Source organism: Sphingopyxis sp. KK2 (genome assembly GCF_001990265.1).
In the GTDB taxonomy this organism is placed as follows: domain Bacteria; phylum Pseudomonadota; class Alphaproteobacteria; order Sphingomonadales; family Sphingomonadaceae; genus Sphingopyxis.
On sequence record NZ_LYVN01000007.1, the window covers coordinates 1 to 57,154 of the forward strand.

Genomic DNA, 57,154 nt, shown 5'->3' on the forward strand with positions numbered 1-57,154 from the left:
CAATGTCTATTTCGGCCTCCACGAATTCGCCGACATGGGTTTTGTCCTGCACATGCTGCGTCCCGCCGACCTGTTCGTCGATATCGGCGCCAATATCGGCAGCTTCACCATTCTAGCGGCGAAGGTGTCGGGCGCCGACGTCATCGCCTTCGAACCCGACAGCAACACGGTCGCGACGCTCGAACGCAATATCGCCGCCAATGAGGTCGGAGGCCGGGTCGAGGTGCATACAAGCGCGCTCGGCGACCGCGAGCAGGAGCTGTGGTTCACGAGCGGCATGGACACCATCAACCATGTCGCCGACGACGATACGCCGGGTGCGGTTCGCGTCCATGGCACGACGCTCGACACCGTGCTCGCCGGGCGCGCGCCGCTGCTGATCAAGATCGACGTCGAGGGCCATGAGCCTGCGGTCATCGCGGGAGCACAAAAGACCCTGGCCTCGCCCGACCTCAAGGCGGTCGAGGTCGAGACGGTGACGCAGGACATCGCCGACATGCTGACCGCGCATGGCTTTGCGCAGCGCCATTATGATCCGTTCACGCGGCGATTGTCGCAGGCGCCCGTGCATGCCGCGAACAACAGCCTCTATGTCCGCGACGAAGCCTTTGTCGCGGACCGGATCGAGAAGGCGGCGCCGGTCGACGTCTATGGGATCGCCGTCTAGGCACCCCGCGCCCGACCATGAAAATCCTCTATATCCAATATGCCAATCCGGGAGCCTTTCCCGCCGCGATGCGCGCCGGGCGCTTGTGGCGTGCCGAAGGGCATGCGGTACGCTACCTGGGGGTGGGGTTCGGCGATGTCGATCCGCTGGCGGTCGCGAGCGATCTTGCGGGCAGCTGCGACTGGGTCTCGTTCGGCAGGCTGACGCCGGTGCGCTTCGCGGCGCGCGCGGCTTCGCTTGTTGCCGACTGGAAACCCGACTGGCTCTATATCGCTGACGCAACCGCCGCGCTGCTCTGCGCGCCGCTACGCCTGCTCCATCGTGGCGGCATTGTCTATCATGAGCATGACTCGCCGATCGACGGCGCCTCGGCCCGGCTGCGTGCCGAGTGGAAGGGGCGCAATGCGATGGCGCGGCGCGCCGACGCTGTCGTCCTGCCCAATGCCGATCGCGCGGCGCTGCTCGCGGCCGATGCGCGCCTGCCGTCGGGCGAGCTGCCGATCATCGCCTGGAACACGCCCTGCCGCGAAGAGGTCGGGCCGCCGCGCGCCGCCGCCGCGGCCGCCGCCGGAGGAGCGGTGCGCATCGTTTATGCCGGGTCGATCAACGTCCAGCGCGTCCCGCTGGCGCTGATCGATGCGCTGGCGGCGGTGCCGGGCATCGAATTGACCGTGATCGGTTACGAGACTGTCTCGTCGCGCGGCCATTGCGACCGACTGCGCGCGCATGCCGCGAGCCTCGGCTGTGCCGACCGGCTGCTGTTCCGCGGGGCCATGCCGTATCACGACCTGCTGACCGCGCTGCAGGATTACGACGTGACCTTCGCCGCATTGCCCGTGGATGGGCGTGACCTGAACCTGCGCCATATGGCGGGCGCATCGAACAAGACGTTTGACGCCATCGGTCAGGGACTGGCACTCATCGTCGGTCCGGGCCGCGACTGGCGCGACATGTTCGTCGAGCCCGGTTTCGCGGTTGCCTGCGACCCCGATGACGCCGTCTCGATAGCCGAGGCCTTTCGCCGCCTCGGTGCCGACCGCGACGCGGTGCGCGCGATGGGCGAGCGCGCGCGCCAGCGGATGATCGCCGACTGGGCCTATGACGAGCAATTCCGCCCCGTGATGCAGCGCATGGGCGCCGGGGGTGCGTCGTGAGGATATTGACCCCGGTCAGCGGCAACCCCTGGGCGGTGCCCGATTGCTATTACCAGGGCCTCGTGCGTGCGGGCGCCGATGTCAGGGCCTATGACATCGGCGAGGCGCCGGTTTCGCTGTTCGGGCGCCTCATGCGGCGCGTGCGGCGGTTCGCGGGGTCCGAGGCGGCACAGAAGCTGGAAGCGGCGGTCGCGGCGGCGAGGCCCGACGTGCTGATCGTCTTCAAGGGCGTCGATTATCCCCCTTCCCTGCTGCGCAAGATCGCGGCGCAGGGAATCAAGATGGTCAATTACAGCCCCGACCATCCCTTCCGCTTCTTTCTCGCCGGCGCGGGCAACGCGAATGTGCGCGACAGCATTTCGGTCTATGACCTCTACCTGACCTTTAGCGGCCCGATCGCGCAGGAGATGGCCGAGGCCTATCCGGACACAAAGGTCGGCGTGATCGCCTTCGGCCACGCGGTCGACGACGCCCTGTACGAAGAAATCGCCACCGAACCCGAAGTGCTGCGCGGCTGTTTCAACGCCAATCCCGACGAGGATCGCGCGGCGGCGGTGCGCCTGCTGACCGAAAATGGCGTCGCCATGGATTTGTTCGGCTGGGGTTGGGAGAAATTCGTGTCGCCGGGGCCGATGCTGGGCATCTATCCGGTCGAGCAGGGCGTCGACATGCTGCGCATCCTGCGGCGCTACCGTTTCCAGCTCAACATGTTCCGTCCGCACAATGAAGGGTCGCATAATTTGCGCAGTTTTGAAGTGCCCGCCGTGGGCGGTATCCTGCTCGCGCCCGACAGCCCCGAACATCGCAGCTTCTTCGCCGCCGACCGCGACGCCCTTTATTTCTCCAGCCCCGCCGAAATGCTGGCGCAGGCACAGAAACTGCTCGCGATGCCGGCAGTCGAGGCGGGGGTTGTGCGGAGCGCGGCACGGCGGCGGGTGGTAGAAATCGGGTCGCATTTCGACGATCGCGCGCGCGCGATGCTGGCGGCGATCGAGGATCGGGTGACGGTATGAACATCGCTTTCCTGACCCCCGGCGCCTTCGGGCTCAAGAACGGCAATGGCGGCATCGGCCTGTATAACCGCGACATCGTCGATGCGATCGTCGAGGCCTTTCCCGGCGCCGAGGTCACCCTGCTCCAGCGGTTGCTCGACCCGCCGCCGCATCACCTCCCGCCACGGACGCGGGTGGTCGAAAGCGCGGCGGGCGGCAAGCCGCGCTTTGCGCTCGCGATCCTGCGCGAGATGCTGGTGTCACGCTATGACATCGTCATCTGCGCCCATATCAATTTCCTCGGCTTCGCGCGCCTGCTCGCGCGCCGGAACAACTGTCCGCTGGTGCTGATCGTGTACGGGATCGACGTGTGGGACCCGCTGCCCAAGCATATCCCCGATCTAAAGACGTGCGATGCGATCTGGTCCATCAGCCAGATCACCACCGACCGGATGAACGCCTGGGCCGCGCTGCCCGCGAGCGACTATGTCCAGCTGCCGAACGCGATCCGGCTCGAACGCTATGCGATGGGGCCGAAGCCTGCCGACCTCGTCGAGAAATGGGGCCTGGCCGGCAAGCGCATCGTCATGACGCTCGCGCGGCTCCCCGGGCGCGACCGGCACAAGGGCGTCGACGAGATGCTCGAGATTCTGCCCGGCCTGCTCGAGAAGCACCCCGACATTCACTATGTCGTCGCGGGCGACGGCCCCGACCGCGCGCGGCTCGAAGCCAAGGCACGCGACTTGGGCGTCGACGAGGATAGCACCTTCATGGGCTTCGTCCCTGAGGACCGGAAGGCCGACATCTTCCGTCTCGGCGACGTCTTTGCCCTGCCCGGTCGCGGCGAAGGCTTTGGCTTCGTGTTCCTCGAGGCGGCCGCCTGTGGCGTCCCCTGCGTCGGCAGCAAGGTCGACGGCAGCCGCGAGGCATTGCGCGACGGGATGCTCGGCGCGCTGATCGATCCTGACGATCTGGGCGAGATCGCCGACGCCGTCTCGCACGCGCTTGCAAAGCCCAAGGAAATACCGGAAGGACTGGATTACTTCAGCTGGCCGCATTTCGTCGCGCGCCTGAAAACCGCGGTCGAGGCCGCGATGGCGGGGCCAAGGTAGAGACGTGAGCAAATCTGCCCTCATCTGCGGAATCAGCGGCCAGGACGGCAGCCTGCTGGCGCGGCACCTGCTGTCGCTCGGCTATCGCGTCGCGGGCACGTCTCGCGACGGCGACATGATGCGCGCGACCAATCTCGATCTGCTCGGCATCCGAGACCGAGTGAGCATCTATTCGATGGCGACCGCCGATTTCCGCTCTATCATCCAGACGATCGACCGGCTCGACATCGACGAAATCTATAATCTGTCGGGGCAGAGTTCGGTCGGCCTGTCGTTCGACCAGCCCGTCGAGACGATGGACAGCATCGCGGGCGCGACGCTGACCCTGCTCGAGGCGATCCGCTTCCTCGGGCGCCCGCTGCGGTTCTACAACGCCGGGTCGAGCGAATGTTTCGGCGATATCGGCGACGCGCCGGCGGACGAAAATACCCCGTTCAAGCCGCGCAGCCCCTATGCGGTGGCAAAGGCGACCGCGCACTGGACCGTCGCCAATTACCGCGAAGCCTATGGCCTGTTCGCCTGCACCGGGATCCTGTTCAACCATGAATCGCCGCTGCGCCCGGCGCGCTTCGTGACGCAGAAGATCGCCCGCGCCGCTCACGCTATCGCGCAGGGCGACCAGCGGCGGCTGTCGCTCGGCAATCTCGACATCTGGCGCGACTGGGGCTGGGCGAGCGAATATGTCGAGGCGATGCACCTGATGATGCAGCAGGACGAGCCCGACGATTATATCGTGTCGACGGGCCAGTCGGTATCGCTGCGCGATTTCGTCGCTGCGGCCTTCGCCGCGGTGGATCTAGACTGGCAGGACCATGTCGACATCGACGAGAGCCTGTTCCGTCCGACCGACCTGCGCTTCAGCGGCGCGGTTGCTGCCAAGGCGCGCGAGCGACTCGGCTGGCAGGCGCGGGTGCGCGGCACCGAGGTCGCAGGGCGGCTTGTCGCGGCCTGCGGCGACAATATAGCCGCCACGCTCGACGCGGCGCGCGCCGACGGGCAATAGGGTCGACGATGCTGTTCGAATCCCCCGAAACGACGATTCTCTTCTGGCTCGTGGTCGCGGCCGCGACGATGTTCGTCGTGCTGTCCCACACGATCCGCTCGCCGAAGGGTACGCTAGGCTTTCCGATGGCGATGATGTTCGCGCTGGCGATCGTGCACATCGCGGCGTTCGTGCACCTGATTCCCGGCTATTTCCATCAATATGACCCCTATCTCAATATGATCGGCTATACGCGCGTGTCGGTCGCCAAGGGGTTGCAGGTGTCGACGATCGGCTTCGTCATGATGGCGCTCGGAATCTGGCTGATGTCCTATCTGGGCGATAGCTATCGGATCGATTTCGACCGCAAGCGGATTCCCGCGCTCTTCCTGCGTCTGGCACAACGGTTGATGCTGCTCGTCGGGCTGGTCTTCTTTTTCGGCATCACCTTCGTCCCCGCGATCGCCGAAATCCCGACGATCGGCGCCGTTATCGTCAGCGGCAAGAACCTGCTCGTCGTCGCGCTCTGTCTCGCGGTGCTGCGACGCTCCTGGCTCAACGAAGGGCTGCAATATTGGCAGATCGGCGCGATCACGGTGATGATCCCGATCGCCAACCTGCTCGGCAACGCCATCCTTGCCGATGCGGTCGCGGCGGTGATCATCATCGCCTGTTTCTGGCTTGCGATTGCGGGCCGCCGCCTCGGCATCGGGCGCGTCCTCGTCACGATCATCCTGTCAGGCTATATCTTCCTTTACCTGTCGACCAATTATCTGCTCGTGCGCGGTCAGTTCCGCGAGGTGGTGTGGGAGCCGACATCGACGCTGTCCGAACGCGTTGATGGGCTGGTCGATGCAATCAGCCAGTTCGGCCCACTGTCGAGCGACGATGCAAAGCAGCTCTATGTGCTCGATTCGCGTCTCGATCAGAGTATCTACACGGGCATGGCGGTCGAGAAATTCGAGGCGCAGCCCGACACGTTCGAGAATGGGTCGACTCTGCTCGCCGGCCTCTTCGCCTTCGTCCCGCGCGCGATCTGGACCAACAAGCCGGTGCGCGGCGGATCGCAGTTCGTGAGCGAGCATACGGGCTATAATGCAAGCGCCGAAACGACCTTCGGCATCGGGCCATTTTTCGAGTTCTACGCCAATTTCGCGATGTTCGGGGTCGTCGTCTTCTCGCTTTTGATGGGCATGTTCGTCCGCTATCTCGACATGCGCGCCTTTCGCGCGCTCGCCGAGGGACGCATGGCCGAGGCGGTTCCGCTGATGTCGGGCCTCGTCGCGTTCATCCAGCCGCTTGCCAACGCGAGCAGCCTCTTTTCGACCTTCTATGCGTCGCTGATCATCGGCTTCATCATCGTCAAGGTCATGGAGCGCTACCTCGACGTCCGGCTGTTCGCCGAGGAACAGGCGCGAACGAAGAGGGTATGACGCGGCTCCTGCTGACCAATCCCAGTTTCCGGCTCGAACATGGCGGTCCGGCCTATTCGGTCGGGCGCCTCGCCGGGGCGCTTGCGGCGCTGGGGCACGATGTCACCGTATGGGCCGCCGACGGCAGCGCCGACCGCGTCGCAGCGATGGATCCGAGTGGAAGCGTCAAGATCGCCGCCGGTACGCTCGGCGAGGTGCTGGCATTACAGCGCTGGGACATCGTCCACGATAACGGGCTGTGGCTGCCCTATGGGGCGCAGATCGCGCGTCATTGCCACGCGCATGCGATCCCCCGCCTGCTGAGCGTCAGGGGGATGATGCAGCCCTGGGCCTGGCAGCATCGCCGCTGGAAGAAGCGCCTTGCCTGGGCGCTCTACCAGAAGCGCGGGGTCGAAAGCGCGGCGCGGCTGCACGCCACCGCCGACGACGAGGTTGCGCGGATCCGTGAGCGCTATCCCGACCGGCACCCGCTGCTGATCGCCAACGGCATCGATATCCCCGACCAGCCTGCACGCACGGCCAAGGCGGAGGGTGAAGTCCGGACCGCATTGTTCCTCGGCCGCATCCACCCCGTCAAAGGGTTGGCGATGCTCGTCGATGCCTGGGCGCAGGTGCGGCCCGTGGGATGGCGGCTGCAACTCGTGGGTCCCGACGAGGAAGGGTTTCGCGCGCAGCTCGAGGCGCAGATCGCCGGGCATGGGCTAACCGACGAAGTCGCGATTGCAGGCCCGGCGAGCGGTGCCGCCAAAAGCGCATTCTACGACGCCGCGTCGCTGTTCCTGCTGCCCAGCTATACCGAGAATTTCGGCATTTCGGCGGCCGAGGCGCTCGCGCACGCGATCCCGGTAATCACGACGACCGGAACGCCCTGGCAGGTCCTCGAAACCGAAAGCTGCGGCTGGTGGGTCGCGCCCGAGACCGCTGCGATCGCGGGTGCGCTGTCCGATGCGACCGCGCGTGCCGACGCCGAACTGGTCACAATGGGTGCGACGGGCCGTTCATGGGTTGCCGACAACCTGCACTGGCCCGCCATTGCCAAGCAGTTTGCCGATGCCTATGCCGACGCCATAGCCAGCCCCGCGCCGGCTTGATCAGGGGATATTCGTTGGCTGTTCCGGGCGTGCGTTTTTCGATCGTCACCGTCTGCTATAATCCCGGCGAGACGATCCTGGCATGCCTGCGCTCGGTCGCCGAGCAGGGTTATCCGCATATCGAACATATCGTCATCGACGGCGCCTCGCCTGACGGCACCGCCGACCGCATCGCCGCGCTCGACTGGTTCAAGGGCAAGCTGGTGTCGGAACCCGACAAGGGCATCTATGACGCGATGAACAAGGGCGTCGCGCTCGCGACCGGCGAGTATGTCGGTTTCCTCAATGCCGACGACTGGCTCGGCGATCCCGACGCCATCGCCCGGCTCGCCGAGGCTGCGACGGCGCATCCCGGGGCCGATGCGGTGCAGGGCGATGTCGTGATCGTCGATCCCGACAAGCCCGGACGCCAGCGCTATTATTCGGGCGCGGGCAACTGGAGCCGCCGCCTGCGCTGGGGCCAGATGCCCCCGCACCCCGGTTTCTACATGCGTACCGACCTGTTCCGCGAGATGGGCGGTTTTGCGACCGACTACCGGATCGCGGCCGATTACGACCTGATGCTGCGCTTCTTCTGCACCGCCGGGCGCGAGGCGGTGCATGTTGCCGCCCCGATCGTCACCATGGCGACGGGCGGTATATCGAACCAGGGGTTGCAGAGCCGCAAGATCATCAATCGCGAGATCGGCGTCGCGTGCAAGCGCAACGGGGTGAAGACCAATTCGCTGATGATCTGGTCGAAATATCTCACCAAGATCTTCCAATATTGGCCGCGCCGGACCGCGTGATGAGCGGCGGAGCGACCCTTGTGACCGGCGCCAACGGCTTCGTCGGGGCCGAGGTGGTGCGCCAGCTGCGCGCGGAGGGTGTGCCGGTACGCCTTGCGGTGCGCAACGCGACGGGCGCTGCCGATGAAGTTGCGGTGGGCGACATCGGCGCCGACACCGACTGGGGCGCGGCGCTCGCGGGTGTCGACCGCGTGATCCACTGCGCGGCACGCGTCCACCAGATGGACGACCGCGTCGCCGACCCGCTCGCCGCCTTTCGCAGCGTCAATCGCGACGGCAGCGCGGCGCTGGCGCGGCAGGCCGCAGCCGCCGGCGTGACGCGGCTCGTCTTCCTGAGTTCGATCAAGGTCAATGGCGAGACCACGAGCGGCCGTCCGCCCTTCTCGGCCGACGACTCGCCCGCGCCGCAGGACCCCTATGGCCAGTCGAAGTGGGAGGCCGAACAGGTGCTCCATGCCATCGCTGGCGAAACCGCGCTCGAGGTCGCGATTATCCGTCCGCCGCTCGTCTATGGCCCGGGCGTGCGCGCCAATTTCGCGCGCATGGTTTCGTGGGTCGCGCGCGGGCGCCCCCTGCCCTTCGGCCTTTGTGCCAACCAGCGCAGCCTCGTCGCGGTGACCAATCTTGCGTCGCTGGCGATCGCGGCGAGCCGCCATCCGGCGGCCGCAGGCGCAACGCTGATGGCGAGCGATGGCGAAAGCGTCAGCGTTCGCGACCTGCTCGCTCGGATCGGCACCGCCTATGGCCGTCCGGCGCGGCTGCTCCCGGTGCCCGTGGCGCTGCTGCGGCTGCTGGGCAGCCTGACCGGCCAGCGCGCGGCGATCGACCGGCTGTGCGACCCGCTGCTCGTCGAAGGCGGACCGACGCGGCAATTGCTCGGCTGGCATGCGCCGGTGACGATGGCCGACGAGCTGGCGAATATGGCGGCGGCGGAGCGGCGCGCATGATCGACACCGGCCTTGCGCTGACCGCGATCTGCCTGATCGCGACGCTGATGCTGCTCAGCCTCTATGTCGACTGGGCGAAGGGGCGGATGGTCGATACCCCCAACGAACGCAGCGCGCATGTCGTCGCGACCCCGACCGGCGGCGGGATCGTGTTCCTGTCGGTGTGGATCGCGATGCTCGCCGCCGGGGCGCTGCTCGTCCCGTACCAGTTGGTGCCGGCGCTTGCGCTCGGGCCCGCCGTGTTGGGGCTGATGTGGCTCGGCTGGATCGACGATCGCACGCCATTGCCGACGACGCTGCGCTTTGCGGTGCAATTCGGCTCGGCGGGGTTGTTCCTGCTGCTCTGGCCCTGGCCGCCGCTGCCCGAGCCACTGTCCGAGGCCTGGTTCTGGCCGCTCGCGGTCGTCGCGCTGCTCTATCTTGTCTATTCGGCGAATATCACCAATTTCATGGACGGCATCGACGGGATCGTCGCGCTCCAGATTCTGGCCTTTGTCGCGGGGAGCGTGCTGATCCTGCCCCCCACCGTGCTGACCCTGCCGCTGTTGCTGCTCGGGGCGGCGGTGCTGGGTTTTTTCCTGTTCAACCGCCCGCCGGCGAAGCTGTTCATGGGCGACAGCGGCAGCGCGCCGCTCGGGCTCATCGTCGCGGCGGTCACGCTCGCGGTCGCGGCGTCGAACTGGCGCTTCGGGCTCGCGCTGCTGGTGCTGCAGGGCGTCTTCCTGTGCGACAGCGCGGTGACGCTGCTGCGCCGTTTCCTGCGCCGCCAGAATGTCACGCAGGCGCACAGCGAGCATGCCTATCAGCACGCCAAGCGCCGCTGGGGACACGCGAAGGTCAGTTACGCGCTGTTTGCGTTGACGATGCTCGTCCAATTGCCCGTCGCCTATGCCGTCGCCTGGCACCTGCTGCCCTTCTGGGTCGCGGCGATCGACCTTGTCCTCGTCGCGCTGCTCGCCGCCTTCTTCCGCGCCGGCACCGCGCGCACCGATTGATCTTTGGGCCCAGCTTGTCCATAGACGCCGGGAACCGGCCCGCGCCGCGACGGGGGAATGCAACAGGATGACCAAGACCCTATGACTGTTGCAAACCTGCCGATTACCGGCCGCCGCCAGCGTTTCGCGCTGGTCGGATGCGGGCGCATTTCCGGCCATCATTTCGCAGCGATCAAGGCGCATGCCGATCGCGCCGAAATCGTCGATGTCTGCGACGTCGATCCCGCTGCGCTTGCCAAGGCCGTTGAATGCACTGGCGCACGCGGTCACGCCTCGCTCACCGAGATGCTCGCCGCGACCGATGCCGATGCGGTGATCGTCACCACCCCCAGCGGGCTGCACCCGGCGCAGGTGATCGAGATCGCCGAATCCGGGCGCCACATCGTCTCCGAAAAGCCGATGGCGACGCGCTGGCAGGACGGGCTGCGCATGGTCGAGGCCTGCGAAAAGGCCGGGGTCCAGCTGTTCATCGTCAAGCAGAACCGCCGCAATGCGACGCTGCAACTGCTCAAGAGAGCGGTCGAAGGAGGGCGCTTCGGTCGCGTATACATGATCGCGGTGAACGTCTTCTGGACACGGCCGCAGGACTATTACGACAGCGCGGCGTGGCGCGGGACCTGGGAATATGACGGCGGCGCGCTGATGAACCAGGCGAGCCATTATGTCGACCTGCTCGACTGGCTCGGCGGCCCGATCGAGAGCCTGCACGCCTATACCGCGACGCTCGCGCGCAATATCGAGGTCGAGGATACGGCGGTGATGAATATCCGCTGGCGCTCGGGCGCGCTCGGGTCGATGAATGTCACGATGCTGACCTATCCCAAGAATCTCGAAGGCTCGATCACCATCCTCGGCGAAAAGGGCAGCGTGAAGGTCGGCGGGACCGCGCTCAACCGCATCGACGACTGGCAGTTCGACACACCGCACCCCGACGATGCCGAGGTCTCGGGCGCCTCCTATGACACGCCGTCGGTCTATGGCTTCGGGCACCAGCTTTATTACGACAATGTGCTCGACACGCTCGCCGGCACCGCCGTCGCTGCGACCGACGGGCGCGAGGGGCTGCGCAGCCTCGAGGTGCTGGTCGCCGCCTATCTCTCGGCACGCGATGGCAAGCGCGTTTCGCTGCCTCTGGATTACTGATGGCTGTCAAGATTCACGAAACCGCGATCGTCGATGCGGGGGCCGAGATCGGCGACGGGACCGCGATCTGGCACTGGGTCCATGTGTGCGGCACCGCGCGCATCGGCGCGGGCAGCTCGCTGGGACAGAATGTCTATGTCGGCAACCATGTGTCGATCGGCAACAATGTCCGCATCCAGAACGGCGTGTCGGTCTATGACGCCGTGACGTTGGAGGACGACGTCTTCTGCGGCCCCGCGATGGTCTTTACCAACGTCTACAACCCGCGCGCCGCAGTGCCACGCAAGGACGAATATCGCGAGACGCTCGTGCGCAGGGGCGCGACGCTCGGCGCGAACTGCACGATCGTGTGCGGCGTGACGATCGGCGAACATGGTTTTGTCGGCGCGGGCAGCGTCATCACGCGCGACGTGAAGCCCTATGCGCTGATGGTCGGGGTGCCGGCGCGGCAAATCGGCTGGATGTGCGAATGCGGCGTCCGGATCGAGGGTGACGGCGAGATAGCCTGCACGGCGTGCGACCGCGAATATCAGGTGAGCGACGAGGCATGCGCGCCGCGATGAGCGAGACGATCGAATTCAACGACCTCAAGGCGCAATATCGCAGCGTCAAGGCGTCGGTCGATGCGCGGATACAGGCGGTGCTCGACCATGGCCAATATATCATGGGGCCCGAGGTCGCCGAGCTCGAGGGCAAGCTCGCGGCCTATACCGGGGCGAAACATTGCATCGGCGTCGCGTCGGGAACCGAAGCGCTGCTGATCGCGCTGATGGCGCTGGGCATCGGGCGCGGCGACGAGGTCATCACGACCTCGGCGACCTTTGTCGCGACGGTCGAGGTCATCGCGCGGGTCGGCGGGACCCCGGTGTTCGTCGATATCGATCCCGCGACCTCGACGATCGACCCGTTGGCGGTGAAGGCGGCCATTAGCGACAAGACACGCGCGATTATCCCCGTCTCGCTCTATGGCCAATGCGCCGACATGGACGCGCTGAACGCCATCGCCGCGCCGCACGGCATCGCGGTGATCGAGGATGGCGCGCAGAGCTTCGGGTCGACGTACAAGGGACGGCGCAGCGGCAGCACGTCGGCCATCGGTTGCACCAGCTTTTTCCCCGCCAAGCCGCTCGGCTGTTACGGCGACGGCGGCGCGATCTTCTGCGACGACGACGCGCTCGCGCAGGCGTGCCGCGAGATCCGCGTCCATGGCCAGTCGCGCCGCTTCCATCACGATCGGATCGGGGTCGGCGGACGGCTCGACACGATCCAGGCGGCGGTGCTGCTCGCCAAGCTCGAAATCTTCGACGAGGAAGTCGCGCGCCGCCATGTGCTCGGCGCGCGCTATCTCGCTGCTTTTGCCGGCCACAATGCGCTCGAACTGCCGATGATCGCCGCCGACCGGACGAGCGTCTGGGGCTATTTTGCGCTCAAATCGCCGAACCGCGCTGCGATCCTCGCGGCGCTGACGGCGGCGGGCGTGCCGAGCGGAGTGCATTATCCCGAGCCGATGCATGTCCAGCCCGCCTTTGCCGGCGCATGCCGTATCGCGGGTGCGATGACCGAAACCGATCGCTGGGCGGCGCAGGTCTTCAGCCTGCCTATGCACGCCTATCTGACCGACGACGTGCAGGACCGCGTGATCGCCGCGGTGCTGGCGGGGGCCGGTTCGGCTTAGGGTCCGGGATGGGCCGCCTCCTCAACATGCAGCTGAGCTGGCCGGCGACGATCCTCGATCGGCTACGCCGGCTGTTCGAGGCGCATTGGCACCGGGTCGGCGGCGGGCGTTATTTCGTCGACACCGCGGGAACGCAGGTCGAGGTGCATTTCCGGATGTGGTTCGCGCAGAAAATCTTACGCCGCAACGCCGACGCCTATTGGCCGGTGCATCCGGCGACGCGGGTCCGCGGGGCACGCTTTACCGTGATCGGTGTCGAGACCTCGCCAGGGTGGAGCACCGGGTGCGAGATCGACGGGCGCGGCGGACTCTATATCGGCGATTACACACAGATCGCCCCCAACGTCCGGCTGCTGTCGCTGCCCGACGGCGCGGAGGCGCCGGCAGCGCCGATCGACTTTGCGACGAAGATCGGCCGTCACTGCCTGATCGCGATGAATGCGACGGTGGGCGCCGGGGTGCGCCTTGGCGATTTCACCATCGTCGGCGCCGGTGCGGTGGTCGCCGACAGTTTTCCCGAGGGCTATTGTGTTGTCGCCGGCAACCCCGCACGCATCGTCAAGCGGCTCGATCCCGCCGCGTGCGAGCACTGGCAGCGACCGAACGCCTATGTCGGCTACACGCCGCTTGCCCGGATTGGTGTCTTGCGCGACCGCAAGATCGATCCGGCGCTGTTCGACCGCATCTGGGGCGCCGCATGACCCGCACCGTCCCATGGAAGGCCCGCTTCGCGCAGCATGGGCTGGGGATCAACGGCGGCGCCTATTGGCCGATGCACCCCGCGAGCCAGCTCGACTATCCGAACCGCGTCCTGCTCGGGCGCGGCAGCTGGCCGGGGATAGAACCCTTTTGTTACGTCAGCGCCAATATGGGGATCGTGATCGGCGACGGCGTGTCGGTCGGACGCAGCGTCGGCCTGATCAGCGGCAATCACGACCCGGTACGGCTCACCGACTATCTCGAAGGGCCGCCGCTAGTGATCGGCGATCATTGCGTCATTGAGGAGGGCTGCACGATCCTGCCCGGCGTCGAGCTTGCCGATTTCTGCATCGTGACGCGCGGCAGCGTGGTCACCCGCTCGTGCTTCGAACCGCGATCGATCCTGTCGGGCAATCCGGCGAAAATCGTCGGCACCCACGATCGCCCCGTCCCGGTTATCGCGGCGGATGCCCGGCACGGCTATGTCGCCGCGCGCGATTTCGCCGATTTCGCGCGCCGCAATCTGCGCCATCAGTTTCTCGGCCGCTTCGCCGCCGCCTTTACCTCGCCGCGCGCGGAAGGTAGCTGAACCGCATGTGCGGCTGGGGTCTATTGGCAAATCGCGACGGGCGGCCCGTCGAGCGCGCGCCGTTGCAGGCGATGGCCGATGCGGTCGCGCATCGCGGCCCCGATTCCGAAGGCATCGTCCCGCTCGGTCCGGTCGGCCTCGCGCACCGCCGGCTCGCGGTGATCGACGTCGCCGACCGCTCGAACCAGCCGATGCGCGACGGCGACAACTGGCTGCTGTTCAACGGCGCCATCTATAATTTCCCCGAATTGCGCGGCGAGCTCGAGGCGCTGGGGCATGTCTTTCACACACGCTCGGACACCGAGGTGCTGCTCCACGCGCTCGACCAATGGTGGATCGACGCGTTGCCGCGGCTACGCGGCATGTTCTCCTTTGCCTATCATGATGCGCGGCGGCAGAAGATGCTGCTCGGGCGCGATCGCTTCGGGATCAAGCCGCTCTGCTACCATCTCTCAGACCGCGTCTTGCTCGCCGGGTCGGAGGCGAAGCAGCTGCTCGCGACGGGCCTCGTCGACAGCGCCCCCGACCATGACATGCTGCGCCGCTTCCTCGAATATGGGCAGCTCAACACCGGCGAACGCAGTTTCTTCGCGGGCATCAAGGCCCTGCCGCCCGGCTATTTCGCGACCTACGACCTCGCCAGCCGCGAATTTGCGACGGCGCGCTGGTACGATCTCGCGGCGCATATCGAGCCGCTCGATATGCGCTATGCCGACGCGCGCGACCAGCTCCGCGCGCTGTTCGCAGAGGCGGTGCGCTCGCATCATGTCGCCAATGTCCCGCTCGGCGCCAGCCTGTCGGGCGGGGTCGACAGTTCCTCGATCGCCGCAGCGAGCGCCGGGGTTGTCGGCGATCCCGCGCAATTTCCCGTCTTCACCGTCTTTCACGCCGATCGCCATCACGACGAGCGCGGCTTCGCGGCTCAGGTCGCCCGGCGCTTCGGCTATCGGCAGGTCGAGGTGCCGGTGTCGCTGCCCGACTATTACACCCCCGAATGGCTCGAAGTCTTTGCCTGGGCGCAGGACCAGCCGCTGCCCAGCGGCAGCCATTTCAACGAGCATGCGCTGTTCCGCGCCGCGCATGCCGAGGGGGTGACGGTGATGCTCGACGGTCAGGGCGCCGACGAATATTTCGGCGGCTATGGCGAATTCTGGCTCGCAGCGCAGCGCGAGGCGATCGGCGCGGGCCGCCTCGGCGAGGCCTGGCGGAATTTTCGCGGCCGCGGCCTGTCGACCGGCGACGGCCTGCCCCTCGTCCTGCGCAAATATCTCGCCGCAGGGCGGGCATCCGACCGGCTGATTTCGCCGCTGATGGCGGGGATGTGGCGCGGGGCCGGCGCCGAGACTTATACGCCCGTCGCGCCGCCGACGCGCTACAAGCCGCTGGCGCTCGACGAACTCACGCGCACCAGCATCCCGTACCAGCTCCATTCGCAGGACCGCAACGCGATGCAGTTCGGCATCGAGTCGCGCGTGCCTTTCCTCGACCATCGACTGGTCGAATTCGTAATGCGGCTGCCGACGCGCTTCCTCGTCGGAAGGGGCTGGCAGAAGCTGATCCTGCGCGACGCGATGGACGAACTGCCCGATGCGGTGCGCTGGCGCCGCGACAAGATCGGCTTTTCCTCGCCCGACGCGAGCTTTGGCCGCGACTATCCCGAGCGCATGGCGGCGATGACCGACGATGCATTGGCCGTCCTGCGCCCGCTGCTCGACGTTTCCACGCTCGGGGACCGCATCGCCGCTTCGACGCGTTACGATCCGGCGCATTTCCGGCTGATCAGCCTCGCCGCCTGGGTGCGGCGTTTTGCGGTGTCCTTATGATCACGATCGTCGACTATGACGCGGGCAACCCGCGATCGATCATCAACATGCTGCAATATCTTGGCCATCGCGCCGAGTTGACGGGCGATCCCGACCGGGTCGCGCGCGCCGAGCGGCTGATCCTGCCCGGCGTCGGGAAGTTCGACTGGGGCATGCAGAGGCTTCACGACAAGGGGCTGTCAAAGCCGCTCCGTGAGGCGGTCGAGCGCCGCAGGGTGCCGATGCTCGGCATCTGCCTCGGCGCGCAATTGCTGACGCGTGGCAGCGCGGAGGGCGAACTCCCCGGCTTTGGTTGGGTCGCCGCAGAGACCGTCGCCTTCGACCGCGTGCGTCTCGACGCGCGGCTTAAGGTCCCGCATATCGGATGGGCCGACACGACATGGAACGCCGGGCACCGGATGGCGCTCGATACCCCTGATGCGCGCTATTATTATGTCCATAGTTTCCACATCGCCTGCGACGATCCGGCGACCGAACTGTGCAGCGCGGTCCACGGCTATCGCTTCGCCGCCGGGGTCGAAAAGGACAATGTCTTCGGTGTCCAGTTCCATCCCGAAAAGAGCCTGTCGTTCGGCATGGCGGTGCTCGATCGCTTCGCGGGACTCTGACACCATGGAATTCGATTGGCGGGGTCGGGGCTTTTCTGTAACCGGCGGGATCGGTCCCGTGTCGGCGAAGGAATCTCGCCAAACCCTTCAACGCGCTGCGGAGATGAATTGGTGAAGACCGTCGCCGACAAAATGGTGAAGATCTCGCGCCTGAACTTCGTGCGGAATTTCGCGACGCTGTCCAGCGGACAGGCGATCGCGACGCTGATCCCGATCCTGACCGCGCCGATCCTCGGGCGGCTTTATCTGCCCGCCGACTATGGCGTGCTCGGCACCTATATGGCGTTCGGCGCGGTACTCGCGACGATCGGCAACCTGCAATATTTCAAGGGCGTGATCGTCGACAAGCAGGAGCAGGAGGCGATCGCGACGCTGGCATTGGCGATGCGCATCCCGCTCGTCATATCGGCGTTCGCGCTTGGCATCGTCGCGCTGATCCCCTGGATCGGGCCGGCGAGCTGGTCGAGCGGGGCGCTGTGGCCGTGGTTCTGGTTCTTGCCGCTGACCATATTGATGTCGAGCCAGACCGCGGCGCTGCAGGCCTTTGCCAACCGCCAGAACCGCTACAGCTTCATGAGCCGGCTGCAGATCGTCAGCGTCGTCGTGACGACCGGACTGTCGATCGGGCTGGGCCTGCTCAAATGGGGTGCAGGCGGACTGATGGCCGCCTATTTCGCGGGCCAGTTCGTCGCCTTCGCCTATGTCGTCGCAGGGAACCGCGAGGCGTTCCGACTGGCGCGGCGGGTTCCTGTCGCCGACATGCGCGCGGCGGCGGTGCGACACCGCGATTTCGCGCGCTGGACGACCCCGACCGCGATCATCGAACAGGTGGCGATGGCGTTCCCCATCTATGTGCTCGGCCTGAAGGGTGGGATGCTCGACGTCGTCGGCCATTTCAACCGCGCGCGCAGCCTGCTCGCGCTGCCCGTCCAGATGTTCGCGACCGCGATCGGCCAGGTGTTTTTTCGGCGCGGTGCCGAGGAAATCGCGCGGCTGGATAGCGCGACGCATCTTTTCTACCGGCTCGCGATCGGCCTCACGGCGATTGCAATACCGATGTTCGGACTGCTGTACCTTATCGCGCCGGCGCTGTTCGTATTCGTGCTCGGTCCCAACTGGCACGAGACCGGCGAAGTCGCGCGCATCCTCGCGCCCGTCATCGGCCTGCAGTTCGTCGCTCAGCCGCTGACCAAGATATTGTGGTTGCACGGCTATCAGCGGCTCGATTTCCTGATGTCGACGGGCTTCGCGGGTTTCACCATCGGCGCGGTGCTGCTGGCGACACAGTTTATCGCCGAGCCGCTGAACGTCATCATCGCTTATGCGCTGGCGCAGGGCGCGATGTATGTCGCCTTTCTCGCCACCGCTTTCTGGATTGCCTATCGCCATCGCCATCTTCGCGGCGAACCGGCGGTGCCGTGATAGACAATGCGGCAAGGCTGGCATATGCCCTCGGGGGAGGCTTCCTGACTTTCTCCCGGCAGAGGCACGCGATACCGTTGATATGACCGAATTTTCTGCCAATCCCGCTGCTTGTCTGACAGACAAGGTGGCAACCAGCGCAGCTTTGCGCCCGTCGCGGTTCCTGCCACGCTATGTTGCGCGCCAGTATATGGGCAGGCAGCATATCGTGCGCCGCGCCCACCACGACATCCGCGATCACCGCTATCATGTAGCGGAGTTTGCCGCTTTTGCGCCGCAGGCACCCCACCCTGCGTTGCAGGGAGGCTGAGGCGTGGAGGGCTATTTCTCGCAGCCGCGAACGATCTTGATCATCTCGCCGCAGGCGTGGAACGCGCCCAATGTGTCGAAGCATCATTATGCACGGCTGCTCGGCGAGATGGGGCACCGCGTCTATTTCGTCGAACCGCCCGACCACAGCCGGCGCGACCGCAGCGTCACGATCCTGCCGAGCGATGCCAAGGGGGTTTCGCTCGTCCGCTACCGCCTGCCCTTCCCGTACCGGATCAAGTTCCACGCGCGCGCGCTTTTCATCTGGCTGATGAAAGGCGTCGCACGGCGCGTGTCCAGGGCGGTTGCTGAACCGATCGACCTGGTCTGGGATTTCGACAATGAATATATGTTCCATGATCTCGGCGATTTCTCGCCGGATTTCACCATATTCCACCCCGTAGATGACATCGCGCCGCAATTTTCATCGACCAAGCATGCGCAGATCATCCTCGCCAACAACGGCTTCTACATCTCGTCGCTGCCAGCAAGCGGCGCGCGCACCGCGCTGATCCCGCACGGTACGCAGGCCAGCTTTCTGGAGCTGGCGCGTACGCGGCTCGACGGCCGTGCTCCGGCTTTTCGCGAAACGCCGCAGGTCGTCGGCTATGTCGGCAACCTCGACCGAAAGGATATCGACTGGGACGCGCTTTATGCGGTGATCGGGGCGCATCCCGAGCTCGAGTTCCAGATCATCGGACCCTATCGCGTCGCGACGCCGCCCGATCCACGGATCGAGCGGCTGTCGTCCTTCACCAACGTCACCCTGCTCGGCCGGCTCGAATCGCAGGAAGTGATCGCGCGCTCGGCGGACGTCGATATCTGGTTGGTCGCCTATCGCTATGAAAAGGCGAAGGGATTGATCTATCCGCACAAGATCAACGAATTCCTCGCGACCGGTAAACCGGTGCTCGCGAGCCCGCTGTCCTTCACCTTCCCCGCTGGCGCGGTGACCTGCTCGGCCTATGAGGACAACCGAGACATGCCTGAGTTGCTGAGCGCGATCGTCGCCGATTATGCGGCGGTCGGCGCCCCGCTTGCGGCCACGCGTGCGCAATTTGCAGCCGAGAACAGCTACGCCGGCCATATCGCCACCATCTCGCGTCTGATCGCCGACGTGAAAGCAGGATAGTCGGATGTATCTTCCCAACCTTTTGGACATCGGCGCGATGAAATGCGGGACCAGCAGCCTGCCCAACGATCTGGCGCGCCACGCCGACATCTTCATGGCGGAGGAAATGGATGTGACCCGTCTTCGCGCAACGACCGGCATGAATTTTGCCGGCTGGCAGGTCTGACCGACGCGCGATGCGCCGCATTCGCGTCATCCCCGTGCTGACCATCGACCGCGACGCGCGGTTGGTGAAGACCGTCGGCTTCGGCAAGCGGACCTATATCGGCGATCCGATCAACGCGGTGCGCATCTTCAACACCAAGATGGTCGACGAAATATTGCTGCTCGACATCGATGCCAGTGCCGACGGGCGCAGGCCGAATTTCGATGCGATCGGCGACATTGTCGAGGAGGCGTTCCTGCCGATGGGCTATGGCGGCGGCATCCGCAGCGTCGAGGATGCGGCGCGGCTGTTCGCACTCGGGCTGGAAAAGGTCGTGCTGTCGACCGAGGCTTTTGCCAACCCCGCATTGGTGTCGGCGATCGCCGACCGTTTCGGGACGCAGGCGGTGGCGGTGTCGCTGCCCTATGCGCGGCGGCTGATCGGCGGCGAGCAGGTGTTTACGTGCAGCGGCAAGACCAGGACCGGACAATCGCCCGTCGCGGCGGCAAAAGCGATGGCGGCGGCGGGCGCGGGCGAAATCCTGCTCTACAGTATCGATCGCGACGGCAAATGGTCGGGCTTCGATCTGCCGACGGTGACTGCCGTCGCCGCCGCGGTCGACGTGCCGGTGGTCGCATGCGGCGGCGCCGCCGACATCGGCGATTTCCTGACGGCGATCCGCCAAGCCGGCGCCTCGGCGGTCGCGGCATCGAGCCTGTTCGTCTATCGCGCGCCAAAACAGGGCGTGCTCATCTCCTACCCCGACGAGGCCGATCTGCGCGACCGGCTGTTCGCGCAGATCGATTGAACGCGGTGCGATGATCCAGGCCACCTCGCCCCTGCCCTCGCCATCGGTGCAGACCTGCACCCGTACCGTCATGGACGGCAGCGACCCCGACGTCCGCTTCGACGCCGACGGCGTCTGCAACTATTGGCACGATTACCAGGCCTTTGCCGCCACCTTGCCCGACGCGGCGGCGCGACAGGCGAAGCTCGACGCAATTCTCGCCGCGGTACGCGCCGACGGCAAGGGCAAGCCCTATGACTGCGTGATCGGGCTGTCGGGCGGGGTTGACAGCAGCTATGTCACATTGCTCGCGAAGCAATGGGAATTGCGACCGCTGATCGTCCATTTCGACAATGGCTGGAACAACGAACTCGCGGTCCGCAATATCGAGAATATCTGCAAGAAGCTCGGATTCGAACTCAACACCTTCGTCATGGACTGGGATGAATTCCGTGATCTGCAGCGCGCCTATTTCAAGGCGTCGGTGGTCGACATCGAGGTGCCGACCGATCATATGATCTCGGGCGCGCTCTATCGCTTCGCGGCAAAGCACAAGCTCAAATATATCCTGTCGGGCCATAATCACGCGACCGAATGGCTGATGCCGCCATCGTGGAACTATGCGAAGTTCGATCTCGTCAACCTGAAGAACATCCATCGGCAATTCGGCGAGAAACCGCTCAAGAAGCTGCCCGCGCTCGGCGTGTGGCAGCGCGCCTGGTACCAACTGGTGCGCGGCATCCACAGCGAGGCGGTGCTCGATCTCGTCGATTTCGACAAGGCTAAGGCCAAGGAATTGCTGATCCGCGAACTCGATTGGGTCGACTATGGCGGCAAACATTATGAATCGCTCTTCACGCGCTTCTATCAGGGCTACATCCTCCCCCGGAAATTCGGCGTCGACAAGCGCAAGGCGCATCTGTCGAACCTGATCCTGTCGGGGCAGGCGACACGCGACGAAGCGTTGCGCGAATTGCAGCAACCGACCTATGACGAAGCGATGCAGGAACGCGACAAGGCCTATGTTCGCAAGAAGCTGGGCTTCAGCGAGGGGGAATTCGAGGATTTGCTGACGCTGCCCAACCAGCGGCACGAAATTTACGGTACCGACCAGAAGCAACGCGATCGCTATTTTCGCATCATCGGCACGATCGGCAAGGCGATGCGCGTCATGGGATTGAAGCGTTAAGCGATGGCAGGTCCCGTCGATCTTCTGGCGCCGCCGCTTCGGATCCTGCTCATCTCGCCGCAACCGTGGACGGGGTTGCAGGTGTCGAAGCATCATTATGCGCGCGAACTTGCCGCGCTCGGTCATCAGGTCTTCTTCGTCAATCCGCCTGGCAGCGCCGACGCCATTCGCCTGGTGCCGAGCGACGTTGCGGGCGTCACGCTGGTCGATCACCCGCGAATGCCGATGGCGCGCGCCAAATATCGCGCGCAATGGCTGTTCATCGTCGCCGCGCGGCTTCGCGCGAAGGCGATCGCGCGCGCCGTCGGACCGATCGACCTGCTTTGGGATTTCGACAATGCGCGCCAGTTCGCCGACCACCGGGCCTTTGCGGCGCCGCTGTCGATTCTGCACGTCGTCGACATGCTCGATCCCGGCGACACCATGCATCGCCATGCCGACCTGATCCTGGGTGTCGACGAGTTGCTGATCGCCGAGATCGCGCCGTCGGACGCGCCGCGGCATGTCGTCGGGCACGGGCTGTCGCCGCTGTTCGCCTGCGCGGCGCGTCGCCGCCTCGCCGCACCGCGGGTTCGCGACACCGACCAACCCGTCACCGTCGGTTTCATCGGCAATCTCGCGCAGCCGGCGATGGACCGCGAACGTTTTGCCAGCCTTGTCGCGGCGCATCCCGACTGCATCTTCCGCTTCATCGGCCCGGTGCAGGGCGGCACTGCGGAGAACCACGCCTGGGCCGATACGCTGGCACGGCAGCCCAATGTCGAACTGGCGGGGCTGCTCACCGGTGACGCGCTGATCGCCGCGACCGAGGACGTCGACGTCTGGCTGCTGCTCTATGACTATGCGCGCGACCGCAATCGCGGGGTCAATTCGCATAAATTGCTCGAATATTTCGCGCTCGGCGGCGAGGTCGTGAGCAGCCCGATCGCGGCGCAGGCCGATGCCCCGGGCATCTTCATGGCGCCGCGCGACGCCCCCGACGAAATCGGCGCCAAGCTCGATGCGGCGATCGACGCGGTTCGCGGGTCGCGCGACACGGGTTGGCGCGCGCGTGTCGAACTGGCGCTCGCCAACAGTTATCGCGCCCATGTCGAGCGCATCGCAGCCTTTTTGAAGGACGGATGAAATGAGCATGGAGATCAGCCCTGACAGCCGCCTCGCCAACCGTATCCTGCGACGCCTCGGGCAATTCTCCCGCTTCAATCGCCAAATCGATGCCATGGTCGGGGGCGTGCCAGTCGCAGTGCCGGTGAGCGCGGGGCTCATGGCCGAACTTACCGAGCCCTGGATGCACGCGCTGCTGCGGCGATTGCTGGCGAACGCAACCGGCACCTTCATCGACGTCGGGGTGAACCTCGGCCAGACGCTGATCAAAGTGAAGGCGATCGAGCCCGCTCGCCGCTATATCGGCTTCGAGCCGAATCCGGCGTGCGTCCATTATGTCGAGGAACTGGTCGCCGCCAATGGCTGGACCGATGTGCGTGTCGTGCCCGCCGGCCTTGGTCCGCGAAGCGGCATCGTGACGCTCGAACTCTATCACGGTCGCAGCGGTGATTCGGCGGCGTCGATCGTCGAGGGCTTCCGCCCCGACAAGGTCGTCACCTTTCGCAAGACCGTCGCCATCCTCGGCGTTGCCGACCTGCCCGACGACCTGCTCGCGGCGCCCGTAGGGCTGGTCAAGATCGACGTCGAGGGCGCCGAGGCCGATGTCATCGATGCGCTGACGCCGGTCATCGCACGCGACCGCCCGCAGATCTCGATGGAAATCCTGCCCTGTTACGACGGCAGGCACGCCGAGCGCATCGCGCGGCAGGCACGGATCGAGGCGCGCTTCGCCGACCTCGATTATCGCCTGCTGCGCGTGCTGCACGAAGGGCGCGACGGCGACTACGAACTGGTGCCGATCGATGCGATCGGCATCCATGGCGACCTGTCGCTATGCGAATATGTCGCTTGCCCCGCCGAGCGCGTCGGCGAGTTCCTCGCGGCCTGAGCGCGCTCAGAGCTTTTTGGGATAAAAGCCCAGCTTGCGCTTGATCCGTCGTTCGAGCAGTTCGCGCCGCCCAAGGTTGAAGAGCGTGATCGGCCGGTCGAACATCGTGCGTTCGGACATCTGCGCCGAGGCAAGGCGCGGGTTGGTCGCCAGCATCTTGCGATAGCGCTCGGCCGCTTCGGGGCGCGCGACGAACAATTTATACTGCGTGATCAGAAAGGGTTGCAGTCGATCCTTCATATCGGTGAGCAGATGGATCGCCGCGACCGAGACGTCGGGCCAGCCGATCCCGAAAAAGTCATGGACGATCATCACCCCGTCGTCGGCGAGCACTGCCTCTGCAAGCCGCATGTCGTGGACGACATTCTTATAGGCATGGCCGCCATCGACGCTGAACAGCCGCACCGCGCCGATCCGCGTGCGCAGCGCTTCGGGGGTGAGCGTCAGCGTATCGACAGTCCACACCTCGCCTTCATCAAGGTCGATGCCGAGCCTAGCCCGATTGTCGAAAAACGCCCGGTCGCGGCCCGCGTGGATGCCGGTGTTGAGTCCGTCGTCCTTGAACAGGTCGATCGCCAGAGCGCGCTCGCCCGCTTGGCGGAGCAGCGCGAGGATGAAATAGAGCTTGCCGTGATGGACGCCGATTTCGGCGAGGTTTCCTTTTATGCCCTGTTCGACCTGCCAGCGACCGATGGCGTCGATCGCCGCCCATTCGACATGGCCAAAATAGCCTGCAACGGCCTCGATCTGCCGGTCGATATAGCGGTCGAGCGCTGCGAAATTGGCGGCCAAAGGGCGTACTCCGTCGAAAAAGGCCAGCGCGGCGTCAGCCGGCCAGCGGGGCCTGAAGGCTGGCGGTCGCCTGATTCACCTCTTCGGGTGGACGGAATTCGGGGACGAGATCGTGCAAGATTTCAAGGCATTCCCCGGCCCGGCCGTCGTCCATCGCGGCGCGCAACGCGTCGAGCTTCGCCGACAGCTCGTTCCATTCGAGCATCGCTTCGCGTGCCTGCATGATACGACTATGGCCCGTCGGCTTGGGATCGTCGCCGATCAGCAGCTCTTCATAGAGCTTTTCGCCCTGGCGCAGCCCGACTTCGCTGATTTCGATATCGCCGTCGGGATGGTCCTCGTCGCGCACCGTCAGCCCCGACAGGTTGATCATCGTGCGCGCGAGTTCGATGATCCGCACCGGTTTGCCCATGTCGAGCACGAACACTTCGCCGCCCTTGGCCATCGCGCCCGCCTGGATGACGAGTTGCGCGGCCTCGGGGATGGTCATGAAGAAGCGCGTGACGTCGCGGTGGGTGACGGTTACCGGACCGCCCTGCTTGATCTGTTCGCGGAACAGCGGCACGACCGACCCGCTCGATCCCAGGACATTGCCGAAGCGGACCATCGCGAAGCAGGTCTGGCTGCCGCGGCCCGCGAGTCCCTGGAGCACCAGCTCGCAGACGCGCTTCGACGCGCCCATGACATTGGTCGGGCGCACCGCCTTGTCGGTGCTGATGAGTACGAAATTGGCCACCCCGATGCGGTCGGCCTCGCTTGCCATGAACAGCGTGCCGCAGACATTGTTGCCGATGCCGGCGATGGGATTCGCCTCGACCAGCGGCACATGCTTGTACGCCGCCGCGTGGAAGATCGTGTCGGGGCGCCAGCGCGCGAGCAGGCGGCGGACCGTCGGCTGGTCGGTGACGTTGCCCAGTTCTTCGATCAGTTCGGGATGCTGCCCGTCGGGAAGTCCCGCGATCACCGCCTGCAGCTCCTGCCCGATCGCGTAGAGGCCATATTCCGACGATTCGACGAGGATCAGCTTGTCGGGACGCATGGTCACGATCTGGCGGCACAGCTCGCTGCCGATCGAGCCGCCGGCACCGCTGACCATCACCGTCTTGCCGACGATCGTGCGGCCGAGCAGCAACTGGTTCGGCGGCACGGGGTCGCGGCCGAGCAAATCCTCGATCTGGACGTCGCGCAGATCGCTGACCGACACCTGTTCGTCGATGATCTGCCGCATATTGGGCAACATCCGCACGCGGATCGGCCAGTCCTCGAGCGATTTCATCACCCGGCGCCGCTTCGAGCGCGTGACGTGCGGCAGCGCGAGCAGCACGTCGGTCACACCATAGGTGTCGACCAGATAGGGCAATTTCGGGCGCGAATAGATCGGAACGCCGTCGATGATCTCGCCCTCGACCTTGCGGTCGTCGTCGATGAAGCCGACGAGGCGCATCGCCGGGTCGCCGCGCAGCGCCATCGCGAGCTGCTGGCCCGCCTCGCCCGCGCCATAGATCAGCGCGATCGATTGCTGCCGGATGTCGCGGCGCTTGAGCAGGTCGACGACTGCGTAGCGCGCGACGATGCGCGTCATCGCGAGGAAAAGCAGGAAGATGATCGGCTGGATCACCGCCACGGTGCGCGGCACGCCGTGCATGCCGACGATGCCGAAGATCACGAGCATCGGGATCGCGTAAAGCATCACCGAATAAGCGAGCCCGACCATCGTGCGTCCGCCCGAGAAGCGGAGGATCGAGCTATAAGTCCCACGCATCAGGAAGATCGGCAGCCAGCTCGATAGCGCGATGACCGAGGCGAGGCCGACCGAGGCGTCGAAGATTTCCCAGCGGCCGAGGCGCAGAGAAAAGGCGACGAGCACCGCCGCGACGCACAGCAGCGCGTCGGCGACGATCAGGATCGCGCGCTTCTCGCTGCGGCCGAGCGCGACGAGCGTCGCCAGCACCGCGAGGATGCGTTCTTCGACCAGCCCCCAAATCCGCCCCAGGATCACGCCCCGATACCCTCCCCCGTCTTGAGGAAGCGTTGCGCGCGGCCCTCCAGCACGAGCGCGGACAGCATGCCGCTCCGATAGGCGCCGGTGTCGATCCCGATACGGTTGACGCGGCAATCGACGTCGGGGGTGATGGTGTGGCCGTGAACGACCATCACGCCATGGTCCCGCGGGTCGTCGAGGAACTGCTCGCGTATCCAGCGCAAATCGTGAACCTGTTGCTGGTCGAGCGGCCGTCCGGGGAAAATCCCGGCATGGACAAAGAGATAGTCGCCGATCTGCACATAGTCTACCATCGAGCGGAACAAACGGACATGCGAAGCCGGTATGCCGGCGTGGATTTTGGCGACCAGAGCCTCTCTATCGCCGAAAATCACCGCTTCTTCAAGTCCATAGCTTTCGAGCGCCTGTTCGCCGCCATAACGGATCCAGCCGGGGAGCTGCGAATGCGCGCCGTCGAGGATTTCGAGCAGCGCCTCTTCGTGATTGCCCATCAAAAGGTGCATTTCGTCGACCCCCGCGGGCCTGGTCAACAAGCGTTCGACCACCTGTGCCGATTGCGGGCCGCGATCGATCAGGTCGCCCAGCATCACCAGGTGGACCGTTTCCGCCGGATCGCGGGCGCTTTCATCGGCGATCCGCGCGAGCAGCGCGTCGAGCAGGTCGAGCCGGCCATGGACGTCGCCGATCGCATAGACGCGCGTGCCGGGCGGCACCTGCGGCCAATCCTCGGCTACGGGTTCGGGGGCCGCCTTGCGGCTGAAGAGTTTTTTAAACATGGTCTTACCGAATGAAACTGACGCCCTACCCCAATCGTCGGTCTTCGCCGCAGCGCGACATCAACGCTCAACTGCCGATCAAGATGCATCGATCCACGCATTTACCGGCGATCGCCGCAATGACAAGGATCACAGCCGGATCATTTCGCCACGAAGTTAAGCGGATAACAACCAAAATCGCGTAGAAGCACAGCGATGAACCGACGAGACAAGAGCCCGCGATGAAAGTGATGACGGTGTTCGGGACGCGTCCCGAAGCGATCAAGATGTTCCCCGTCGTGCAAGCGCTGCGGCGCCAGCCGGGGCTCGACGTGCGCGTGTGCGTCACCGCGCAGCATCGCGAGATGCTCGACCAGGTGCTCGAAATCGCGCGGATCGTGCCCGACATCGACCTTGACGTCATGCAGGCGAACCAGACGCTCGACGGGCTGCTCGCGCGGCTGGTGGTCGGGCTTGGCGAGACGTTCGACGCCGAGAAGCCCGACCGCATCCTCGTCCATGGCGACACGCTGACGACGATGGCGGCGACGCTGTCGGCCTATTTCCGCAAGATCCCGGTCGGCCATGTCGAGGCGGGTCTGCGCAGCGGCAACATCTATCACCCATGGCCCGAAGAGGTGAACCGCAAGGTCACCGGCGCGGTCGCCGACCTGAATTTCGCGCCGACCGAGACCGCCGCCGCCGCGCTGCGTGCCGAAAATGTCGACGCAGCGAATATCCACATCACCGGCAACACGGTGATCGACGCGCTGCTCGCGACCAAGGCGCGCATCGACGAGGAACCCGCGCTTGCCGCGGGCCTCGCGCCGCTGCTCGATCGCTTCGCCGGAAAACGCATCGTCGCGGTCACCTCGCACCGGCGCGAGAATTTCGGCGACGGGATGAAGGCGATCGCCGATGCCATCGCCGCGATCGCCGCGCGTCCCGATGTCGCGGTCGTTTTTCCGGTCCATCCCAATCCGCATGTTCGCGCCGCGATGGAGCCGATCCTTGGCGGCTTGGCCAATGTCGCGCTGATCGATCCGCTCGATTATCCGCATTTCGTCCACCTGCTCGCCTCGAGCGAACTGGTGCTCACCGACAGCGGCGGGGTGCAGGAAGAGGCACCCTCGCTGGGCAAACCAGTGCTCGTGATGCGCGAGACGACCGAGCGTCCCGAAGGCATCGAAGCCGGCACGGCGCGACTGGTAGGTACGAACAAGGACCGTATCGTTTCCGAAATTTTCAGCCTTTTGGACGATGAAGAGGCTTATGCCGCCATGGCGCGCGCCCATAACCCCTTCGGCGACGGCACGGCTGGCGAACAAATTGCGGAGATTGTCGCGCGTGCCCGTTGATATCGAACAGAAAGTCACCGTCGTCGGCCTCGGCTACATCGGCCTGCCGACCGCCGCGCTGATCGCCCGCTCGGGCTGCAAGGTCACCGGCATCGACGTCAGCGCGCATGTCGTCGAGACCGTCAACAACGGCAAGGTGCATATCGAGGAAGTCGATCTCGACGGCCTCGTCCAGGGCGTCGTGTCGCGCGGCGCGCTCGTCGCCTCGACGACGATGGTCGCCGCCGACACCTTCGTCATCGCGGTGCCGACCCCGCACGACGACGAGCATCGCCCCGATATCAGCTACGTCCTCGATGCCGCGCGCGGCATCGCGAAGGTGCTGCAGCCGGGCAACCTCGTCATCCTTGAATCGACATCGCCCGTCGGCACCACCGAAAAAGTCGCCGAACTGCTCGCTGCCGAGCGCCCCGATCTCAGGATTCCGGGCCGCTGCACGGGCACCCCCGACATCTTCATCGCTTATTGCCCCGAGCGCGTGCTGCCGGGCCGCATCCTCGTCGAACTGGTCGACAACGACCGCTGTATCGGCGGCATCACCCCGCGCTGCGCGCGCCGCGCGATGACCTTCTATCGCCAGTTCGTGCGCGGCGCCTGTGTCACCACCACCGCGCGCGCCGCCGAAATGGTCAAGCTGGTCGAGAACAGCTATCGCGACGTCAACATCGCCTTTGCCAACGAATTGTCGATGATCGCCGACAAGATGGGGGTCGACGTGTGGGACGTGATCCGCCTCGCGAACCTCCACCCGCGCGTCAACATCTTGCAGCCGGGACCCGGCGTCGGCGGCCATTGCATCGCGGTCGATCCCTGGTTCCTCGTCCACGGCGCGCCCGACGAAAGCCGCCTGATCCGCACCGCGCGCGAGGTCAATCTTTCCAAGACGGCGCACGTCATCGCCGCGACTGCCGCGCTCGTCGCGAGCCATCCGCAGGCGAAGGTCGGCGTGCTCGGCCTCGCCTTCAAACCCAATATCGACGATTTCCGCGAAAGCCCGGCGGTCGAGGTCGCGGCGGCGCTGGCGCGCCAGTTCGGCAAGCGCATCCGCATCGTCGAACCCTTCGCGCGCGGCCTGCCGATGGAATTCGCGGGCAGCGGCGCCGAACTGGTCGAACTCGACGATGCGCTCGCCGATTGCGAGGTGATGATCGTGCTCGTCGATCACGACGTGTTCAAATCGGTTCCGCTCGAGGAACGCAGCGGCAAGATCGTCTACGACACGCGCGGCTTGTGGCCCGATCAGGGCTGGCCGGCGGCGGCGAACGCGCCGCGGGCGGTGGCTTAAACCGCCCTCCCCTTGCAGCGGCATGGGCCATGGCCCATATCGCGCCGCATGACCGAACCCCATGCGCACAGTGCCTCGCCCTGGCACGGAACCACCATCCTCTCCGCCCGCAGCCCCGACAAGGTCGTCATCATCGGTGACGGACAGGTGTCGATGGGCCAGACGGTGATGAAGCCCAACGCCCGCAAGGTGCGCCGCCTGCACGACGGCAGCGTCATCGGCGGCTTCGCGGGCGCTACCGCCGATGCCTTCACCCTGTTCGAACGCCTCGAAGCCAAGCTCGAGCGCCACAATGGTCAGTTGCTGCGCGCCGCAGTCGAGCTCGCCAAGGACTGGCGCACCGACAAATATCTGCGCAACCTCGAGGCGATGATGATCGTCGCCGACAAGGAAGTGACGCTCGTCATCACCGGCAACGGCGACGTGCTCGAACCCAAGGGCGGCATCGCCGCAATCGGCTCGGGCGGCAATTTCGCCTTGTCGGCGGCGCGCGCGCTCGTCGATTACGAGAAAGACCCCGAGGTGCTGGTGAAGAAGGCGATGGAGGTCGCCGCCGACATCTGCGTCTACACGAACGACCAGTTCACCCAAGAAACCATCGAAATCCAGGCCTGAGACCCATGAACGAAGCCCTTACCCCCAAGGCGATCGTCGCCGCGCTCGACACGCACATCATCGGGCAGGACGCCGCCAAGCGCGCGGTCGCCGTCGCGCTGCGCAATCGCTGGCGCCGCCAGCAGCTCGGCGCCGACCTGCGCGACGAGGTCAGCCCCAAGAATATCCTGATGATCGGCCCCACCGGCTGCGGCAAGACCGAGATTTCGCGCCGCCTCGCCAAGCTCGCCGACGCGCCCTTCATCAAGGTCGAGGCAACCAAGTTCACCGAAGTCGGCTATGTCGGCCGCGACGTCGAGCAGATCGCCCGCGACCTCGTCGAGGAAGCCGTGCGGCTCGAAAAGGAACGCCGCCGCGAATCCGTGCGCGCCGCCGCCGAAGAGGCCGCGATGGAGCGGCTGCTCGATGCGTTGACCGGCAAGGGCGCCAGCGAAGCGACGCGCCAGAGCTTTCGCCAGCGCATCCGCGAGGGCCATCTCGACGACAATGAGGTCGAGGTCGAGGTCGCCGACGCACCGTCGATGCCGTTCGACTTGCCCGGCCAGCCCGGCCAGATGAGCATGATCAACCTGTCCGACATGCTCGGCAAGGCGATGGGCGGCCCGCCGAAGAAGAAGCGCAAGATGAAGGTCATCGACGCCGCGACGCGGCTGATCGAGGAAGAGCAGGACAAGCGGCTCGACCAGGACGATGTCGCGCGCATCGCGCTCGCCGATGCCGAGGCCAATGGCATCGTCTTCCTTGACGAGATCGACAAGATCGCGGTCAGCGACGTGCGCGGCGGTTCGGTGAGCCGCGAGGGCGTCCAGCGCGACCTACTGCCGCTGATCGAGGGCACGACCGTCGCGACCAAATATGGTCCGATGAAGACCGACCATATCCTCTTCATCGCCTCGGGCGCGTTCCACGTCGCGAAGCCGAGCGACCTGCTTCCCGAACTGCAGGGCCGCCTGCCGATCCGCGTCGAACTCGGCGCGCTGACCGAGGGCGATTTCGTCCGTATCCTCAGCGAGACCAAGGCCGGCCTGCCCGAACAATATGCCGCGCTGCTCGGCACCGAAGGTGTGACGCTGAACTTCAAACCCGACGCGATCGCCCGCGTCGCGAAGCTCGCGGCCGAGGTCAACGAGAAGGTCGAGAATATCGGCGCGCGGCGGCTGCAGACGATCATGGAGCGGCTGGTCGAAGAGGTCAGCTTCACGGCCGAGGACCGTGGCGGCACGACGCTCGACATCGACGCCGCCTATGTCGACGGGCAACTGTCGGACATCGTCGGCGACACCGATCTCAGCAAATATGTTCTCTGACGGCCGCCGGCACGAACGGACGTAATTCCCGTCCTTTTCAGCCGTTCCTTTGCCGAACTTCATTTGACTTTGCCGCATGGTCGGTGCGATGAACGGCGCGCACGGTCGACATGGGTTGCAAACGACCGGCACGGAGATTTTGATGGCTGACGAGGAGGCCCCCGAACAGGGCGAGCTGGCGATTACGCGTACCGGCGACCGGCTGCGGCTGGCTCGCGAGGAGGCGGGGCTGTCGCTCGCCGATGTGGCGACGCGGACGCGGATCACCCAGCGCCACCTCGAGGCGATCGAAAAGTCGGATTTCACCGACCTGCCCGGGCGGACCTATGTCACCGGCTTCGCGCGCGCCTATGCCCGCGCCGTCAATCTGCCCGAGGCCGAGATCGGTGCGTCGATCCGCCGCGAGCTCGAAGAAGACGCCTATGCCTCGCGCCCGCTGTATGAGGCCTATGAGCCGACCGACCCCGCCCGCCTGCCGCCCGCGCGCATGGCGTGGACGCTCGTCATCGTCGCGCTGCTGCTCGTCGCCGCCTATGGCGTCTGGCGTTTCCTGTCGGTCGAGCCCGACGAAGCGCTGATCGCGGCGCAGAACCGGGCGGCCGAAAATTCGGAAGCGCCTGCGGCCGAGCCGGGCGCCGCCCCGGCCGCCAAGGCCCCTGCCCCCGGCCAGGCGATTCCCGCCGACGCTCCGGTGGTGCTGACCGGGGTTTCTGAAGTGTGGATCGGCTTCGACGACGCCACCGGCAAGACCGAGAATTGGCGGACGCTCGACGCGGGTGAAACCTATGAAGTGCCGGCGGCCTATATCCAGCAGTTCACGCTGCGCACCAGCATTCCGCAGGCGCTGAAGGTCACCGTCGGCGGCCGTGACATCGGCGCGATCGGCCCTGCCGACACGCTGGTCAAAAATATCTCGCTGAAGCCCGCCGACCTTGTCGCGCGGGCCGAGGGTGCGGGTGCGGGTGCGGCGCAAACGCTGGCGCCGACAACGCCGGCACCGGTCGCGCCGAAGCGCTGACCGGGCGCCCGGGTCGCCGGGCCGAAAGATCGCCGCGCCGAATTGGGTTTGCGCAAGCGGGCCTTGGCGCGTTATGAACCGCTGAATGGTTAATCGGATGTGGGAGCCGAAAAGGCAGATGACGATGCGTAACTATTTTCTGGGGACCGCGGCCGCCGCGTTGCTGGTTTCGATTCCGGCCGCGGTACAGGCGCAGGACGACACGATCGGCAAGCGTGTCGACCGGCTCGAAAAGGAAATGCGCGCGGTGCAGCGCTCGGTGTTCCCGGGCGGCAGCCCCGCTTTCTTCGAGGGCGAGATCGCACCCGACAATGTCGCGGGCGATCGGGTGAAGAGCAGCGCGCCGGTGATCGACCTGACCGCGCGCGTCGATGCGCTCGAAAGCCAGCTGCAGACGCTGACCGGGCAGACCGAACAGAATGCCTTCCAGCTGCGTGAGCTCGAAAAGCAGTTCACTGCCTACAAGGCCGAGATGGAAAGGCGCCTCGCGGCGCCCGTGCCTCCGCCGACGGTCGAAACGACCCCGGCGAGCCTGCCGGTGACGACCGCGACCAAGCCCGCAACCACGCCGGCCGCGACGACCACCAAGCCCGCGACGACCACTGCCGCAGCGGCTCCGACCAAGAAGCCCACCACCGCGGCGGCGCCTGCCGCGAGCGCCGCACGGCTGGCGCTGGTCAAGAAGGTCGAGATCCCCGCAACCGGGAACGAGGTCGATGACGCCTATAACTATGGCTACCGCCTGTGGGAGGCGAAGCTCTATCCCGAGGCGCAGACGCAGCTCAAGGACGTGGTCGCCAAATGGCCGCAGCATCGCCTCGCCAGCTTTGCGCAGAACCTGCTGGGCCGAACCTATCTCGACGAAGGCAAGCCGAGCCTCGCTGCCGTCGCTTTCTATAATAATTACAAGGATCGGCCGAGCGGCGCGCGGGCGCCGCACAGCCTGATGTACATGGGGGTCGCCCTCGACAAGCTGGGACGCAAGGCCGATGCCTGCAAGGCGTTCCGCGAGCTCGAGGAAGTCTATGGCGACAAGGCTCCGCAGGACGTGCGAACCGATGCTGCCGCCGCAAAAACAAAAGCCGGCTGCTGAAGCCGACGCCGTCCAGCGGCTCGGGCAGCAGCTGGAAGCGCTCGCCGGACCCGACTGGCACCAGCTGAACTACGGCGTCGCGGTATCGGGCGGTCCCGACAGCATGGCGCTGCTGTGGCTGATGGTGTCGCTGTTGCCCGGACAGGTGCGCGCGGCAACGGTCGACCACGGCTTGCGGCAGGGATCGGCGGAAGAAGCGCGGATGGTCGCGGGCTTCTGCGATCGCGATCATATCCCGCATGCGATCCTGTGCCCGCCGGTGCCGATCCGCGGATCGTTCCAGGCGGCGGCACGCGCCGAACGCTATCGGCTGCTCGACCAGTGGCGCGAGGCGCATGCGCTCGACCATATCGTCACCGCGCACCATGCCGACGACCAGCTCGAAACGCTGATCATGCGCATCAACCGGAGCAGCGGGGTCGGCGGGCTCGCGTCGATCCGCGCGCGCAACGGCCCCGTGCTGCGCCCGCTGCTCGGCTGGCGCCGCGCCGACCTGGTCGCGCTTGCGCTCGACGCCGACCTGCCCTTCGTCGACGATCCGTCGAACGCCGACGTGCGTTTCGATCGCGCACGGCTGCGCAAGGATTTGCGTTCGCAGAACTTCCTCGACGCCGCCGCCGCGGCGCGCTCGGCCCAGTGGCTCGCAGACGCCGATGCGGCGCTCGACTGGACGGTCGAACGGCTGGTCGAGCGCTGGCCCGACGCCGCCGACCGCGCGGTGATCCGCGATAATGGCTACCCCGACGAGATCTTCCGCCGCGTCGTCACCGCGCGGCTCTGCGCCTTCGATCCGCGGCTGACGCTGCGCGGGGTGACCCTCGACGGGGTGATGGCGGCGATGCGCGACGGGCGCCGGGCAATGGTTGGCACGCTGCTGATCGACCGGATCGCGGGCGGCGACGGCGATTTCTGGCGTATTTCGGCGGCGCCCCGGCGAAAAGTCCGCAGTTCGCGCTGATCTGCTCATTGTCATTTAACGTGAAGAGCCTATCTTGGCATCTGGGCTGCTCTCCGGCCCGGCAAGGTGGAATCGATCGAAATGCAGGACGACAAGGAACCGCAGGGCAACCCCTGGATGAAGAGCGTGATGATCTGGAGCGGCATTTTGCTCGCCATGCTCCTCGTCGCCTCGATGTTCGGCGGTGCAACGCAGCCCGCGGGGACGCCGATGACCTATTCGGACTTCCGCCAGAAGGTCGAGGAGGGCGCGGTCAAGGACGTCGTTCTGACCGAGGACCGCGCGACCGGCACGCTGACCAACAACGAACGGTTCAGCGCCAATCTGATCTCCGACCCCAGCCTGCTCAAGCTGCTCAACGACAATGACGTCAAATATGACGGCAAGCCCACCGAAACGGGCAATATCTGGATCTATTTGATCATCCAGTCGCTGCCCTTCCTGCTCATCCTCGGCATCGCCTTTTTCGTCTTCCGCCAGGTGCAGAAGAACAATGGCTCGGGCGCGATGGGCTTTGGCAAGTCGCGCGCCAAGATGCTCACCGAAAAGCAGGGCCGCGTCACCTTCGACGATGTCGCGGGCATCGACGAAGCGCGCGAGGAGCTCGAGGAAATCGTCGAATTCCTGAAGGACCCCAGCAAATTCTCGAAGCTCGGCGGCCAGATTCCGAAGGGCGCGCTGCTCATCGGTTCGCCGGGCACCGGCAAGACGCTGCTCGCCCGCGCGATCGCGGGTGAGGCGGGCGTGCCCTTCTTTACCATTTCGGGTTCGGACTTCGTCGAAATGTTCGTCGGCGTCGGAGCCAGCCGCGTCCGCGACATGTTCGAACAGGCGAAGCGCAACGCGCCGTGCATCGTCTTCATCGACGAAATCGACGCGGTCGGCCGCCATCGCGGTGCCGGCCTCGGCAACGGCAACGACGAGCGCGAACAGACGCTCAACCAGCTGCTCGTCGAAATGGACGGCTTCGAGGCCAATGAGGGCATCATCATCGTCGCGGCGACCAACCGCCCCGACGTGCTCGACCCCGCGCTGCTGCGCCCGGGCCGTTTCGACCGCCAGGTAACGGTGCCGCTGCCCGACATCGTCGGCCGCGAACGCATCCTCGAAGTCCACACGCGCAAGAAGCCGCTGGCGCCCGACGTCGACATCCGCACGCTCGCGCGCGGCACCCCGGGTTTCTCGGGCGCCGACCTTGCGAACCTCGCCAACGAAGCGGCGCTGCTCGCGGCGCGCCTCGGCAAGCGCTTGATCGCCATGGCGCAGTTCGAGGCGGCCAAGGACAAGGTGATGATGGGCACCGAGTGGAAGTCGCTCGTGATGAACGACGACGAAAAGCGGATGACCGCCTATCACGAGGCCGGCCACGCGCTCGTCGCTTTCCACGAGGAAGCGTCGGACCCGATCCACAAGGCGACGATCATCCCGCGCGGCCGCGCGTTGGGCATGGTGGTGCGCCTGCCCGAACGTGACAGCTATAGCTATCACCGCGACAAGATGTACGCGAACCTGTCGATCTCGGCGGGCGGCCGTGTCGCCGAAGAGATCATCTTCGGCTATGACAAGGTCTCGTCGGGTGCGTCGAGCGACATCCAGTATGCGACGAAGCTGGCGCGCTCGATGGTGACCCAATGGGGCATGTCGGACTCGCTCGGCCCGCTGCAATATGAAGAGCAGCAGGGCGAGACCTTCCTCGGCTATTCGCAGACCCAGCGCCACAATATCTCGAACGAGACCGCGCTGCTGATCGACAGCGAGATCAAGCGCCTGATCGAACAGGCGAACGACCGCGCGAAGCAGATCCTGACCGATCATAACGACCAGTTGCACCGGCTCGCCGCGGCTTTGCTCGAATATGAGACGCTGACCGGCGACGAGATCGTCAAGCTGCTCAACGACGGCACCGCGCCCGAGCGCGAGGACGACGGCAAGAACAACCTGCCCTCGACCGGAAACCACGCCGGGTCGCTGCCGCAGATCAAGCGCAAGCCGCGCCCGTTCGGCGACGTCAACCCGCAGGGCGCCTAGCATCGCATTCGGGGGAGAGGCATGAAGCGCCGTAAACTTGGCCTGCCGCGCTTCGGCCTCGGCGTCGCGGCGATGTTCGCCTTTGCCAGCCCGCTGCACGCGTTCCAGCGGGTCGAGTTCACGCAGGCGGTCGATCTCGAGAAGGTCGAGATCGACGCCGCGGGACAGCGCAGCATCAGCTTTGCGCCGCCGCAGACGCTGCTTCCGGGCGACCGGGTCCGTTACCGGTTGCAGTTCGAGAACAAGGCCGACGCGGAGACGACGCACCTGAGCTTTGTCAACCCGATCCCGCCCGAACTGCGCTTCATCGGCACCGACGATGTCGACGGCTTTTCGGTTTCGGTCGACGGCGGCGAGAGCTTTGGCCGGCTGGCGCATCTCACGCTCGCCGCGCCCGGCGGTAACGCCCGCGCGGCGACCGCGGCCGACGTCACCCATGTCCAATGGACGCTCGCCGAGCCCCTGCCCCCCGGTGCGGTCAAGTCGGTGACCTTCTTCGGCGCCGTGCTCTAGGGGCGTCCGCGATGACTATTTATGGCGATGAATCGGGCGGGCTCAATGCGGGCGCGATGACCTTTGCGGCGGTAATGCTCACCCCGCAGGCGGCGCACGACATCCACCAGCGCTTCCGCGCCGTGACGGGGCTGCGCGGCGAACTCAAGGGAAGCCGCATTTCGATCGTCGAGCGCGCCTATCTGCTCGAACTGTTCGACCGCGCCGGCGGACGCGCCTGGGTCGCGGTCGCGACGCGCGACCAGCTGGCGGTGAACCCGGGCGGCACGCTGCCGAGCGACCTCGCGCTCTACGGCGCGCTCATCAACACGGCGGTCGGCCACTGGCTGCCCGAAACAGGCGGCGTCTGCACCGACGTCGTGATCGACGACGGCCGCTACGATCCCAAGATCCTCGGCCATGTCCGCGAGGAAATCCAGGCCGGCCTCGGTCAATGGGGCCGCGCCTCGCTAGCCGACAGCAAGCGCAGCGAAGGGGTCCAGATCGCCGACGTCATCGCCAACAGCCTGTTCAACATCGCGGTGAAGTCGCCGAGGGCGGCGCGCATCGAACGGATCATCGAACCGTTGCTGGCGTCGAAGGCGATCCGGGTCACGGATTTGAAGCAGGTTTCCTAAGACAGGCCAGTGAAGGGCAACTTACGTTGCCTTGTGCCCGGAAAGTGGTTTTTCAAACAATGCGAAAACTATCTCGACCGAATGGATGCATATTGGCGCTATCGGCCGTGGCCTTGCTCGTCTTCGTGGCTTTCGGGCCTTTCGATTGGGCAAAGCGCTATTCGAGCTGGAACAATCTGTCGAAGGCCGAGCTTGTCGCATCGGCAAACCGGTATGTAGAAAATCGCGCGCCGGGGAACGCGGCATGCCTTTATGCGGTCGAGTGTATAGACGGACGAGCGCGACTGAAATTGGTCAAGTCCATGGACGACTGGTCGATCGACGGGCCGAAGCAAATTGCCTGGGACCGCAAATTCAGCGGCATGTGTGAAGGGCGGACCGCCAATTTCGCACTCGAACTGGCTTCCGATCGGCTCGTAGGCGCAGGCAATTATGATGGCACACGGAGAGCCGTCTGGTCATTCTATAATGATGGATTCGTGCCTGTGCGAGGTCGGTTCGATCATAGCGCATTCAGTGAGGAAGCTCCCGAGCCATGCGTTTCGAGATATGTGGTGACAGGAGCCGCTCAGCCCGGAGTCTGACCGCAAGCCGGGTGTGATTAGCGGATGGCCTTGCCGAGACGGGGCCATCACCCGCGCAACAAAAAGGGCCGCGGTTTCCCGCGACCCCCTTGGTGATTTCGATGTCGCTTCGACTTATTCGAAGTCGCTGCCACCGCCCGCGGGGCTGCGCGGCGGCGCGGCGGCAGTGAGGCGCAGGGCTTCGGCCGAGCGGCTGATCGAGCTGATTTCATCGGGCGTATCGTCGTCGTCGACGACAACCTTCTGCAGCGAACCGGTGAGCGCTTCCTTCAGATCCTTCGGACGCACGGTCTGTTCGGCGATTTCGCGCAGCGCGACGACGGGGTTCTTGTCGCGGTCGCGGTCGATGGTCAGCTCCGAGCCGCCCGAGATTTCGCGGGCGCGGTGCGCCGAGAGCAGAACCAGGTCGAAACGGTTGGGGACTTTGTCGACGCAATCTTCGACGGTAACGCGGGCCATGTGTTTTCCTTGATCGAGGAGAGGCCAGCCCGGGGGCATGGCGGCAAGCGCTGCGCGCTAGCAGCAGCCCCGGCGAATGTCAATAAAACCCCTGCCCTTGCCCCCGCCACAAACCCCGGCCTATGACCGGACGGATGACCGCCGAGCCAGCCCCCGCTTGCGATGCCGACACGCTGCGCGCCGACGTCGCCGGGCACCGGATCGAAGTCATCGCCGATGGCGACGCCCGGCTCGACCGCGTGCTCGCACTGCTGAACGGCGCGATCCGCAGCATCGATCTGGTCATGTATATCTTCGAACATGACGCCGCGGGCTCGCGCCTGCTCGATGCGATGACGACTGCAGCGCGGCGCGGGGTGCGCGTGCGTGCGGTGATCGACAGCTTCGGGTCGGGCGATGTCGCGGACGCGATTTTCGATCCGCTGCGCGCCGAGGGCGGCAGCGTGACCTTTTTCTCGCGGCGCTGGCGATCGACCTATCTGATCCGCAACCATCAGAAATTGCTGCTGATCGACGACGAGATCGCAATGACCGGCGGCTTCAACTTCGCCGAACCCTATCTGAGCACGCAGCGGACGGCTTGCTGGTTCGACCTCGGCATCGTCGTGCGCGGGCCGACGGTCGCGCGGATGGTGCAATGGTTTGCCGAGATCCACGATTATACCGTCAACGACGACGGCAAGCTGCTGATGCTGCGCAAGCTGATCCGCGAGTGGCCCGTCGACAGCGGGCCCGTGTCGTGGCTCGTTGGCGGCCCGACCCAGCGGTTGTCGCCCTGGGCGCGCGCGGTTCGCACCGACCTCGCCGAGGCGCGCCAGCTCGACATGGCGATGGCCTATTTCTCGCCCGGGCAGGGCATGCTCCGCCGCCTCGGCCGCGTCGCCAGGCATGGCCGCGCGCGCTTCGTGATGGCGGCGAAATCGGACAATGCCGCGACGATCGGCGCCTCGCGGCTGCTCTACGGCTATCTGCTGCGCAAAAAGGCGGCGGTGTGGGAATATCGCCCGTGCCGGCTGCATATGAAGCTGATCGTGATCGACGACGTGGTCTATGTCGGCACCGCCAATTTCGACATGCGCAGCCTGTTCATCAACGTCGAGGTGATGCTGCGCGTCGCCGATGCGGGCTTTGCCGAACAGATGCGTCATTTCATCGCCGGGCTGGAGCCCGATTGTGATGTCATTACGGCCGAAGCGCACAAGGCGCGCGCGGGGTTCCTGACGCGCCTGCGCTGGACGCTGGCATGGTTTGTCGTCGGGGTCGTCGATTATACCGTGTCGCGGCGGCTCAACTTCGGGCTGGGCGAGACCGACCCGGTTTTCGAGGTCTGAGCCTCAGTCCTTCCAGCCCCAGAAGAGGAAGCAGGGCGGGACGTTGACCCATTCGAACGCATTGTCGATGCGGCCGAAATGCGCCGCCAGGAAATCGCGGGCGCGGGCGCGGAACTGATAGACGAGGAAAGCGCCGCCGGGCCGCAGCACGCGGTGCGTCGCGGCGGCGATCGCCGGGCCGACCCCGGCGGGCAGCGTCGAGAAAGGCAGGCCCGACAGCACATAATCGGCATGGTCGAAGCCATGCGCGCGGACGATCGCCTCGACATCGGCGGCCGATCCGTGGACCGCGATAAAGCGGCTGTCGCGGATATCCTTGCGCAGATAGTCGATGAAATCCTCGTTGGTGTCGATCGCGATCAGCGTCGCGTCGCCCGCCATCCGTTCGAGCACCGGGCGGCAAAAGGTGCCGACGCCGGGACCATATTCGACGAACAGCTTGGTGTTTTTCCAGTCGACCGGTTTCAGCATGTGGCGGATCAGCGTCGGCGACGACGGCACGATCGACCCCACCATCACCGGATGCTTGATGAAGCCCTTCACGAACATGCCCCACGGCCCGAAAAAGCGACGTGCGCGGTCCCCGATCCTTTTGGTCAGGGGAACCTTCTGTTCTTGGGCCTGCGCCCGCGGATTGGTCATGATGGCTTTCGCATCTGTTGCGGTTGCCCCGGCGTGGCAAAATCGACACGCAAGCGCAAGGAAAGAGTCATGCTTGACAAGGGTGACACGGCCGGCTCGCTGGACAGACGGGACAGGCCGTGTAGGACAAATTTCAACAAGCCGCACCAAGGGGGAGCAGGACATGTCGACGATCAGCCGCTCCATCCCGCCCGACCGTATGGCGGTGCTGTTCGCGGTGATGCTCGTCGCGGCGGCGGGCAATACCGCGATGCAGTCGATCCTGCCCGCAATCGGCGCCAAGCTCCATATTCCCGACGTGTGGGTCAGCCTCGCCTTCAGCTGGTCGGCGCTGCTCTGGGTGCTGACCGCCCCGCACTGGGCGCGCCAGTCGGACAAGCGCGGGCGCAAGGCGCTGATGGCATTGGGCGTCATCGGTTTCCTGTCCTCGATGGCGCTGTGCGGGCTTGTCCTGTGGTCGGGGCTGATGGGCTGGCTCGCGGCGGGCACGACCTTCGTCCTCTTCGCCTTGTTCCGCAGCCTCTATGGCGGTTTCGGATCGGCCGCCCCGCCAGCGGTGCAGGCCTATGTTGCCGCGCGCACCGACCCCGAGGAACGGACGCAGGCGCTGTCGCTCGTCTCCTCGTCCTTCGGGCTCGGCACCGTCATCGGCCCCGCGATCGCGCCCTTTTTCATCCTGCCCCTCGTCGGGCTAGCCGGACCATTGCTCGTCTTTGCGCTGATCGGCATGATCGTGCTGATCATGCTGCGCTGGCGGCTGCCCGACGACATCCCGCGCTTTGCCGCGCGCGGCGCGATCGCCTCCTATCCGACCTCCGCAGGCACGCCCGATGCGGCACTCGACGACGGCACCGGGGAGGACCTCGTACCCGGCGACCCCGCGCCGCTGCGCTGGACCGACCGCCGGGTGCGGCCCTGGCTTCTCGCGGGTCTGTTTGGTGGGCAGGCGCAGGCGATGATGCTTGGCGTGATCGGCTTCCTGATCCTCGACCGGCTCGAACTGCGGCTGCGTCCCGACGAAGGCGCAGCGATGACCGGCATCGTGCTGATGGCCGGCGCCTTCGCCACCTTGCTGTCGCAATGGGGGCTGATCCCGATCCTGAAGCTGTCGCCGCGCACCGCCGTGCTCGTCGGAGCCGGTCTTGCGGGCATCGGGACGGTGACGACCGGGCTGTCGTTCGATCTGCATGGCATCATCATCGGCTTCGCGCTCGCGTCGCTCGGCTTCGGACTGTTTCGCCCGGGCTTCACTGCGGGCTCGTCGCTGGCGGTTCCGCGCCGCGACCAGGGCGCGGTGGCGGGCATGACCGCGTCAATCAACGGATCGGCCTATATCATTTCGCCCGCGATCGGCGTGCTGCTGTACAATTGGCACCCGATGGTCGCTTACGGCCTGATGGCGGGATTTTGCGGCTGGCTCGTGCTGTGGGGCCGCACCGCGCTCCGCCAGGATCACGCCTTCGGGCTCGGCAACGAACCCTGACCCGCGACCCGTTCGGGGGCCGCGGGCCGGTTTCGTTCAGTCGTCCTCGTGCTTGCGCTCGCGCACGGGCTTGAGCATGCCGGGCGCGAAGAAGCCGATCGGATCGACGCTCATCGCGGCCTGTTTGATCTCGCCCTGGATCTTTTCATAATCCTTCTCCATCGCCTCGGTGACCGAGGCGCGGGTGTCCGTCAGCGCGGTCTCGAAATCTGCCATCGTCACCGTCTCGCTGCCCATCGAGCGCTTGAGCGCGGCAAGCCCGGCGCGGCGCGTCAGATCCTCGAGATCGGCGCCGGTGAAACGCTCCGATTTCTCGGCGAGCACCGACAGGTCGACATCCTTGTCGAGCGGCATCTTGCCCGTCTGGATTTCGAGGATGCGCCGCCGCCCCTCGGCATTGGGCACCGATACATAGATCAACTCGTCGAGCCGCCCCGGGCGCAGCAGCGCGGGATCGATCAGGTTCGGGCGGTTGGTCGCGCCGATGACGACGACCGACTGCATCTCCTCGATCCCGTCCATCTCGGCGAGGATGGTGTTGACGACGCGTTCGGTCACCTGCGGCTCGCCCGACGTCCCGCTGCCGCGCGCGGGCACCAGGCTGTCGAGTTCGTCAATGAAGATGATCGTCGGCGCCACGGCACGCGCGCGCTGGAACAGCCGCGCGATCTGCTGCTCGCTCTCGCCATACCATTTCGACAGCAAATCCGACGATTTGATCGAGATGAAGTTCGCGTCGGATTCGCGCGCCGCCGCCTTGGCGAGCAAGGTCTTCCCCGTCCCCGGCGGACCATAGAGCAGGAAGCCCTTGGCCGGACGGATACCGAGCCGGCGAAACGCATCGGGGTGTTTGAGCGGCAGCTCGATCCCCTCGATCAGCTTGTCGCGCGCCGCGTCGAGCCCCCCGATGTCGCTCCAGCGCGTCTTGGGCGCCTGCACCATCACTTCGCGCATCGCCGACGGCTGAACGCGCTTCAGCGCATTGTTGAAGTCCTCGCGCGTGACGCGCAATTCCTCGAGCACCTCGGGCGGGATCGTTCCCTCCTCGAGGTTGAGCTTGGGCATGATCCGCCGCACCGCCTCGATCGCCGCCTCGCGGGTCAGCGCCGCCATGTCGGCGCCGACGAAACCGAAGGTCGTGCGGGCGAGCTCGTCGAGGTCGACATTGTCGGCCAGCGGCATGCCGCGCGTGTGGATGCCCAGGATTTCACGCCGTCCCTTCTCATCGGGGACGCCGATCACGATCTCGCGGTCGAAACGGCCCGGACGCCGCAGCGCCTCGTCGATCGCGTCGGGACGGTTGGTCGCGGCGATCACCACCAGATTGGTGCGCGGCTCCAGCCCGTCCATCAGCGTCAGCAATTGCGCGACAAGCCGCTTCTCGGCCTCGCCGGTCACCTGTCCGCGCTTCGGCGCGATCGAATCGATCTCGTCGATGAACAGGATCGACGGCGCGGCCTTGGTTGCCTGCTCGAACACGTCGCGCAGCCGCTTTTCGGACTCGCCATAGGCGGAGCCCATGATTTCGGGTCCGTTGATCAGGAAGAATTGCGCATCGCTTTCGTTCGCGACCGCACGCGCCAGCCGCGTCTTGCCGGTGCCCGGCGGGCCATGCAGCAGCACACCGCGCGGCGGATCGACGCCCAGCCGGCGGAAGAGTTCGGGATAACGCAGCGGCAGTTCGACCATCTCGCGCAGCTGGTCGATCGTCTCGCCCAGCCCGCCCAGATCGTCGTATGTGACGTCGGTGCGCCGCGCGTCCTGCGGCTCCTGATATTCGGGGAGCAGCTCGATCTCGGTATTCTCGTCGATGAACACGACCCCCTTGGGGGTTGCCGAGACGACGATCAGGCGCACTTCGGCGAGCGCATAGGCGGGCGCGTTGAGCATCTGGCGCAGCTGCGGCGGCATGTCGCCCGCCGACACGCGCTGCTGCCCTGCGGTCGCGACGGTATCGCCCGCGACCAGCGGACGCCCGAAAAAGCTGCGCTTGAGCGCATTGGCCGAACCCTGCAGGCGCAGATTTTCCTGCGCCGGGGCAAAGACGACGCGCGTCGCCGGGCGCGTCTCGACGCGGCTCAGCGTTACCATGTCGCCCGCACCCGCGCCGGCATTGGCGCGCTGCAGGCCGTCGAGGCGGATGACGTCGAGTCCCTCGTCCTCGGCATAGGGCAGGACGACGCGCGACGCCGTGTCGCGCTTGCCGCTGATCTGGACGATGTCGCCTTCGGTGACGCCGAGTTCGGCCATCGCCGCGCGCGGAATGCGGGCGATGCCGCCGCCGCTTTCTTCGGCACGGGCGTTCGCTACCTGCAATTTGACCTGTTTTTCTTTTACCGTTGCATCGGCCAAGGCGTGTCTCCCGCAAAATGGTCAGAATGTCGAAGATAGGGCGCCGGTTCCCGATTTGCGACCCCCTTGGACAGGCACCGCCCAAGTACGACTTATGCCGCAGCGCACAAAAATTGTTGGCATGGACTGCGCTGTCATGTCACTATCATCGCCAGACGATATGGCACGCCTCCCACCCCTCAGCAGCATGGAAGCCTTTCTCGAGGTTGCCCGCCACGGCACCGTCAAGGCCGCCGCGAGCGAGCTCGGCCTGTCGATGCCCGCGCTGTCACGGCGTATCCAGACGCTCGAACATGCCGTCGGCAAGCCACTGTTCGATCGCCATCACCACGGGCTGCGGCTGACCGAGACCGGACGGACGCTGCAGGACCAATTGTCGCCGATTCTCGACGAATTGCGCGCGGTGGTCGTTCAGGCGAGCAGCCCCGACGCCTCGATGCGGCTCCATCTCAACGTGCTGCCGCTCTTCGCCCAGCAGCGCCTGTTCCCGCGGCTTCCCGAACTGCGGCAACTCCATCCCGAACTGCATATCGATATCGATACCATGTCGCATGCCGAGGCGCGGCTCGGCGACGGCATCGACGCCGCGATCGCGCTCGCCCGTTCGATCGACCCCGCGCTCTATGCGGCGCGGCTCGATCTCGACAAGGTGTTCCCGATCGCGTCGCGCACGCTGACCGAGGCGGGACGCCCGATCACCGTGCCCGAACAGTTCCAGCGGCTGACGATCCTCGTCCACCGCGAGATGCCCGAAACCTTCACCGAATGGAAAAAGGCGATCGGCATGCCCTATCTCGAACCGGCGGGGATCGACTATTTCGATTCGGGCCCGTTGATGCTCGAGGCCGCGGCGCAGGGCATCGGGGTCGCCTTCATGCACGGCCATCATTTCGACGATGCGCACGACCCGCGCCTTGTTCGCCTGTTCGATTTCGACGTCGACAGCCCGTACAGCTATTGGTTCGTGTGCCGCCCGCGCGCGCTGCGCCAGCCGGCGGTGAAACTGTTCCACGACTGGTTGCTCGCAGCGAAGATCTAGGCGGATTCAGATCGCGTTCAGGCCGGGCGGGCGAGCCTTCGTTCTTCTGCTGCCGGAGACCGCCGATGCGCCTGATGATCGCCGCCGCCATCCTACTGACCCCGCTGGCCGGCGCGCAGGCGCAATATATGCCGCGCACCCCGCCACCGAGCGAGCGCCTGCCCGCGATCGTCGATCGAGGAAGTGAACCCGGTCGTCCGCCGGTCGGCAGCGACCTCGCCAGGCTGCGCGATCGCATCGACGCCCGGCGCGACGCCGGCGAGCTTTCGAAACAGGAAGCGCGGGCCTTGCGGCGTGAGGCGCGGCAGATTGAAACGCTCACCGAACGCTATGGCCGCGACGGCTTTTCCGAATCCGAACGCCGCGAAATCGACATGCGAACGCAGGCGCTTTACGGTCTGGCTGGTGCCCCGGCGACAGCAGGCAAGGCAAAATAGTCCCCCAGGGACGATGTTCTCGATATCGGGGAAATGGTGCTGCTGGACAGGATTGAACTGTCGACCTCGTCATTACCAATGACGCGCTCTACCACTGAGCTACAGCAGCAACCGGGCCGCCGCGAACATCTGTTCGCTGGGCAGGCGCGGCCTATGGCGGGGCCTCTGCCGCCTGTCAAGGCGATAGGCTTGACGCTGGACAGATTTCGCAGGCAAAGGCTGGAGCGTGAGCAAGACACCCTCCCCCGCCGACCTCGAACGCGAACGCCGCCTTGCCGAAGCGCTGCGCGAAAATCTGCGCAAGCGGAAGGCGCAGGCGCGCGAAACCCGGACCGAAGTCCAGCCTAAAGACTGACGGTCACCGTCACCTCGTCGCCCTCGGCCAGCCCCTCGGCCTTGCGTACCGCGGCCTTCACCGGAAGGATCCAGCCGCCGCTTTCCTTGTGCGGAAAGACCGAAGTCTGCCAGCGGGTTTCGCCGATCGTCACCGCGACCCGCGCCGACCCGAATCCCCCGCGTTTGTCGAGCCATTGCCCCGACATCGCGGCAAAGCGGATGCCATCGGCGACATCGCCATCGATCGTCAGGAAGAACCAGGCAGCGGGCGCGGTCGCCGGCTGCCAGCGCCAGAGCGGCGTGGTGGTGGTGAAGCTTTCCACGGGCTCTATTTTACCGCGCGCACCGGCACCGGAATATTGCAGATATCGGCCCCGCCGGCGGGTTTGATAAAGAAGGGATCGCGGCGGTTCGCCCGTGCATCGGCATATTTCAAGAAGCTGTCGCTTTCGGTCGAGAGATATTCGAACTTCGGCTGGTCGACGGACGCCAGTTCGGTCGCGATCCGGACCGACGTGATCGGAACCCGTTCGGCTTCGCTGCCATAGAAACCGAGCGCCTCGGTGCCGCGCGGCAGGCTCGACAGATGTTCGATGCCACTGATCACGCGGCCAACGAGCGCGATGTTTCGGTCGAGGTGGCGCGGGGCATGGCCGATGACGGTGTAGAGTTCCGCGCCTGAACCCGTATCAGGGGACATGTTGCGGCCGACACCGACCATGCCGTAGCAGTGGACGGGCCAAAACTGTTTGCCGTCGGATGCGAACGGCCATCCGAAAATGGCCTCGGTCAGCGTCTTGTAGGAATCGGGGACGAGCACCGGCGACTTCTTGTTCGGGAGGGTCTGGACGTTGAAACCCGACGCAAAACGATGCGAGAAGAAATGATCCGCCTCGCGGACATACTCGCTCTCCGGCACAACCGCCAAACCCTCGGGCAGCGGTTTCTTCTCGGTCGCGTCACCCCATTGCGCGACATAATTGTCCTGCACGCGGTTGACGCTCGTGCCGTCCCACCAATGCGCGGCGGCGAGCTTGCGGATATTGCCGATCCATCCCCGGCTGAACGGCGCGGGCATCAGCTGGATGACGACGCGGCGCGGCTTGCCCGCAGCATCGGGCGCGAGGTCCATCATCAGCAGGTCCGAGGCGGGAATCGCGATCCAGTCCTTTGCCGGCGCGGCGGCAGCAATCTCCCCCGGCGAGGGGATTTCGGCGGCGGGCGCCGGGGCCTGCTGGGCAGCGGAAGGAACGGCGAGCGCGAGGGCCGCAGCGGCGGCGAGGAGGCGATGCATCATGCCGCATGTCTGCCACGCCCATGCCGCTTGCGAAAGCCCCGCCAAGCGATTAGGGCGCCATCTCCAAGCATGCGGAGCGGTGGCCGAGTGGTCGAAGGCGCTCGCCTGGAAAGTGAGTATACGTCAAAAGCGTATCGAGGGTTCGAATCCCTCCCGCTCCGCCATTCACCCACGGAAAACTAAGGTTTTTTGGCTCAAAGGGGCCAATTACCTTGACTTTTTCCTTTCGCTGGGTTTCACCGTTTTTCGCAGTTTTTCGTCACATTCCGGCCTCTAGGGTAATACCTAAGGTAAGAAATGGAATGCTGGCCTATTTTCTGGCGTGAAAGGTGGCTCTATGGCTGGCATCAACAAGCTCTCAGCGACGCAATTGCGGGGCTTTCCTGACGGTTCCTATGCTGACGGCGGCAATCTCTATTTCCGAGTGCGCGGCAATAGCCGCTCTTGGGTATTCCGGTTCAAGGTTCCGCTGAAGGCGAGTTGGTCGAAGCCGGGCCAAGCTGGCAAGCCAGTTGAAATGGGCCTTGGTGCATTCCCGGCGCGGTCGTTGGCTGACGCTCGCGGCGTTGCCGAAATTGCCCGGTCCGATCTGGCGAATGACCGCGACCCGCGCGAGCGGTTCAAGCCTGAAGACCCTGAAGCTGACATGCCCACATTCAAGGTTTACGCGGCTGAGTATATTGAGGCGAACAAAGGCGGCTGGCGCAATCCTAAGCATCGGCAGCAATGGCCTAACACCTTGGCTGAATATGCCTACCCGACCATTGGCGAGAAGCGACCCGGCGACATAAAGGTTGGCGACGTTCAGAAACTGCTGCTGCCAGTGTGGGCAACGAAAACCGAAACCGCCAGCCGGGTCCGCCAGCGTATCGAAACCATCATCGATTATGCCTTTGTCATTGAAGGCATAGACCGGCGCAACCCGGCGCGCTGGAAAGGCAACCTAGATAAGCTGCTGCCCAACCCCCGCAAAATCGCGAAGGCCAATGGGCGCCTGAAGTCTCATGCCGCGCCGCCGTGGCAGGAAGTCCCGGCGATCATGGCGAAGCTTCGGGCCAAGCCTGAAGTCGTCTCGGCTCTGGCTTTGCGGTTCAGCATCCTTACCGCCGCGCGCTCGACTGAAGTTCGGGCTGGCGTTTGGGATGAAGTCGATTTGGAGAAAGCAGTTTGGACCATTCCCGGCGACCGCACCAAGAATGAAGAAAGCCATGCCGTGCCACTGTGCGGCGAGGCCGTCGATATTCTGACGTTCATGGCTGACCGCAAGCATCCCGATACTGACCGGATATTCCCCGGGGCTGAAGGCGGTTTGCTGTCTGACGTTGCGATCAACAAGCAGCTTCATGCGGCGATGCCCGGCGTAACAGCCCACGGAACGGCGCGTTCAAGCTTTCGCGATTGGGTAGCTGAAGCCACCAACTATTCAGACAAGGTGGCTGAGGCCGCACTCAATCACAAGAACCCAAATGAGACTGAAGCGGCTTACCTTCGCACTAAGTTTTTCGACCGGCGTGTCGAGCTTATGAAGGTTTGGGGTGAGTTCTTAAATGGTAAAGACAATGTAGTTGGCATTGAACTCGCTAAAACAGGCACGGCTTCTTAGGTTTTTCGTCATCATTCGTCGATTTTTGTATTTTATCCCTTGCATTCGCCGGGCTTCGGCGTCTAGCTAACTTGCATCGCCGGTAGTCGGTCAAGCCGATTATCCGAAAACCCTAGGGGCGGCGGCATCTATGCCCGTCGCCCCTATTCCGTTGCGCCGGGCCAATCAGAGGAACCGCGCAATGCCAGAGCATTTCGTTACCGTTGAGGACGCCAAGCGCCAGCTATGCCTTGGAACTACGTCGATCTATGCCCTTATGAAAGCGGGCGAGCTTCGCAAGATCAAGCTTGGCCGAAAGACGGTATTCCGAGCTTCAGACATTCAGGCGTTCATTCAGCGCAAGGCCGCTGAAGCCATCCCTGCCGCCGCGTAAGGGATTGGGCAAATGTATCAGGGAATTGAAAACCCCGCCGCACATGAACCGGGCGCGGCGGGGCTTCCAAAGGACAGGAACGATGACGCTCAACTGCCCGAACAGCATAGGGCAGAGAACGGCGCCGATCAAGTAAAAGCGCCGCCCCTGCCGGGCCTTCTAGGCTCTGTGCGCGACTTCATATTGTCAGCCGCACCGCACCCCAATGCCGATATTGCACTAGCTGGCTCTATTGCTTTGATGGCTGGAATAACTGGCCGCGCTTTCAACACATATACCGGCGCGGGACTGAACCAATATATCTTACTGCTGGCGTCAACCGGCTTGGGGAAAGAGGCGGCGGCTAGCGGCATATCCAAGTTGCTCGCAGCGATCACGCCGAGCGTTCCCGCTGCTGGCGACTTCAAAGGCCCAGCGCTGGTTTCATCGGCTGGCCTTGTGAAATGGCTCGATAAGAATCCTTCTGTCGTCAGTATCATCGGTGAGTTCGGCTATAAGCTGAAGGCCATTTCATCGCCAAAGGCCAACCCGAACGATGAACTGCTGAAGGCTACGCTGCTCGACATTTACGGCAAGTCTGGCGCTGGCAACGTGCTTGACCCGATGGCCTATAGCGATCGGGAAAAGCAGACGGCGCCAATTCACAGCCCGGCGCTAACCCTGCTCGGTGAAAGCGTTCCGGGCATAGTCTATGAAGCCCTGAATGAAACCATGGTGCTTAGTGGGTTGCTGCCGCGCTTCATGGTCATTGAAGCGACCGGGCAGCGGTCCCGGCTGAATGAAACACCGGCAAGTCAGCCATGCCCACAATTGACGCAATCACTAGCTGACCTGTGCGCCCATGTGCTGGCGATCAATTACGGCAACCGCGTCGAAGTCGTTCAGGCCGATGATGACGCCAAGCTGAAGTTTCGCGAGTTCGGCCAATGGGTCACTGACCAAATCAATGCCGAGCAATCCGAGACTCTCCGCGAGCTTTGCCATTGCCCACAGGGAGATTGAGGCCAAGGTTGCGGACCTTCAGAAGCAGGGCTTGGACGTAACTACGGCGGCAATCGAAGCGGAGACAGCGGCGATCATCGCCAATGCTGAAGCTCGCGGTCAACGCGAACTCGATGTTGAAGGCGCCCGCGCCTACACGGCTGAAGTCCGCAACATGAATGATGCTTTGCGCGAAGCGGCCCAAGGCTTCAGCAACCTTTTCGGCACGGCGGGCGCTGGCTTTGAGGCCTTGATTAACACCATGACCGATTACAGCGACCGGCGCGCTGAACTGCAACAGCGGATTGCTGAAGCTGATGAACGGACGGCTGAAGGTCAGCGCGAAAGGCGGTCGGCGACCGAAGAATTGGCACGGGCGGAAATTGGCTATTACGGCGATATTGTCGGTGCCGCCAAACGGATGTTCAAAGAGAAGTCGGCTGGTTATCGCGTGCTTGAAGCGGTGGAAAAGGCTTATCGCGCCTATCAAATGGTGTCGCTCATTCTCGAAACCATTGGCGTTACCAAGTCGATTGCTTTGGACAGCGTGAAGACCGCGAGCAGCGTGACCAACTCAGCCACGCGCGCCAGTGCCGATGGCGTAGCCGCCATAGCCAAGGCCATCGCCAGCCTTCCCTTCCCCCTCAATTTGGTGGCGGGCGCGGCCACGGCGGCGGCGCTCGTCGCCTTTGGCGTGAAGCTGGTCGGCGGCGGTGGCGGTAAGGGCGCAGTCGCGACCGCTGAAGCCGAGACGCGCCAGCCGACCTACACCGGGGCCGTTGATGAATATGGGATGCCCACAAGCTCCTACAGCGTCCTTCGCCCCGGTCAGACGCGCGCGAACAACGACAATGCCCCGACCTACTCGCCCGGCCTCGCTGCGGGCGCGGCTCCCAATGCTGGCGTTGTTATCAACATCGGTGACGGCCCCCGCATTGTCATTGAAGGCGGCGCTGACGAAGGGAGCGTAGCTCAAATTGAAGCTACCCTTGCTGCCCACGAAGACCGAATTGTTGAGCGCGCTAGGGAAGCGGCGGCGGCTGACACGGCGGCTAGGTCAAATCGCCAGCGAATTGGAGCCTAGTCTTACCCTGAAGTCGCAACCCGGCTTATAGCTGAGATGATGCTCCATTTAGGGTCAGACAGGCGTTCAGACAGGCCATTGTGCGGGCATTTCATAGCGTATTTTCAAGTTCTTAGGCTGCGGGTTGTCGGACTCCCGCTCCGCCATTTCCTCAGTTTGCCGAAAGCCCGTCGTCGCCCAGCGAGCGATAAAGGGTGATGCGGTTGCGGATCGCGGCGAGTTCGACCGCGATTTGCGCACGGCGCGCGCTATACAGGCTGCGCTGCGCGTCGAGGCTCGACAGGAAGCTGTCGACCCCGCCGCGATAGCGGGCGTCGGTGAGCCGCGCGGTGTCCGCCGCCGCGTCGCTGTTCGCCTTTGCCGCACGCAACCGCTCGCCAAGCGTGCCTTGGTCGGCGAGCGCGTCGGCGACTTCGCGAAAGGCGGTCTGGATCGCGCGCTCATAGCTCGCCAGCGCGGCGTCGCGCTGCGCCTCGCTCACCGCCACCCCTGCCCGCCGCCCACCGGCGTCGAAGATCGACAGGCTCACGTCGGCGCCCGCGGTGAAGCGGAAGGCGTCGCCGGTGAATAGCGAACCCAGCGCGTCGCTCGCGAAGCCGAGCAGGCCGGTCAGCGAGATCGTCGGGAACAGCCGCGCGCGTGCGACGCCGATATCGGCATTGGCGGCGCGCAGCAGATATTCAGCCTCGATCACGTCGGGGCGGCGGAGCAGGAGTTCGGAGCTGGTCCCGGCGGGCAAGGTCGCGATCGACGCGCTGACCTCATCGAGGCTCGCGGGCAGCAGCGCCTTGTCGTAATCGGCGCCGACGAGCAGGCGGATCAGATTTTCGTCCTGCGCCACCGCCGCGGTCTGCAGCGCCAGATCGCCCTCGGCGGTCGCCAGCACCTGTTCAGCCTGGCGCAGGTCGGTGCGCGGCGCGACCCCGCCCTCAAGCCGCGCGCGCGTCAGGGTGACGCTGCGCCGCGCGCTCTCGGCGGTATCGCGGGCGATGGCAAGCAGTTCGCGGTCTGCGGCATGGTTCGCCCACGCCTCGGCGAGATCGGCGATCAGCGCGAGGCGGACGGTGCGCGCGGTCGCTTCGGTCGCGAAAGCGCGGTCGCGCTCGGCGGCGGTCGCATTGGCGAGCCGCCCGAACAGGTCGAGTTCGAACGCCGACACGCCGGCCTGCAACGCATAGGATTCGCGCCCGCCGCTCGAGACCCCGCCCGACACACCGCCGTCGGTATAGTCGGCCGAACCGCTGACCCCGATCGCGGGGAATTGCGCCGAGCGCGTCACCCGCACCTGCGCCCGCGCCGCCGCGACATTGGCGGCGGCGACGCGCAGGTCGCGGTTGTTGGCGAGCGCCTGCTCGATCAGCGCCTGCAGCCGCGCGTCGCGGAACAGCTGATTCAGCGTCACGCGCGGCAGCGCCGCCTCGCTCTGCACCAGATAGGCGTCGCCCACCGGCCACGACGCCGGCACCGGCGTTGCCGGTTGGACATATTTGGGCGCCAGCGAACAGGCGCCGAGCGCCAGCGTCGCGGCGGCGGTCAGGAACGCGCGCTTCATGCCGTCACCTCCGGCTGGCCCTTGCCGCGCCCGATCCAGCCGCGCACCGCCTGCAACCCGTCGCGCACCCCGCGCCGGACGAGCACGAAGAAGAGCGGGATGAAGAAGATCGCGAGGAACGCGGCGGTCAGCATACCGCCGATCACCGACGTGCCGATCGCGACGCGGCTGTTCGCGCCCGCGCCGGTGGCGATCGCGAGCGGCAGCACGCCGAAGATGAAAGCGAAACTGGTCATCAGGATCGGGCGCAGGCGGATGCGCGCCGCGGCGACCGCCGCCTCGATCACGCGCCGCCCCTTGCGCTCTTCCTGCTCGGCGAATTCGATCATCAGGATCGCATTCTTCGCCGCGAGTCCCATCGTCGTCAGCAAGCCGATCTGCAGATAGACGTCATTCTCCAGCCCGCGCAGCGTAACCGCGATGACCGCGCCGATCAGCCCCAGCGGGATGACGAGCAGCACCGCGAGCGGAACCGACCAGCTTTCATACAGCGCTGCGAGGCACAGGAAGACGACGAGCAGCGAGATCGCATAGAGGAAGGGCGCCTGCCCCGACGACAGCCGCTCCTGATAGGAGGAGCCCGACCAGGCGACGCTCGTGCCGGGGAATTCACCCGCCATGCGCTCCATCTCGTCCATCGCCTCGCCCGAACTGGTGCCCTTCGCGGGCTGGCCCGATATTTCGAACGCGGGAACGCCCTGGAAACGCGAACTGCTGCTCGGCGTCGTCGACCAGCCGATTTTCGCAAAGGCCGAAAAGGGCGACATCTCGCCGTCGTTCGAGCGGACATACCATTGGCCCAGGTCCTCGGGCTTGGCGCGATAGGCTGCGTCGCCCTGGACATAGACGCGCTTCACGCGGCCCTTGTCGATGAAGTCGTTGACGTAACGCCCGCCCCAGGCGGTCGCGAGCGTCGCGTTGACGTCGCTGTTGGTCAGGCCATAGGCAGTCAGCCGCTGCGTATCGACATCGACCTTGAGCGTCGCGACGTCGGGCAGGTCGGACAGGCGCACCGACGTGAGCTTGGGATTGGCATTGGCCATCGCGAGCAATTTTTCGCGCGCTTCGACGAACTGGTCGCGGGTCAGCCCGCCGCGATTCTGGAACTGCATCGTGAAGCCCGAGGAATCGCCGAGCCCGCGCACGGCGCCCGGGACCAGCGCGAAGATCTGCGCGTCACGCAGCCCGCTCAGCGCCTTGCGCGCCCGGTCGGCGATCGCGTCGGCGGTGCGATCATCACCCGGACGATCGTCCCAATGGACGAGGTTGACGAAGCCCTGCCCCGTGTTCTGCCCAGCCGCGGAACCGCCGCCGCCGCCCGCGATCAGGAACAGCGCGCCGACATTCGCCTTCTCCTCGGTGAGCATATATTTCTCGATCGCATCGCGCACCTCGAGCGTGCGGCCTTGCGTCGCGCCCGCCGGCAGGCGGAACTGCACCTGCACGCGCCCCTGGTCCTCATTGGGCAGGAAGCCGCCGGGCAACCGCAGGAAGAGCAAAGCCAGCACGACGAGCAGCACGGCATAGATGCCGAGGAACAGCCATTTGCGGTCGACGACCTTGGTGACACTGCCGACATAGCGCTCGACGACGCGGTCGAAGCGCGTGTTGAAGCCATTCTTGGCGCGGTCGAGCAAGGCGTTGGCGCGCGCGAAGCGGCCCTCGCCGCCTGCGGCTGCCGCGCTGCCATGGCCCTTGGGCTTGAGCAGGGTCGAGGTCAGTGCCGGGCTGAGGATCAGCGCGACGAGCACCGACAGCATCATCGCCGAAATGATCGTGACCGAGAATTGGCGGTAGATGACCCCCGTCGATCCGCCGAAAAAGGCCATCGGCAGGAACACCGCCGAGAGCACGAGCGCGATCGCGATCAGCGCGACCTGCAATTCCTGCATCGACAATATCGTCGCCTCGCGCGCCGACATTTCGGGATTTTCTTCCATCAGGCGCTCGACATTCTCGACCACGACGATCGCGTCGTCGACGAGCAGGCCGATCGCGAGCGTCAGGCCGAACAGGGTCAGCGTGTTGATGCTGAACCCCAATATGTAGAAGATGGCAAAGGTGCCGAGCAGCACCACCGGCACCGCGATCGCGGGGATCAGCACCGCGCGCCAGCTTTGCAGGAAGACGAACATGACGAGGACGACGAGCAGGATCGCCTCGAGCAGCGATTTCTGCACCTCGCTCACCGACAGCTTGATGAACGCCGTCGAGTCATTGGCATAGCTATAGGTCAGCCCGTCGGGGAAATCGGCCGCAAGCTCGGCCATGCGTTCCTTGACGCGGTCGGCGGTTTCGAGCGCGTCGGATCCGGGCGACAGCGAGATCGACATGCCCGCGCCCGGATGGCCGTTGATGCGGCTGACCACGGCATAGCTTTCGGCGCCGATCTCGACCCGCGCGACGTCCTTGATGCGGACCGCGGCGCCGTCGGGCAGCGTCTTGAGCACGATATTCTCGAACTCGGGTACCGTCTGCATACGCGACTGCGCGGTGACCGTCGCGTTGAGCATCTGCCCCTGCGGCGACGGCAGCCCGCCGACCTCGCCAGCAGCGACTTCGGCATTCTGCGCGGTGATCGCCGAAATCACGTCGCTCGGCATCAGCGATACGGCGGCGAGCCGCTGCGGGTTGAGCCAGATGCGCATCGCGTGCGGCCCACCGAAGATATTGACCTCGCCCACCCCCTCGACGCGCGACAGCGGATCCTGGATGTTCGATGCCATATAGTCGGACACGTCCTGGTTCACGCGCGTGTCGGTCTCGTCATAGACGCCGACGAGCAGCAGCGTGTCCGAATTCGACTTGGTGACGCGGATACCTTGCGCCTGCACCTGCTGCGGCAGGCGGGAGAGTGCCGACTGGATCTTGTTCTGGACCTGCACCTGCGCGATGTCGGGATCGGTGCCCTTGGCGAAGATCGCGGTGATATTCGCCTGCCCGCGCGAACTCGACTGCGAGCTGAAATAGAGCAGTCCGTCGATCCCGGTGAGCTGCTGTTCGAGCACCTGGGTGACGCTATTCTCGATCGTCTCGGCCGAAGCGCCCGGATATTGCGCGCGGATATTGACCTGCGCCGGGGCGATATCGGGATATTGCTCGATCGGCAGCAGGTTGAGCGCGCCGACGCCGCCCAGCATGACGATGATCGCCAGCACCCAGGCGAAGATCGGCCGATCGATGAACAGACGGGACATGCGCGGTCAGTTACCCTTCGCCGCGGGCGCGGCCGCTCCGTCCTTCGGCGCCCCGACGCGCTGCGCAGCGCTCGCCGCGACCGGACGGATCGGCTGACCCTGGCGAAGATTGCCGAGCCCTTGCGTAATCACCTGCTCGCCCGGCTTCAGTCCGGCGGTGACGATCCAGTCGCTGCCCAGCGTCCGGTCGGCGGTGACCTTGCGGCGCTGCGCCTTCTTGTCCTTGCCGACGAGGTAGACGAAGGCCGACCCGTCGAAGTCGCGCTGGATCGCCGCCTGCGGCACGCGAAACGCATTCTGTTCGACCGCCTGGTCGAACACCGCCTTCACGAACATGCCGGGAAGCAGGGTCCCTTGCGGGTTCGGGAAGCGCGCGCGCAGCGTCACC

At 65.4% G+C, this 57,154-nt stretch carries 56 protein-coding genes and 2 tRNA genes (1 of these 58 cut by a window edge); 46 read left to right on the forward strand and 12 right to left on the reverse strand.

What is annotated here, in order from left to right:
• The 25 genes from B1A78_RS02045 to B1A78_RS02155 all read left to right on the forward strand — a co-directional run.
• Window positions 1–667 (forward strand): FkbM family methyltransferase (locus B1A78_RS02045; RefSeq protein WP_077145349.1); only part of this gene is annotated, 667 nt, incomplete at its 5' end.
• 17 nt (window positions 668–684) lie between these two features.
• Entirely contained in the window at window positions 685–1,821 is a 1,137-nt protein-coding gene (locus tag B1A78_RS02050) for a glycosyltransferase (protein WP_077145350.1), read from the forward strand.
• Window positions 1,818–2,834, forward strand: coding sequence for a glycosyltransferase (locus B1A78_RS02055; protein ID WP_144037636.1), 1,017 nt, complete (start codon window positions 1,818–1,820; stop codon window positions 2,832–2,834). The genes B1A78_RS02050 and B1A78_RS02055 overlap by 4 nt, the downstream gene beginning before the upstream one ends.
• Entirely contained in the window at window positions 2,831–3,925 is a 1,095-nt protein-coding gene (locus B1A78_RS02060; protein ID WP_077145352.1) for a glycosyltransferase family 4 protein, read from the forward strand. The genes B1A78_RS02055 and B1A78_RS02060 overlap by 4 nt, the downstream gene beginning before the upstream one ends.
• 4 nt (window positions 3,926–3,929) lie before the next feature.
• Entirely contained in the window at window positions 3,930–4,928 is a 999-nt protein-coding gene (locus B1A78_RS02065; protein WP_077145353.1) for a GDP-mannose 4,6-dehydratase, read from the forward strand.
• An 8-nt stretch (window positions 4,929–4,936) separates the two neighbouring features.
• Complete coding sequence (locus B1A78_RS02070) at window positions 4,937–6,340, forward strand: hypothetical protein (protein ID WP_077145354.1); 1,404 nt, start codon at window positions 4,937–4,939, stop codon at window positions 6,338–6,340.
• Window positions 6,337–7,431 (forward strand): glycosyltransferase, encoded by a 1,095-nt coding sequence (locus B1A78_RS02075; protein WP_077145355.1) that lies wholly within the window; start codon window positions 6,337–6,339, stop codon window positions 7,429–7,431. Before B1A78_RS02070 ends, B1A78_RS02075 begins: the two co-directional genes overlap by 4 nt.
• Window positions 7,432–7,445: 14 nt before the next feature.
• Entirely contained in the window at window positions 7,446–8,219 is a 774-nt protein-coding gene (locus B1A78_RS02080; RefSeq protein WP_179101952.1) for a glycosyltransferase family 2 protein, read from the forward strand.
• Window positions 8,220–8,239: 20 nt separating this feature from the next.
• Entirely contained in the window at window positions 8,240–9,166 is a 927-nt protein-coding gene (locus B1A78_RS02085) for an NAD-dependent epimerase/dehydratase family protein (RefSeq protein ID WP_218667923.1), read from the forward strand.
• Entirely contained in the window at window positions 9,163–10,161 is a 999-nt protein-coding gene (locus tag B1A78_RS02090; protein WP_077145357.1) for a hypothetical protein, read from the forward strand. The genes B1A78_RS02085 and B1A78_RS02090 overlap by 4 nt, the downstream gene beginning before the upstream one ends.
• Window positions 10,162–10,242: 81 nt before the next feature.
• On the forward strand, window positions 10,243–11,304 hold the full coding sequence (locus B1A78_RS02095; RefSeq protein ID WP_077145358.1) for a Gfo/Idh/MocA family protein: 1,062 nt from the start codon (window positions 10,243–10,245) through the stop codon (window positions 11,302–11,304).
• Entirely contained in the window at window positions 11,304–11,867 is a 564-nt protein-coding gene (locus B1A78_RS02100; RefSeq protein ID WP_077145359.1) for an acyltransferase, read from the forward strand. Before B1A78_RS02095 ends, B1A78_RS02100 begins: the two co-directional genes overlap by 1 nt.
• Window positions 11,864–12,979, forward strand: a complete 1,116-nt coding sequence (locus B1A78_RS02105; protein ID WP_077145393.1) for a DegT/DnrJ/EryC1/StrS aminotransferase family protein — start codon at window positions 11,864–11,866, stop codon at window positions 12,977–12,979. Before B1A78_RS02100 ends, B1A78_RS02105 begins: the two co-directional genes overlap by 4 nt.
• Window positions 12,980–12,987: 8 nt before the next feature.
• Window positions 12,988–13,680 (forward strand): acyltransferase, encoded by a 693-nt coding sequence (locus tag B1A78_RS02110; RefSeq protein ID WP_077145360.1) that lies wholly within the window; start codon window positions 12,988–12,990, stop codon window positions 13,678–13,680.
• Window positions 13,677–14,267 carry an acyltransferase gene (locus B1A78_RS02115; protein ID WP_077145361.1) on the forward strand — a complete coding sequence of 197 codons (591 nt, stop codon included), beginning with the start codon at window positions 13,677–13,679 and terminating at the stop codon, window positions 14,265–14,267. Before B1A78_RS02110 ends, B1A78_RS02115 begins: the two co-directional genes overlap by 4 nt.
• A 5-nt stretch (window positions 14,268–14,272) precedes the next feature.
• Window positions 14,273–16,090 (forward strand): asparagine synthase (glutamine-hydrolyzing), encoded by a 1,818-nt coding sequence (gene asnB, locus B1A78_RS02120; RefSeq protein WP_077145362.1) that lies wholly within the window; start codon window positions 14,273–14,275, stop codon window positions 16,088–16,090.
• Entirely contained in the window at window positions 16,087–16,698 is a 612-nt protein-coding gene (hisH, locus tag B1A78_RS02125) for an imidazole glycerol phosphate synthase subunit HisH (protein WP_077145363.1), read from the forward strand. Before asnB ends, hisH begins: the two co-directional genes overlap by 4 nt.
• Window positions 16,699–16,809: 111 nt before the next feature.
• Window positions 16,810–18,120: a lipopolysaccharide biosynthesis protein gene (locus B1A78_RS02130; protein WP_144037638.1), complete on the forward strand. Its 1,311-nt coding sequence runs from the start codon at window positions 16,810–16,812 to the stop codon at window positions 18,118–18,120.
• 82 nt (window positions 18,121–18,202) lie between these two features.
• Window positions 18,203–18,430: a hypothetical protein gene (locus B1A78_RS22170; protein WP_144037639.1), complete on the forward strand. Its 228-nt coding sequence runs from the start codon at window positions 18,203–18,205 to the stop codon at window positions 18,428–18,430.
• Between the two features lie 3 nt (window positions 18,431–18,433).
• Window positions 18,434–19,561, forward strand: a complete 1,128-nt coding sequence (locus tag B1A78_RS02135; RefSeq protein ID WP_077145365.1) for a hypothetical protein — start codon at window positions 18,434–18,436, stop codon at window positions 19,559–19,561.
• A 4-nt stretch (window positions 19,562–19,565) separates the two neighbouring features.
• Window positions 19,566–19,727, forward strand: coding sequence for a hypothetical protein (locus B1A78_RS22500; protein WP_179101953.1), 162 nt, complete (start codon window positions 19,566–19,568; stop codon window positions 19,725–19,727).
• A gap of 10 nt (window positions 19,728–19,737) precedes the next feature.
• Entirely contained in the window at window positions 19,738–20,514 is a 777-nt protein-coding gene (locus B1A78_RS02140) for a HisA/HisF-related TIM barrel protein (protein ID WP_077145366.1), read from the forward strand.
• Window positions 20,515–20,524: 10 nt separating this feature from the next.
• A complete protein-coding gene (locus tag B1A78_RS02145) occupies window positions 20,525–21,682 on the forward strand; it encodes an N-acetyl sugar amidotransferase (RefSeq protein ID WP_077145367.1) in 1,158 nt (385 codons plus the stop codon).
• Between the two features lie 3 nt (window positions 21,683–21,685).
• Complete coding sequence (locus B1A78_RS02150) at window positions 21,686–22,807, forward strand: hypothetical protein (protein WP_077145368.1); 1,122 nt, start codon at window positions 21,686–21,688, stop codon at window positions 22,805–22,807.
• A 1-nt stretch (window position 22,808) separates the two neighbouring features.
• Window positions 22,809–23,675, forward strand: coding sequence for an FkbM family methyltransferase (locus B1A78_RS02155; protein WP_077145369.1), 867 nt, complete (start codon window positions 22,809–22,811; stop codon window positions 23,673–23,675).
• Between the two features lie 6 nt (window positions 23,676–23,681).
• Here the strand turns inward: B1A78_RS02155 and B1A78_RS02160 are convergent, their stop codons facing one another.
• The 3 genes from B1A78_RS02160 to B1A78_RS02170 are packed head-to-tail and all read right to left on the reverse strand — an operon-like array spanning window position 23,682 to window position 27,245.
• Entirely contained in the window at window positions 23,682–24,467 is a 786-nt protein-coding gene (locus tag B1A78_RS02160) for a class I SAM-dependent methyltransferase (protein WP_077145370.1), read from the reverse strand.
• 34 nt (window positions 24,468–24,501) lie between these two features.
• Window positions 24,502–26,466 (reverse strand): nucleoside-diphosphate sugar epimerase/dehydratase, encoded by a 1,965-nt coding sequence (locus tag B1A78_RS02165; RefSeq protein ID WP_256837423.1) that lies wholly within the window; start codon window positions 26,464–26,466, stop codon window positions 24,502–24,504.
• Window positions 26,463–27,245 (reverse strand): metallophosphoesterase, encoded by a 783-nt coding sequence (locus B1A78_RS02170; RefSeq protein WP_077145371.1) that lies wholly within the window; start codon window positions 27,243–27,245, stop codon window positions 26,463–26,465. The genes B1A78_RS02165 and B1A78_RS02170 overlap by 4 nt, the downstream gene beginning before the upstream one ends.
• A 221-nt stretch (window positions 27,246–27,466) precedes the next feature.
• Here B1A78_RS02170 and wecB point away from each other — a divergent pair, with 221 nt between their 5' ends.
• The 11 genes from wecB to B1A78_RS22175 all read left to right on the forward strand — a co-directional run bounded on the left by wecB (window position 27,467) and on the right by B1A78_RS22175 (window position 38,600).
• Window positions 27,467–28,582 (forward strand): non-hydrolyzing UDP-N-acetylglucosamine 2-epimerase, encoded by a 1,116-nt coding sequence (gene wecB / locus B1A78_RS02175; protein ID WP_077145372.1) that lies wholly within the window; start codon window positions 27,467–27,469, stop codon window positions 28,580–28,582.
• Complete coding sequence (wecC, locus tag B1A78_RS02180; protein WP_077145395.1) at window positions 28,572–29,867, forward strand: UDP-N-acetyl-D-mannosamine dehydrogenase; 1,296 nt, start codon at window positions 28,572–28,574, stop codon at window positions 29,865–29,867. Before wecB ends, wecC begins: the two co-directional genes overlap by 11 nt.
• A gap of 48 nt (window positions 29,868–29,915) precedes the next feature.
• Window positions 29,916–30,482 (forward strand): ATP-dependent protease subunit HslV, encoded by a 567-nt coding sequence (gene hslV / locus B1A78_RS02185; protein ID WP_077145373.1) that lies wholly within the window; start codon window positions 29,916–29,918, stop codon window positions 30,480–30,482.
• 5 nt (window positions 30,483–30,487) lie between these two features.
• Complete coding sequence (gene hslU / locus B1A78_RS02190; protein ID WP_077145374.1) at window positions 30,488–31,789, forward strand: ATP-dependent protease ATPase subunit HslU; 1,302 nt, start codon at window positions 30,488–30,490, stop codon at window positions 31,787–31,789.
• Between the two features lie 142 nt (window positions 31,790–31,931).
• Complete coding sequence (locus B1A78_RS02195; protein WP_077145396.1) at window positions 31,932–32,807, forward strand: helix-turn-helix domain-containing protein; 876 nt, start codon at window positions 31,932–31,934, stop codon at window positions 32,805–32,807.
• 124 nt (window positions 32,808–32,931) lie between these two features.
• Window positions 32,932–33,900 (forward strand): hypothetical protein, encoded by a 969-nt coding sequence (locus B1A78_RS02200; protein WP_077145397.1) that lies wholly within the window; start codon window positions 32,932–32,934, stop codon window positions 33,898–33,900.
• Window positions 33,833–34,858, forward strand: a complete 1,026-nt coding sequence (tilS, locus tag B1A78_RS02205; protein ID WP_256837424.1) for a tRNA lysidine(34) synthetase TilS — start codon at window positions 33,833–33,835, stop codon at window positions 34,856–34,858. The genes B1A78_RS02200 and tilS overlap by 68 nt, the downstream gene beginning before the upstream one ends.
• Before the next feature lie 81 nt (window positions 34,859–34,939).
• Window positions 34,940–36,886: an ATP-dependent zinc metalloprotease FtsH gene (gene ftsH, locus B1A78_RS02210; protein ID WP_077145398.1), complete on the forward strand. Its 1,947-nt coding sequence runs from the start codon at window positions 34,940–34,942 to the stop codon at window positions 36,884–36,886.
• A 21-nt stretch (window positions 36,887–36,907) separates the two neighbouring features.
• Complete coding sequence (locus B1A78_RS02215; protein ID WP_077145376.1) at window positions 36,908–37,399, forward strand: hypothetical protein; 492 nt, start codon at window positions 36,908–36,910, stop codon at window positions 37,397–37,399.
• Between the two features lie 11 nt (window positions 37,400–37,410).
• Window positions 37,411–38,016, forward strand: a complete 606-nt coding sequence (locus tag B1A78_RS02220; RefSeq protein ID WP_077145377.1) for a DUF3800 domain-containing protein — start codon at window positions 37,411–37,413, stop codon at window positions 38,014–38,016.
• Between the two features lie 107 nt (window positions 38,017–38,123).
• Window positions 38,124–38,600 (forward strand): hypothetical protein, encoded by a 477-nt coding sequence (locus B1A78_RS22175; protein WP_144037641.1) that lies wholly within the window; start codon window positions 38,124–38,126, stop codon window positions 38,598–38,600.
• A gap of 114 nt (window positions 38,601–38,714) precedes the next feature.
• Here B1A78_RS22175 and rpoZ read toward each other — a convergent pair whose 3' ends face one another.
• Window positions 38,715–39,059, reverse strand: coding sequence for a DNA-directed RNA polymerase subunit omega (gene rpoZ, locus B1A78_RS02225; RefSeq protein WP_077145378.1), 345 nt, complete (start codon window positions 39,057–39,059; stop codon window positions 38,715–38,717).
• A 122-nt stretch (window positions 39,060–39,181) separates the two neighbouring features.
• Between rpoZ and B1A78_RS02230 the strand changes: the two genes are divergently transcribed.
• A complete protein-coding gene (locus B1A78_RS02230; RefSeq protein WP_256837425.1) occupies window positions 39,182–40,390 on the forward strand; it encodes a phosphatidylserine/phosphatidylglycerophosphate/cardiolipin synthase family protein in 1,209 nt (402 codons plus the stop codon).
• A 3-nt stretch (window positions 40,391–40,393) separates the two neighbouring features.
• Here B1A78_RS02230 and B1A78_RS02235 read toward each other — a convergent pair whose 3' ends face one another.
• Window positions 40,394–41,032 (reverse strand): class I SAM-dependent methyltransferase, encoded by a 639-nt coding sequence (locus B1A78_RS02235; protein WP_077145380.1) that lies wholly within the window; start codon window positions 41,030–41,032, stop codon window positions 40,394–40,396.
• 163 nt (window positions 41,033–41,195) lie between these two features.
• On the opposite strand from B1A78_RS02235, the gene B1A78_RS02240 reads away from it, so the two are divergent.
• Window positions 41,196–42,515 (forward strand): MFS transporter, encoded by a 1,320-nt coding sequence (locus tag B1A78_RS02240; protein WP_077145381.1) that lies wholly within the window; start codon window positions 41,196–41,198, stop codon window positions 42,513–42,515.
• Window positions 42,516–42,551: 36 nt separating this feature from the next.
• On the opposite strand, the gene B1A78_RS02245 is transcribed toward B1A78_RS02240, so the two are convergent.
• Window positions 42,552–44,867, reverse strand: a complete 2,316-nt coding sequence (locus B1A78_RS02245) for a CDC48 family AAA ATPase (RefSeq protein WP_077145382.1) — start codon at window positions 44,865–44,867, stop codon at window positions 42,552–42,554.
• Between the two features lie 160 nt (window positions 44,868–45,027).
• Between B1A78_RS02245 and B1A78_RS02250 the strand changes: the two genes are divergently transcribed.
• Window positions 45,028–45,906: a LysR substrate-binding domain-containing protein gene (locus B1A78_RS02250; protein ID WP_077145383.1), complete on the forward strand. Its 879-nt coding sequence runs from the start codon at window positions 45,028–45,030 to the stop codon at window positions 45,904–45,906.
• 65 nt (window positions 45,907–45,971) lie between these two features.
• Window positions 45,972–46,343 carry a hypothetical protein gene (locus B1A78_RS02255; protein WP_077145384.1) on the forward strand — a complete coding sequence of 124 codons (372 nt, stop codon included), beginning with the start codon at window positions 45,972–45,974 and terminating at the stop codon, window positions 46,341–46,343.
• 34 nt (window positions 46,344–46,377) lie between these two features.
• Here the strand turns inward: B1A78_RS02255 and B1A78_RS02260 are convergent.
• Window positions 46,378–46,452 (reverse strand) — tRNA-Thr (locus tag B1A78_RS02260).
• 117 nt (window positions 46,453–46,569) lie between these two features.
• Here B1A78_RS02260 and B1A78_RS23040 point away from each other — a divergent pair.
• The gene (locus B1A78_RS23040) at window positions 46,570–46,698 is read left to right on the forward strand and encodes a hypothetical protein (RefSeq protein ID WP_256837426.1); all 129 of its coding nucleotides are present in this window, start codon (window positions 46,570–46,572) and stop codon (window positions 46,696–46,698) included.
• Here the strand turns inward: B1A78_RS23040 and B1A78_RS02265 are convergent.
• Entirely contained in the window at window positions 46,688–47,002 is a 315-nt protein-coding gene (locus B1A78_RS02265; protein WP_077145385.1) for a DUF1905 domain-containing protein, read from the reverse strand. The genes B1A78_RS23040 and B1A78_RS02265 overlap by 11 nt on opposite strands.
• A 5-nt stretch (window positions 47,003–47,007) precedes the next feature.
• Window positions 47,008–47,973 carry a peptidylprolyl isomerase gene (locus tag B1A78_RS02270; RefSeq protein ID WP_077145399.1) on the reverse strand — a complete coding sequence of 322 codons (966 nt, stop codon included), beginning with the start codon at window positions 47,971–47,973 and terminating at the stop codon, window positions 47,008–47,010.
• Window positions 47,974–48,049: 76 nt separating this feature from the next.
• Between B1A78_RS02270 and B1A78_RS02275 the strand changes: the two genes are divergently transcribed.
• From B1A78_RS02275 to B1A78_RS02295, 5 genes are all read left to right on the forward strand, one after another.
• Window positions 48,050–48,140, forward strand: a tRNA-Ser gene (locus tag B1A78_RS02275).
• A 173-nt stretch (window positions 48,141–48,313) separates the two neighbouring features.
• Window positions 48,314–49,579, forward strand: coding sequence for a site-specific integrase (locus B1A78_RS02280; RefSeq protein WP_077145386.1), 1,266 nt, complete (start codon window positions 48,314–48,316; stop codon window positions 49,577–49,579).
• Between the two features lie 181 nt (window positions 49,580–49,760).
• Entirely contained in the window at window positions 49,761–49,952 is a 192-nt protein-coding gene (locus B1A78_RS02285; RefSeq protein ID WP_077145387.1) for an AlpA family transcriptional regulator, read from the forward strand.
• Between the two features lie 12 nt (window positions 49,953–49,964).
• Window positions 49,965–50,954, forward strand: coding sequence for a hypothetical protein (locus tag B1A78_RS02290; RefSeq protein ID WP_144037643.1), 990 nt, complete (start codon window positions 49,965–49,967; stop codon window positions 50,952–50,954).
• Complete coding sequence (locus B1A78_RS02295) at window positions 50,899–52,017, forward strand: hypothetical protein (RefSeq protein ID WP_077145389.1); 1,119 nt, start codon at window positions 50,899–50,901, stop codon at window positions 52,015–52,017. The genes B1A78_RS02290 and B1A78_RS02295 overlap by 56 nt, the downstream gene beginning before the upstream one ends.
• Window positions 52,018–52,168: 151 nt before the next feature.
• On the opposite strand, the gene B1A78_RS02300 is transcribed toward B1A78_RS02295, so the two are convergent.
• The 3 genes in view from B1A78_RS02300 to B1A78_RS02310 are tightly spaced (at most 6 nt apart) and all read right to left on the reverse strand, a layout consistent with a single transcriptional unit that may run on beyond the window.
• The gene (locus B1A78_RS02300) at window positions 52,169–53,569 is read right to left on the reverse strand and encodes an efflux transporter outer membrane subunit (RefSeq protein ID WP_077145390.1); all 1,401 of its coding nucleotides are present in this window, start codon (window positions 53,567–53,569) and stop codon (window positions 52,169–52,171) included.
• Window positions 53,566–56,766 (reverse strand): multidrug efflux RND transporter permease subunit, encoded by a 3,201-nt coding sequence (locus tag B1A78_RS02305; protein WP_077145391.1) that lies wholly within the window; start codon window positions 56,764–56,766, stop codon window positions 53,566–53,568. Before B1A78_RS02305 ends, B1A78_RS02300 begins: the two co-directional genes overlap by 4 nt.
• A 6-nt stretch (window positions 56,767–56,772) precedes the next feature.
• Window positions 56,773–57,154: the final stretch of an efflux RND transporter periplasmic adaptor subunit gene (locus B1A78_RS02310; RefSeq protein ID WP_077145400.1), read on the reverse strand. Its footprint extends 791 nt past the window's final position; the window shows 382 of its 1,173 coding nt (coding positions 792–1,173); its start codon lies beyond the right edge, outside the window — the gene reads right to left on this strand; it ends in the stop codon at window positions 56,773–56,775.

Coding starts and splice junctions, on each gene's coding strand:
- B1A78_RS02075 (WP_077145355.1), top strand. CDS start 6,337: ATGACGCGGCTCCTGCTGACCAATCCCAGTTTCCGGCTCGAACATGGC.
- B1A78_RS02215 (WP_077145376.1), top strand. CDS start 36,908: ATGAAGCGCCGTAAACTTGGCCTGCCGCGCTTCGGCCTCGGCGTCGCG.
- B1A78_RS02235 (WP_077145380.1), bottom strand. CDS start 41,032: ATGACCAATCCGCGGGCGCAGGCCCAAGAACAGAAGGTTCCCCTGACC.
- B1A78_RS02090 (WP_077145357.1), top strand. CDS start 9,163: ATGATCGACACCGGCCTTGCGCTGACCGCGATCTGCCTGATCGCGACG.
- wecB (WP_077145372.1), top strand. CDS start 27,467: ATGAAAGTGATGACGGTGTTCGGGACGCGTCCCGAAGCGATCAAGATG.
- B1A78_RS02270 (WP_077145399.1), bottom strand. CDS start 47,973: ATGCATCGCCTCCTCGCCGCCGCTGCGGCCCTCGCGCTCGCCGTTCCT.
- B1A78_RS02155 (WP_077145369.1), top strand. CDS start 22,809: ATGAGCATGGAGATCAGCCCTGACAGCCGCCTCGCCAACCGTATCCTG.
- B1A78_RS02230 (WP_256837425.1), top strand. CDS start 39,182: ATGACCGGACGGATGACCGCCGAGCCAGCCCCCGCTTGCGATGCCGAC.
- hslU (WP_077145374.1), top strand. CDS start 30,488: ATGAACGAAGCCCTTACCCCCAAGGCGATCGTCGCCGCGCTCGACACG.
- asnB (WP_077145362.1), top strand. CDS start 14,273: ATGTGCGGCTGGGGTCTATTGGCAAATCGCGACGGGCGGCCCGTCGAG.
- B1A78_RS02240 (WP_077145381.1), top strand. CDS start 41,196: ATGTCGACGATCAGCCGCTCCATCCCGCCCGACCGTATGGCGGTGCTG.
- B1A78_RS22170 (WP_144037639.1), top strand. CDS start 18,203: ATGACCGAATTTTCTGCCAATCCCGCTGCTTGTCTGACAGACAAGGTG.
- B1A78_RS02150 (WP_077145368.1), top strand. CDS start 21,686: ATGGCAGGTCCCGTCGATCTTCTGGCGCCGCCGCTTCGGATCCTGCTC.
- B1A78_RS02255 (WP_077145384.1), top strand. CDS start 45,972: ATGCGCCTGATGATCGCCGCCGCCATCCTACTGACCCCGCTGGCCGGC.
- B1A78_RS02170 (WP_077145371.1), bottom strand. CDS start 27,245: ATGTTTAAAAAACTCTTCAGCCGCAAGGCGGCCCCCGAACCCGTAGCC.
- B1A78_RS02295 (WP_077145389.1), top strand. CDS start 50,899: ATGCCGAGCAATCCGAGACTCTCCGCGAGCTTTGCCATTGCCCACAGG.
- B1A78_RS02220 (WP_077145377.1), top strand. CDS start 37,411: ATGACTATTTATGGCGATGAATCGGGCGGGCTCAATGCGGGCGCGATG.
- hslV (WP_077145373.1), top strand. CDS start 29,916: ATGACCGAACCCCATGCGCACAGTGCCTCGCCCTGGCACGGAACCACC.
- B1A78_RS02110 (WP_077145360.1), top strand. CDS start 12,988: ATGGGCCGCCTCCTCAACATGCAGCTGAGCTGGCCGGCGACGATCCTC.
- B1A78_RS02100 (WP_077145359.1), top strand. CDS start 11,304: ATGGCTGTCAAGATTCACGAAACCGCGATCGTCGATGCGGGGGCCGAG.
- B1A78_RS02290 (WP_144037643.1), top strand. CDS start 49,965: ATGTATCAGGGAATTGAAAACCCCGCCGCACATGAACCGGGCGCGGCG.
- B1A78_RS02200 (WP_077145397.1), top strand. CDS start 32,932: ATGCGTAACTATTTTCTGGGGACCGCGGCCGCCGCGTTGCTGGTTTCG.
- tilS (WP_256837424.1), top strand. CDS start 33,833: ATGGCGACAAGGCTCCGCAGGACGTGCGAACCGATGCTGCCGCCGCAA.
- rpoZ (WP_077145378.1), bottom strand. CDS start 39,059: ATGGCCCGCGTTACCGTCGAAGATTGCGTCGACAAAGTCCCCAACCGT.
- hisH (WP_077145363.1), top strand. CDS start 16,087: ATGATCACGATCGTCGACTATGACGCGGGCAACCCGCGATCGATCATC.
- B1A78_RS02145 (WP_077145367.1), top strand. CDS start 20,525: ATGATCCAGGCCACCTCGCCCCTGCCCTCGCCATCGGTGCAGACCTGC.
- B1A78_RS02250 (WP_077145383.1), top strand. CDS start 45,028: ATGGCACGCCTCCCACCCCTCAGCAGCATGGAAGCCTTTCTCGAGGTT.
- B1A78_RS02060 (WP_077145352.1), top strand. CDS start 2,831: ATGAACATCGCTTTCCTGACCCCCGGCGCCTTCGGGCTCAAGAACGGC.
- B1A78_RS02140 (WP_077145366.1), top strand. CDS start 19,738: ATGCGCCGCATTCGCGTCATCCCCGTGCTGACCATCGACCGCGACGCG.
- B1A78_RS02070 (WP_077145354.1), top strand. CDS start 4,937: ATGCTGTTCGAATCCCCCGAAACGACGATTCTCTTCTGGCTCGTGGTC.
- B1A78_RS02305 (WP_077145391.1), bottom strand. CDS start 56,766: ATGTCCCGTCTGTTCATCGATCGGCCGATCTTCGCCTGGGTGCTGGCG.
- ftsH (WP_077145398.1), top strand. CDS start 34,940: ATGCAGGACGACAAGGAACCGCAGGGCAACCCCTGGATGAAGAGCGTG.
- B1A78_RS02195 (WP_077145396.1), top strand. CDS start 31,932: ATGGCTGACGAGGAGGCCCCCGAACAGGGCGAGCTGGCGATTACGCGT.
- B1A78_RS22500 (WP_179101953.1), top strand. CDS start 19,566: ATGTATCTTCCCAACCTTTTGGACATCGGCGCGATGAAATGCGGGACC.
- B1A78_RS02105 (WP_077145393.1), top strand. CDS start 11,864: ATGAGCGAGACGATCGAATTCAACGACCTCAAGGCGCAATATCGCAGC.
- B1A78_RS02300 (WP_077145390.1), bottom strand. CDS start 53,569: ATGAAGCGCGCGTTCCTGACCGCCGCCGCGACGCTGGCGCTCGGCGCC.
- B1A78_RS02050 (WP_077145350.1), top strand. CDS start 685: ATGAAAATCCTCTATATCCAATATGCCAATCCGGGAGCCTTTCCCGCC.
- B1A78_RS02115 (WP_077145361.1), top strand. CDS start 13,677: ATGACCCGCACCGTCCCATGGAAGGCCCGCTTCGCGCAGCATGGGCTG.
- B1A78_RS02280 (WP_077145386.1), top strand. CDS start 48,314: ATGGCTGGCATCAACAAGCTCTCAGCGACGCAATTGCGGGGCTTTCCT.
- B1A78_RS02095 (WP_077145358.1), top strand. CDS start 10,243: ATGACTGTTGCAAACCTGCCGATTACCGGCCGCCGCCAGCGTTTCGCG.
- B1A78_RS02285 (WP_077145387.1), top strand. CDS start 49,761: ATGCCAGAGCATTTCGTTACCGTTGAGGACGCCAAGCGCCAGCTATGC.